This window comes from Verrucomicrobiia bacterium, from assembly GCA_036405135.1.
Lineage (GTDB): Bacteria > Verrucomicrobiota > Verrucomicrobiia > Limisphaerales > JAEYXS01 > JAEYXS01.
Genome location: DASWYF010000033.1, coordinates 1 through 57671 on the forward strand (window position 1 = coordinate 1; position 57671 = coordinate 57671).

The following is a 57671-nucleotide window of genomic DNA, read 5'->3' on the forward strand; positions in this document are numbered from 1 at the left end:
CTTCCAAATGCAGGTCATCAAGGAACTGGACCTGCGTGAAAATCAAACCCAACCAGTTCCTAAAACCTGATGCACTGGCCAACTCAAAATGTGTCCACCATGTCCCCGCACACCTGTCCACCATCTCTCCAGTCTTTACACGAGGGGAGAAGGAAGAAAGAGGCCGTCCCTTATAGGATATGTGGGTGTATCGGGTGCTGGATCGGGGCTCGTAAGCTGGAGGGAGAACGGGACGTCGGTGGGCGTAGGATTGTATGTCTCACCGGGGAATCCTCAGTAGCCACTGCGGAACCAGCCGGGTCAAGGACAGCGCCAGAGTCTGGCCTCCCTGTGAGGAGGAGCCATAGGCCAGATACATCAACAGGGGTCGGATGGTTTCATTGCTCTTTGACATAGTTCCTTAGCCATCCAAGGGATGGAGTGGGAAGTTTTCAGTGTTCAGTTTTCAGAGGAACACGAAAGCCGAAGATTCTGCCTTTGCTCTAGATTCAAAGCGTCGAGGACGACGACGAGAACGAGGACGAAGGACGATTGGGTGGTGTTGGAGTGGCTGGCGAGGGTCGGATTCGGATTGGTGTGGACTGGTGGCTAGAGTGCCGCAGAACAGGATGCCATCGAGAAGAGGGAGCATCGACCGGACGAGATGGGAAGGCGACTTCGGGGGAACGGATGAATTATGAAGGATGAGGTATGAAGGGAGAAACGTCCAACTTCCAACTTTGAACGTTCAACGTTCAGAGGGGAAACCAGGATGGTGGCGGGGAGGGTGGCAAAACTTTGGGCTTTGAACTTTGCCCGGCTCCCCGCCATTCTGTCCCCCGTTTCTATGACTGTGACTTTGTTTGTGCCTTGCTTCGTTGATGCGTTGTTCCCGCAGGTCGGGATCAACATGGTCCATATTTTGGAGAAGCTGGGTCATCGCGTAGAATGTCCGGAGGAGATCGCTTGTTGCGGTCAGCCAGCCTTTAACTCCGGTTATTGGGATGAGGCGCGGTGTGTGGCGGAGCCGGTGGTGAAGCGCTTGAAAGATTCGGAGGCGGTGGTGATCGCGTCGGGATCTTGCGGCGCGATGTTAAAGGTGTTTTATCCGCAGCTTTTTGAGAACAAGCCCGAGGCGTCTGCGGCGCATGAACTCTCGCACAAAGTTTGGGAGTTCTCCGATTTTCTAGTGAAGAAGCTGGGCGTGACGGATCTGGGCGCGAAGTTCCCGGCGAAGGTGACGTTCCATGATGGTTGCCACGGGTTGCGTGAACTGGGCATCAAGTCTTCTCCGCGCAAGCTGCTGGAGAAGGTGCAAGGGCTGGAGCTGGTGGAGATGCAGGATGCCGAGACGTGCTGTGGTTTCGGTGGGACGTTCTCCGCGAAATTTCCGATGATCTCCACGGCGATGGGTGAGGTGAAGTGCGCGAGTGCCAAGGATACGGGTGCGGATTACATCGTCTCGAACGACTCGAGCTGCCTGATGCATGTGCAGGGGTTGTTGAGCCGTGAAGGGCACAAGCTCAAGACCATCCATCTCGCGGAGATCCTGGGTAAGAACTGATTTATTTGTTGTATGGAAGTGACTGCCAATCCTCTTGATCCCGTCAGCGAACAGCTCGCGTATTATTGCGCGCGCGCGCCAGAGTATGATGAGTGGTGGTTTCGCCTGGGCCGCTACGACAAGGGCCAGGAGCAGAACACGCAATGGTTCAGCGAAGGCGCGATCGTGGCGGAGGCGTTGCACGCGTTTCAGCCGGTTGGCGAAGTGTTGGAACTGGCGGGTGGCACGGGCATCTGGAGCGAGCAATTGCTCTCGCACGCAAATCATCTCACGGTGGTGGATGGCTCCACGGAGATGCTGAAGCTGAATGCGGCGCGGTTGCATTCCTCCAGCGTCACTTACGTGGCGGCGAACATCTTCGAGTGGCAGCCGACGGATCGTTATGATGCGATCTTCTTCGGCTTCTGGCTCTCGCACGTGCCGCCGGAGAAGTTCGATGCGTTCTGGGAATTGGTCCGCAAGAGTTTGAAACCGGGTGGACGATTTTTCTTCGTGGACTCCAAGCTGGCGAGTTCGTCCATGGCGGCGAATCATCAATTGCCGGACAAGGATTCCACGACGCATATCCGGCGCTTGAATGACGGTCGCACGTTCCAGATCTACAAGGTATTTTACGAGCTGGATGAATTGGCGGCGCGACTGAAACAAAAGGGCTGGTATGTGGACCTGCGCCAGACACAGAATTATTTTCTCTACGGCTCGGGTTCGCTCACGCAACCCGCATAAACCATGAGCAGTCATTCACAGGAATTTTTGCAGCAGGCAGATGTCGTCACGAAGGATCTGCGCCATCGCGGCCTTATCCAGACGGCGCTCCGCAAGTACGAGGTGGCGCGCGACAAGAAGAAGGCCGCGTTCGGTGATTGGCAATCCGCGCGCCAGGCCGCAGCCGAGACGAAGTGGGAAGCCATCAACCACATGGACCAGTATCTCGCGGAGTTCGCCGACAAGCTGGAGGCGCGCGGGACGAAGGTGCACTGGTGCAGCACGGCGGATCAGGCCCGGGATATCATCGTGAAGATCATCGCGGACAAGAAGGCGCGGTGCGTGATCAAGTCCAAGGCGATGACGGCAGAGGAGATCCACCTGAACGCCGCGATGGAGAAGGCGGGCTTCGAAGTGGTGGAGAGCGATCTGGGCGAATACATTGTGCAGCTCCGCAAAGAGCCGCCGTATCACATCGTCTTCCCCGCGATGCATCTCACGCGCGATGACATCAGCGATCTTTTCCAAAAAGAACTCGGCAGCGCGCCGACTCGCGAACCGGAAGAGCTGACGATGATCGCACGTCGGGCGCTCCGTAAGAAATACATCGAGGCAGACATCGGCATCACGGGCGCGAACTTCGCCATCGCAGAGACGGGCATGATCTCGCTCACGGAGAATGAGGGTAATGCGCGGCTCACGGCGGCCTTGCCCAAGACGATGATCACGCTCATGGGCATCGAGAAGCTGTTGCCGAAGATGGAAGACCTCGCGCTCTTCCTGCCGATGCTTGCCACAGCAGGTGCAGGCCAGACGGTGACGGGCTACAACACGCTCTACGGTGGACCGAAGCAACCCGGTGAAGTGGATGGGCCGGAGGAATGGCACGTGGTGCTGCTGGATAATCAGCGCAGCATCCTGCTCGCCGATCCGGAGCAACGCGATTCACTGCATTGCATCCGTTGTGGTGCATGTCTGAATGTGTGCCCGATCTTCCGTAACGTGGGCGGCCATACTTACGGCACCACTTACAGCGGTCCCATCGGCAGTGTCATCACGCCGCATCTGCGCGGGCTGCAGAGCTGGAAGCATCTCAGCGGTTCGTCGTCACTTTGTGGGGCTTGCACGGAGACGTGTCCGGTGAAGATCGATCTGCATCATCATCTCTTGCAGAACCGTCGCAACGCCAGCCAGGAAGAGCCGAACGCGATGGAGCAGACGGCCTACAAAGCATTTGGCATGGTGGCGAACAGCCCTGGCATGTGGCAAGTGGGCAAGGAACTCGCGCGCATGTTCCAGCCGCTGCACAAGTTCGTGCTGGGCAGCAAACTCGATCCTGCCAAACCATGGACCGCGACGCGCGATGTGCAACCGGTGGCGCAGGAGAGTTTCAAAGAATGGTGGCAGAAGCATAAGTCCGCGAAGCAAGCGAAGTAACAACATGACTGAGCGCGAAAAGATTTTAGGCCGTATCCGCGAGGCGTTGACACTGAGCGCGCCGCATCCGGGCACGCATGGTGGGCATGAACCGGCGCAGACCTTCACGGGTCGCCCGGTGCATTCCGCGCAGCCGTGGTTGCCACAAGGCGGCGAGACGGCGGAAGAGCAGCTTGAACGTTTCCGTGCGGCTTCGCTCGATCTCAAAACTGATTTCCGCGATGGAGCGGATGAAGCATCGGCCATGGCTATCTTGAAAGAGATCGCGCAGGTGGAAGGCTGGAAGAAGGTTGCCGCTCATCGCAGCACCTTGACGGACAAGGCGACGCAAGCGCTGGCTCTGCCGGTGCTGCGCACGGACAGCGGTTACGACAAGCATGAGATGGAAGCGTGCGATGTAGGCATCACGGAGTGTGATGTCCTCGTAGCGCAGACGGGCAGCCTCATCGTGACGAGCCGCAGTTCCGGTGGGCGTGCGCTTAGCGTGCTGCCACCGCATCATGTGGTGATCGCTCGGCGCGAACAGCTTGTGCGCGATCTCTCCGCGGCATTTGCACTCATTCAGCAGAAGTATGCGGATAATTATCCCAGCATGATTTCGCTCGTCACCGGGCCGAGCCGCACGGGAGATATTGAGCGTATCCTCGTGCTCGGCGCGCATGGGCCGAAGAAGCTCACGGTGATCTTGTGGTAAGCCATAAGCAAACAGGCGAGGGCGCCCGCCCCACTACGCCAGCAGCTTCGTCACGATCTCCCCATGCACATCGGTGAGGCGGAAATCGCGGCCTTGGAAGCGGTAGGTGAGTTTCTTGTGATCGAAGCCCATCAGATGCTGCAAGGTCGCGTGGAGATCATGCACGTGGACTTTATCCACGGTGGCGTTGAAGCCGAGTTCATCGGATTCGCCGAGTGTGATGCCGGGCTTGATGCCACCACCAGCCATCCACATGGTGAACGCGTTCGGGTGGTGGTCGCGACCATCGTTGCCACCTTGCACCATCGGTGTGCGACCGAATTCACCGCCCCAGATGACGAGCGTGTCTTCCAAGAGGCCACGTTGCTTGAGGTCCATCACAAGGGCGGCGCTAGCTTGATCGGTGTTCTTGCAATTCTTCTTCAGGCCGTTGACCAAGTTGCCGTGCTGATCCCAAGCTTCGTGAAAGATCTCCACGAAACGCACGCCGCGCTCGATGAGGCGACGCGCGAGCAAGCAATTGTTCGCGAAGGAGGCCTTGCCCGGCTCCGCGCCATACATATCGAGGATGTGCTGCGGTTCTTTCGAGATGTCCACCACATCGGGCGCGCTCGCCTGCATGCGATACGCCATCTCGAAGGAGTTGATGCGCGTGGCGATCTCCGGATCACCCGTCACATTCAGACGCATGCCGTTCAGCTTGTTCAGCGTATCGAGGGACTCGCGCTGGAGCGATTCATCCACACCCTTCGGATTGCTGAGATAGAGGACGGGCTCGCCGCTGTTCCGGAATTGCACGCCCTGATAGACGCTGGGGAGAAAGCCGCTGCCGAAGTTCGAGCTGCCGCCGCTCGGGCCTTTATCACCCGAGCTGAACACCACGAAGCCCGGCAGATCATTCGCCTCACTGCCGAGGCCGTAGCAAGACCACGCGCCAAAGCTCGGGCGACCAAACTGCTGCGAACCCGTGTTCATCATGATCTGGCCGGGCGCGTGATTGAACGCATCCGTGACCATGGATTTCACGATCGCGATCTCATCCGCGATCTTCGCCGTGTAAGGCAGCAATTCAGAAAGCTCGGCGCCACTACGACCGTATTTCGCGAACTTAAATTTCGGTCCCAACAACTTCGACTGCGGATTGATGAACGCGGAACGATAACCCTTCAGCAGTTCTGCGGGCGGCAATGTGCCATCAAACTTCGCGAGCTGTGGTTTGTTATCGAACAATTCGAGATGACTCGGCGCGCCGGCCATGAAGAGGTAGATGACACGCTTGGCTTTCGCGGCGTAATGCGGAGCGCGGACGGCGAGCGGGTTCGTTGCGTCCGCTTTGCTCATCGCGTTCGCAGCGGGCGACATGAGCTGATTCAGTGCGATCGCACCCAAGCCCACACCACACTGTTGCAGAAACCAACGGCGGCTGACCTCTCTCGGATCCTGTCCGCGATAAAGATGAGACTGGCAGTTCATACGACTTATTCCTTCGTGATCGTTTCGTCGAGGTTCAGCAGCACGCGGGAGACAGCGGTCCACGCGGCGAGCTGGGCTTCGTTGATGCCTGAGGGCAATTTGCTGACTTCATTGCTCGCGAGTTCGAGCGGCTTCGCATCTTTCGCGCTGAAGCGGTCGAGCTGCTTCTGCAAGAGCGCTTCGAGTTCTTTTGCTTCATCTTTCGAGGGCTTGCGCGAGACGCAGCAGCGGAAGGCGTATTCGAGACGGCTCGCATCCGTGGTGCCGCCTTCACGCAAGACGCGTTGGGCAAGGCCTTGGGCGGTTTCCATGGAGATAGGATCGTTCAAAGTCATGAGTGCTTGCAGCGGGGTGTTCGAGCGACCGCGGCGCACGCAGGAGAAATCACCGTTCGGCGCATCGAAGGCTTGCAGAAGCGGATACGGCACGGAGCGATAACGGAACGTGTAGAGCGCGCGGCGATAACGGTTCTCGCCCTTCTCCTCTTCCCAGAATTTCGGACCGTAACTGGTGGGCGGCAGGAACAGGAATTCTGGTGCGGGCGGATACACACTCGCGCCACCAACTTTTTGATTCAGCAGACCGCTGGCGCTCAGGCCGATGTCACGCACTAGTTCGGCATCCACGCGGAAGCGGGAACCACGGGCGAGCAAGCGGTTGTTCGGGTCCAGCGCCAGCAGCTCCGGCGTGACGGAAGAGGCTTGGCGATAAGTGGAGGACGTGACGATGAGACGGTGGAGTTTTTTCATACTCCATTTGTTTTCCATGAAGTTCACAGAGAGCCAGTCGAGCAATTCAGGATGTGAAGGCGCTGGCGCTTGCACGCCGAGGTCTTCGCTCGTCTCCACCAGGCCGATGCCGAAGTAGGATTGCCATACGCGGTTCACCATGGAGCGCGCAGCCGTCGGGGATTTTGGATCGACGAGCCATTTCGCGAAGGTGAGGCGGTTGCCTTCATTTTTCTCCGGCAGAGGATTCAGCACCTTGGGCACACCGGTGGTCATCTTGTCCGCGGGCTTGGTCATGTCACCGCGCTTGAGGAGGAAGGTATCGCGCGGGTTGTCCATGCGGTTCAGCACCATCTGCGTGCTGCCTTGTGGATGTTGCTTCCAGAGGGCGGCGATCTGCGCGTTGGCATCCTTCCACTCCGGCACTTGCTGACGCCAGTAGGTGAAGAGATCGGCTTTCTGGATGCGTGTGCGCTGGGCGGCAGGCGTCTCCAAGATGTTCAGGATGTGATGCGGCAAGGTCGGTGCAGTCTCCGTCACATCCCCGGCGTAAGAGACGCGGAAGCGGCCGAGGTTCAGGTTTTGGTTTTGGTCGCTGTTCGGGCCGCCGTGCTGCTGCTGGATCTCGAAGGTGAACTTCGTGCCCGCTGGATAAGCGAAATTATTCGTGGCGATGAAGATCGCGGTGCGATCCTGATTGCGCTGGCCGGGTCCGGCATCGATGCCCCACGCGGTCTTCACGTCTTTGTCGATCGCATAGCTGATCGGGCCAGTGACGCGGTATTCGTTTGTCTTGTAATTCCCTTGCAGCACCTTCGGCAGCACCATCTCTTCGTTGCCGAAATCGGCGATGGCTTTCGCGAACTTCACGCCCGTCTTCTCGTTCGGCTTGGTGGCATCTTCCGTCACCACGCGGAATTCGGTGAGCGCCATCAAACCTTCCGTGGAACGCCCCGGGCCACCGGCAGGTAGATTCGGATCGGTCATCAATTCGAGACGGAACGCATTGATGTTCGTGGCGGTGACATTGTTCGTGAAGACGGCGGTGAAGCGCGTGGGCGCGTAGCCGGAGCCCATCTGCGAACCATCGGGGAAATCGTAGTAGCGTTGGGCATTGTCACCAGCATTGCTCAGCGGCAACACCGTCCACTTCGGCGAACGTTGCTTCACGGATTCTTCCCACGCGGTGAGTTTCTTCTCCCAATCCGGCGTGCGATGCTTCAGATCTTCCTCGATCTTCGCGATGTCGCCGAGCAGTTGCGCGCGGCGCATGTTTTGATCCGGCGAATACACATTCATGCTGCCTTCCGTGCTGTCATTGATGAAGGCGAAGAGCTGGTAATATTCTTTCTGCGAGATGGGGTCGTATTTGTGATCGTGGCATTGCGCGCACTGGACGGTGAGGCCCATCACGCTTTTGCCGATGGCGTCGAGGCGATCGAACATCGCCTCCATGCGGAACTGCTCGGGATGCACGCCGCCTTCCTCATTGATCATGGAATTGCGGAGGAAACCGGTGGCGACCTTCTGGTCCTGCGTGGAGTTCGGAAGCAAGTCACCGGCGATCTGCTCGATGACAAACTGGTTGTAAGGCAGGTCGCGATTGAAAGCGTTGATGACCCAATCACGGTAGAACCACACATCGCGCGGCTTGTCTTTCTCGAAGCCATCGGAATCCGCGTAACGCGCGCCATCCAACCAAATACGCGCCCAGCGTTCGCCGTAATGCGGTGAAGCGAGCAGTCGCTCCACCTGTTTCTCATAGGCATTCGCGGAACGATCGGCGAGGAAAGCATCCACTTGCGCAGGCGTTGGCGGCAGGCCGATGAGGTCGAGCGAGAGGCGACGCAACAAAGTGACCTTGTCCGCTTCCAGCGAGGGCTTGAGCTTTTCGTGCTCCAGCTTGGCCATCACGAAGCGGTCGATGGGATTCGCCACCCAGCGCGTGTTCTTCACCTTGGGCAGTTCCGGTTTCACGGGCGTCTTGAAGGCCCAATGATCTTGCCCCGCCGAGGCGAGTTTCACGGAAGCACTCTCCGGCCACACGGCGCCCTGATCGATCCATTGCTTGATGAGCGTGATTTGCTCTGCGGTTAGGCGTTCGCCCTTCTTGGGCATTGGATCCACTTCCTTGTGCGTGGCGGTGATGACTTGGAAGAGCACGCTCTTGGCGCTGTCACCGGGGACGATGGCGGCACCGTGATAGCCGCCTTTGAAGGCGTTCTCTTTGCTATCCAGGCGCAGGGCGGACTCCTGTTTGAAGGAGCCGTGGCAATCCGTGCAGCGCGAGGTGAAAATGGGCTGGATATCGCGGACGAAGTCCACGGAAGCGGCGTTCAAGCTGCACACACCGGCCAGCAAGACCATGATACCGGCGGCAAGGCGCGACGTTCTTTCAGGCAACAAAGACATATTCAGGCTATTACTAGATACTAGTGCATCCGCGCCGTGCCGGAATAGAGAAAATTGCTTACCTGTATGGAGGATTCAGCCATGTTCAAAAGGAAACATCGAACATCCAACATCGAACATCCAACATCGAACTCTGAACATCGAAAGCGGGATGACCAGAAATAGTTAGTTCTGCCTCCTCATCCCGCATACGGGACAGCTACGAGGAGGTGCCGCGTTCGCGTTTACGGAAGTCGGTGGGGGTGAAGCCGGTGACTTGTTTGAAATCGCGGCTGAAGAAAAATTGGTCGCTGTAGCCGCACTGGCTGGCGACTTGTTTGATGGCTTCATCCGTTTCGATGAGGCGGCGCTTGGCGTGGGTGATACGCTCGCGGCGGAGCCATTCATGCGGGCTGGTGCCGAGGTGTTGCTTGAAGACGCGAAAGAAGTGCGAGGGGCTCATGCCCGCCATGGCAGCCAGTTCAGGCACGCGCCAAGGCTGGAAAAATTTCAGCCGCATCGTCTCGATCGGCTTGCGCAAGCGCTCGGGCATGGTGTGATCACCGCCCGCCAGGAGACCACTGGCCTGCCGCGATTCCGTGAGTATGGCGACGAGTTGGGCGAGATCGCTGTTCAGCCACGCATCGGTGCTGACATCCGGGGCCTGCAACCGCTCGAAAATGCGATCGAAAATGGCACGGATGGGACGCAACGCCAACCCCGCGAAGATCGGGTGCGTCTTCACGGCGAGATTCGTGGCCCATCGCGCGCCTTGCGGTCCATCGAAGCGTAGCCAGTAAACTTCCCATGGATTCTGCGGCACACACCGGAACACATGTGGCTGCCCGCAATCGATCCACACCAGCTCGCCCGCCTTCACCGGCCAGACCTTGCCCTGCACCTGCACCTCACCCTGACCTTTGAGGCAGAGAATGAGTTCATGACCTGGATAATGGTCCCGCGTGATGTGATGCTCCGGCCCCGCGATGAGATGTCCGGCGCGCACGACGCTGTGATGACACGCGAATGTCTCCGCTGAAGGAGTATGATACAGCGAGCTCAAAAAACGCGTTGTCGCCGCCGGTTTGGTCACATGTGGAGCATGCGGGGAAAAAGGACGGATGTCCAATCTGGAGGCTTAATAAGCTCAAAGTTCAAAACTCAAAGCTCAACGGAGGGAGACATGGAAACTCCAACATCGGGAGGAAGGCGTCGTAACATCTCTTCCGTGGAAGAGTGTTCTCGCTCAAGTTGTTTGCATGCCAAAAGCGTCCAGCAGGAAAGTGGTGGGCGGTGGACAGGCTGCGGCTGTAGTTAAGAAGCCGAAGACGCAGGCGGGGCGGATCATGTATATCGAGTGCAAGGCGGGAGCTTTGCAGGGGGAGAGGCACGCATCGGGCGGGTGACTTTTCCAAGACAGGACGCACACTCTACTCTCACGGACAGAAATTCCAGAGTCTCTAAGGCAAGTCCCCATACACATTGCTTGACAAAGTGTATCAAGTGTACTATTACTACTAATACACTAATAAATCATCGTGCCATTCACCTTCAACATCGCCACTGGATCCAATGTTCCGATCTACAAACAGATCGCGGATCAGGTGCGGCTGGCGGTGGCGAATGGCAAGCTGGCGGTGGAGACGCAGCTCCCCAGTGTGCGCGCGCTTGCCGAGGAGTTGGTGGTGAATCCGAATACGGTCGCCCGCGCTTACACCGACTTGGCGCGCGAAGGCTTCATCGAATCACGTGCGGGGAAGGGCGTCTTCATCATCCCGAAGCGCAAGGTGGTGAGCCGTGAGGAGGGCTGGCGACGTTTGGAGCCTTTGATCGATGGCCTTATCGGTGAGGCCGCCGCCTTGGATTTCTCCCGTGAAGAGCTGGAACAGGCGTTCCGCAAAAAACTTTCCCAGTGGAAGAACCCGAACAAGCTATGAGCGATTCACCCGTCATCCAATTGCGTGGCCTGACGAAATATTTCGGCAAGAGTCCCGCGGTCTATGAGCTGAATCTCGAAGTGCCACGCGGTTGCGTCTTCGCTTTCCTCGGTCGCAACGGCTCGGGCAAGACCACGACCATCCGCATGATGCTCGGCCTCGTCCCGCCGACGCGTGGTAGCGGCACCTTGCTGGGTTGCGACATCCGCTCGCTCACACCGGAGATCCGTGGCCGCGTGGGCTATCTCACCGAGGAACATCAGCTCTATGCGTGGATGACGGTGAAGCAGTGCGGTGAATTTCAGTCCTCCTTCTATCCGCGCTGGAACGACAAGGTGTTTCGCGGTGTAGTCGGCCATTTCAAATTGAAGCCGGAAGCGAAAGTGAAAGACCTCTCGCGTGGCGAACGCGCCGGTCTTTGCCTCGCCCTCACGCTCGCGCCCGATCCCGAACTGCTCATTCTCGATGACCCCGCACTGGGCCTTGATCCGGTAGCTCGCCGTTCCTTGGTGGAATCGATGATCTATCTTACGCGCCGTTCGGACCGCACCATCTTCTTTTCCTCCCACGACCTCGCGGATGTGGAGCGCGTGGCCGATCACATCGCCGTGATGGATCGCAGCATCTTGCGCGCTTGCTGCCCCGTAGATGTCTTCCGCGAGAAGGTTCGCCAAGTGCGCCTGAGCTTCAATGGCGAGCCACCACGCCTGCCGGAAATCCCTGGCCTCTTGCAAGCCTACCGCACCGCCCATGAACTGCGCGTCGTATGTGTGGATAGAAATGGTGCGACACGGCAGGCCTTGAACGCACTCGCCCCGGCAAAAGTGGAAACGATGCCATTGAGTCTGGAAGAAGCGTTCTTGAGCTATCTCGGTGATCGTGGGGAGAAATCATTCATCTTGGCAGACATGGAGGAAAAAGTATGAAGGCACTCATCTGGAAAGAATTTCGTGAACAGCGCGTGCTGACGGTATTCGCGGCCTTGGTGATGGTGGTGATGCTGATCAGGGCCGGTTGGATCTCGGTCAGCAGCGCTTTATCTGAAAGTATGGGAAAGGGCGGGGTGATACAGATGCTGCAGCCATTGATGGCCGAGGACTTTCATTTGTCCGTGGCCGTGATCTGCGGCTTGTTTGCAACGATCTTGGGATGGATGCAAATGTTTAACGAGCGGCATCGTGATCTTCATGCCTACCTCTTACATCGCCCCCTTTCTCCCCAGACTATCTTTCGTGCGAAAGTCACCACCGGGATGGCGCTCTATTTTCTGGCGATGGGCTTGCCTTTGCTCGTCTTCATCTTGTGGGTCTCTTTTTCCGGCCGAGTCGCTGCACCTTTTGAGTGGAGCATGGTTCTTCCGTCACTGGCCTATTTCTTGAGCGGTACAGTTTGCTATTTTATAGCGATGCTGGTGTGTGTCCGTCGTGCGAAATGGCAAGGTAGCCGTATTTGGCCGATGGGAGTGGGAATTCTATTATATGCCTCATGTGCTGTTTTACCTCTTTTCTGGATGGTGGGGCTCGTGATCGCCATCTCCATCGGCCTGACGGCCTTGGCAGCAGCCGGTGCTTTTGCCGCTAACGGCGAATACGAAAGCCAAAGTCCGTTGGAAAAAGCCGCATTGACGGGAAGCCTTACTGTGGGGGCCACCATCATCTGTCTCTTCTTTGGGGTCGTGATCCATAACACCTTTGAAAACCGTAATGATCGTTCCTCCTTCCGTTATCAGATCGGCCGGGACGGCACCGTGTATAAAATATCGATGCGCGGAAATGTCCAGGAAGTGACAGACCTTGAGGGGAAACCTTTGATCGATGCGAACGGACAGAAGATAACCTTTCTACGTCACCCATATGGACTGGCCACATATGGCAGCCTGTCGCTGTACCGTGATGACGATTTCAAAAATAGGAAACCAGCCTTCCAAAGCAGCTTCACATACTATCGCTATTGGAAATCAGGAGAAGGCATCATCTGGTATGATTGGCTGCGCTATGGTCGCTTGGTTGGGTTCGATGGCAAAACTGGGAAGATAGTCGGAAGCATCGGCCCGGAGGGGTTTGCCGAAGGGCTTGCCGGGAAAAGCCGGTTTGCCGTACCGGACGATAACTATTGGTATCCCCGCAGCACCTTGGTGGATGAACAGACAGCTTATGCCATAGACGAGCGTGAAATGACGGCGAAGCCATTGCTGAGAGTCAGTGATACCAATCAAATCTTGGAAGCCAGAGTGATCCAGACAGGAGAAGGTCCGCGCTACACAGCAGTGGCCACACGCAGTTCGTTGCACTTCTTCACTCCGGATGGCAAACAATTGTGGCAAATACCACTGACGAAAGACCCCAGAGAATACAGCCAGATAGGTGTGCATTTACTGGATGTCGCCGGCAAATTTGCGGTGACCGTGAAGCCGTCTTACAAACTGAATGAGGAACGCGGCGGGAAAATGCCCACCTATTACTTCTTGGTGGCCAGCGGCGGTACCATTGAAAAACAGATGGAAGTGCCCGCTGATTTCTATGGCAAGGAAAGCGTCAGCCTTCTCGAAAAAATCACCATGGGCAGCATGCCTTTGTGTATGCATCTGCTTGTGGAATCAGACCATCCGTTTGTTGCCGCAGCCCTTGTGTATTCGACTGTGGCGATGATCATCGGAATCATCTTGGGACGACGTCATCGGATGTCTCTCAAAGCCCAGTCTGCCTGGGCGGTATTCCATTTCGTGACCGGCGTGGGCGGCTTGCTGGCGTTTATCTTCACGCGCAACTGGCCGTTACTGGTTAAATGTCCAAGCTGCCAGAAATTGCGTCAGGTAGAGCATACGCATTGCGAGCATTGCCAGGCACCTTTCCCCGCACCGGAAAGAAACGGTGTGGAAATCTTCGAGACCGCAACGGCTGAGTAAGGCTCGTCTTATCCACTATGCAGGACTGTTCCCTTCTGCTTAGCTGGCGGCATGCAACCCCGAATTCTTTCCGCAGTCGCCGCCTTGCTCTTGCTGGGCAGCCAGTCTTACGCTGCCGATGCCAAAGCCAAGGCTGATGATAAGGCTAAACCCGTAGTTGATGATAAAACCAAAGCCCCTGGCCAACGTCTGCCGACCGAGGCGAATGTGCGCTACGGCACCTTTGAGCGGAATGTCCTGGATTTCTACAAGGCGGCATCAGACAAGCCTACGCCGCTCGTATTTTATATCCATGGCGGGGGCTGGCTCAATGGGGACAAGGCGCGTGTCGGTGATCTGGAGAAGTATCTCGCAGCGGGCATCTCGGTGGTCTCGATCAATTATCGCTACACCTCGCAATCGCAGGATGTCGTGCCGCCGGTGAAGGGGCCGCTGCATGATGCGGCGAGAGCGTTGCAATTCGTGCGCAGCAAGGCGAAGGAGTGGAACATCGATAAGACACGTATCGGCGCGACAGGCGGTTCCGCAGGCGCATGCTCCAGCTTGTGGCTGGCGTTTCATAATGATCTGGCGGATGCGAAGAGCAGCGATCCGATCGCGCGCGAATCTACGCGATTACTTTGTGCAGCAGTGAATGTGGCGCAGACGACGCTGGACCCTCAGCAAATGAAGGAGTGGACGCCGAACAGCCGTTATGGCGGGCATGCGTTCGGCTTCAAGGGTGACAAGGAGAAGAAGCTCTCGCAGTTCGATGAGTTCCTGGCCAAGCGGGATACTATCCTGCCATGGATCGCAGAGTATTCGCCTTATGCGCTCGCTACCTCGGATGATCCGCCGATCTATCTCTACTACGGCGAGCCGCCAGCCATCGGGCAGGAGCAGAAAGACCCTACGCACACGGCGAACTTTGGTGTGAAGCTGCAGGAGCGTCTGAAGGAATTGAATGTGCCTTGCGAACTGGTCTATCCGAAAGCACCGGATGTGAAACATCCGGCGATCCGCGATTTTCTGATCGAGAAGCTGACGGCGAAGAAGTGAGGGAGTTTCTCTGAATGCGAAAAGCCCACCGTTGAGGAACGGTGGGCTTTTTGTCGTTCTATCTTTGATAGATAGAAAATAAGTTCACTGAAGACAAGGTGCCTGTCCCACTACGTTACTTCGTCGCCACGCCTTCGATGCGCAGGATCTGGCCTTCTTGCAGACGGATCTCTCCACCGCGGAATTTCACCACACGGCCATCACCAAAGACCCGCGTGCCGTCATTCATGGTGATGCTGCGGTTCGGTGCCACGTTGATGTTCTCGCCGTTCAGTTGCACCCTCACCTGCCCCGCGACCATGGTAGCGGAGTCCACAGCTTCGATCTTGGCTCCGCTGAGCTGCAGGATCATGCCTTCCACCAGGAAGCGGCGTTTGCCCTCTTTCTGGATCTGGCCATCCGGGGTGACGGTGGAGCCATCTCCCAAAGTCAATGGTGCGGTCAGGGGCCCGGCCACGCCGTCTTTGACCAGAGTGACGACACCGCCTTTTTTAGTCACATGATCTTCCACCGGGACGATGGAGCCATCCGCATCGGTGAGACGACCATCCTTGCCGAGGACCTGGCCTGGCTTGAGGGTGCGGGGCGTGCCTTGCTCACCGATCTTGAAGGTGCCGTTGGTGTTGACGATGATGGTGCCCAACTGCACCACGTTCGTGATCAGGATGGGCTCCGGCAGGTTTGCAGCCAGCCCGTAAGTCTGGTTGTCCTTGGCCGTCACGCTTTCGTAAGCGACGGTAGCTGCAGGAGCGGCTGCCGGTTCAGCGGCGGGCTGTTCTTGCGCCTGGGAAACAGCGGAGGCACAGGTGAAAGCCAAGGCGCTCAAGGTGGTGGACAGCAGCCTGGAAAGATTGTTTTTCATAAACTCAGCCCCAAATCCGGTTGATTCAATGAATCCATAGCAAGTTACCCGCCAATCGCACTTGTGGCAAGGCCGGTTGCACCCGCAGGCCCAAAGCTATGACTCTCGGGGAAACTCTACAAACACTCACAGCTTTTGCTCAGGCACATGGCTGCGACTCAGAGAGTCGCTCCCCATCTGGTAGAGACGCGTTGCCACGCGTCCCTGACTGATCCTTGGGGTATCCGCATGACCAGAGCAGGGACATGGAATCTTAAAAGCGTCTCAGATGTTGCCCCAGCCCCTTTATTTGCTGGTGGATATGCTCAGGTCTGGCAAGGGAACGCGGAGCACCGCGTCCCTACGGATTTGGCTTTGTTCGCGTAGCGAACCCAAGATTCCTAGGCATGGGTTTCAACCCATGCACCTGCAAAAGCAGAAACACCGTCGCGTAGCGACGGAAGAGGAGCGCGACTCTCCGAGTCGCAGCAACGTACCTGAGCTAAGACAGGCTAACTTCGCACTGTCCCCAGCAAGAGAAAAACTTCTGCCGAACGCGCTCAAACTTCTGCAAACTGACTGACATATGAACATAGCTGCGACTCGGAGAGTCGCGCTCCACCGGTAGGGACGCGTTGCTGCGAGTCCCTACCGGATTCGGCTTTGTTCGCGTAGCGAACCCAAGACTCCTAGGCATGGGTTTCAACCCATGCACTCGCGATTGAAACACTCCGTCGCATAGCGACGGAAGAACCGGAGCACTAAATCTCCTTCCCGACGGACGAGTTTTTCAACTCCCCGTCTTAGAATCATTTGGAATACCGTCTTGCTTGTCCAGCAGGCCAGTCATTGCATAGATGCGATTTAGGAAATGATTCTGACCGGACCAGGCCATCAAGCCTGTGACAGATACAACCACCAGCCCAAAAATCCAGTCGCGCAGTACGTTTTCAGAACCCCAAAGCGATAGAAGAGCGGCCAATAAGGCAACCAAGCCCATGATAAAGCAGCCTTTGATGTTCTTTTGCTCTTCTTTCACACAAAGTTCATAAATTTCTCCGGTGCAATCGCTAGAAGTCATTCGCTGAATCAATCGGATCGTATTCTTAAGAGCAAAAATCGAAACCAAAAGGAATAGGGCAAAACTTGCCCACCACACAGATGGTTGATTCAAATGATAAATTGGGATTGTCTGAGTCAGTCCAAGAACTAGCGGTAAAACGGTCTCCCTGAAATCGGGCGGAGACCATGTCACAGACCAAAACCAGTTGTACAGAAAAAAGACCATTATAATGCTGATAAATGAGATAAGAGCAAAAATCCAATACTTCACTTGCAGCATCCCTCCATGTTCACCTTCGAAAACTTTCTGCAGCAGGACTGCCAACGCAAGCCCTTGAATAACACTGATCAAAGTCATGTAGTTGGGTGTAGAATGCTCAAATAGACGAGATCGGAGCTCCTCCCTAGTAAAACCTTGGTAATATGGTTTCTTCATGGATTCACTGTAAAAAACATTTTACTTCATGGCGATTACTTAAACCTTTCCATTTTCTAGCCCGAGCTACACTTCTCATTCGCGATTCGAAGAACCGAAACAATCAACGAACAATTCTTGTGCGACGTAATGTCTCGGTCCAAATCCGTTTGCTTAGCAAACCCAAGATTCCTAGGCATGGGTTTCAACCCATGCACTCGCTTGAAACTCATCGTCGCATAGCGACGGAAGGAGTGGTCTTAGAAACGGTAACCCAACTTGAGCTTGCTTGCTGATGGGGCGTTAAATGCCGAATACGCGTCAACAATCACCAAGTCAGGGACCCTTTGTTTTGCGCGCTTCAGTTTCGCATGCGCTTTCTTAATTTCATCCACTTTTGTTCGAGTAGGTCCTACCACAATCAAAAGATAGCAACTGTGCTGCGCCTGTTCTGCCTTTGCATACTCTGGTAACTGAACGAGCAAGCCACTAAGCGCACCGCTGTTTGAGGAGAGTTTGAGTTCTACCACTACTTTGGTGTCATATCCCTTGTCCACTTTAAAGTCGACCGGTCCACGTCCAGCATTAGGTTCAGCGCTTACAGCAAGGTTATTGGCTTCGCAGTAAGAGTCCGCTATTGCGTAGAAAAGAAGTTGGGAAAACTTTTCAGGCCTCTGCCTCCCCGATTCATCAAACAAATGCTTGGATAATCCGTTATACTCTACAAGCTGCTTGAACTTCTTGATCATTTTTCTAACTGCTTCAATGAGTTCTTGCTCAGAAGTGGGTTGAGAAAGGAGAAGTTCGTTACTCTCAGAAAACTCCTTTCCTATCCCTTCCCAAACCACCTCGCCAAGCGGATCATTCTCAAAGTCATAGGCTTTTGGTTTGCGAGCGCGATACTCTTGAATTATGCCCTTAAACAGTTCAGGGTTGGACAACAACAGCTTCCTCATCTCTGTCTTGCTGTAACGCTTAGAATATCTCGACCAAGATGACCCCAAAATTCGATTCAGTTCATCCCGCACTTTATCGTTGTACTGCGTGATCGAATCGATATCTGAAAAACATTTTGCTTCTGGCAATGAAGCCAGAAGTGATTGCGGCAAGAGAAGGATAGGTTTTCCTGTGGATACTGAATAGGCCGCTGTAGCCGTTTGGTTACCTGCTTTAATCTGCTTGGTTTGAATGCCCAGTTTAGAACAGACACGTTCGTTAAATGCGCTAACGTCCTGCAGAATAACGTAAAGCACCATGTCGCTTATCAAATCGGGCCCGAATCCATCTTCAAAGACAGCCGCAAGTTCAAAAATTGCAGGATCTTTGATCCCGGCGTTTACGATTTCTTTTGCCGTTCCGTACATTTGACGCGCAAGGACTCGTGAAACGCCACGCCCGTGGCTTGACGCCTCCGAAAAACCTAACGCTGCTTCATCAATTTCAGGGAAAATCAATCTATCGATTGACTGACGTTCAAGCGCACCGCCTGGCGATGAATGTGAAAGCAGAACTAGAACCTCCTCAAAATATTTTTCGAATCGAGATAAACTTTTCTTAAACTCATGTACGCGTGTTGATCTTAAAAGTGCTGGGTCAATGTGCAGGCGCGAGTCGATGCCTAAGTATGCGTCAAATACTCCCTGTTTCCAGAGTTTGCCAGACGTCACTCCTAGAGCTTCGCTAATCTTCACACGCGACCTCCTTTACTCACCCTGTTCCTTTTTCTCTCCACTCGTCTTATTCCCCTGTTCCTTCCACTTCTTCTCCGCCTCAATGATCTCCCAAATCTTCTTCAACGTATCGCTCGAAATATTCGTCACCTGGAAATCCGAAGGTTGCGCCGGATCGATGAGCCGCAACGTCTTCACTTCGCGCTGATGTTTCAGGTGCTCGGCGATCGCGCCTTGGATGGACGTCAGCGTGTCGTTGAACTGGTTCACCTGCTTGGACACCTGCTCCAGCACCGGTGAGGTCTTCGCGGCTTTCTTGTCGGCGGATTCGGCGGATTTCACGCCCTCGGCCAGCACGCCCTTGATGCCTTCCAGGTTTTGTCCGAACGCGTTCAGTTGCGCCACGATGCTGCTCACCAGCTTCTCCGTGTCGTTGCTGGGCTTTGCGAGGCGTTGCGCTTCGATGCCCTGCGCGAGCACGGCTTTGATGGATTCCAGGCCTTCCGAGAAGGTCGAGAGCTGCACCACCACGCGGCTCACCGGGTCGCTTTCGCTGGTGCCGGAGAAAAGCTGGTTGCGCTTGAACGTGCGCTTGATCTCGTCCCAGCGCGCCAGTTGCTCCGGCGTGATGACCTTTTGGATCTCCGCGAATTTCAGCAGGTTCGCCTCCGCACCCGTGGTGAGCGTCTGCGCCTCGTTCCGGTAATGGTCCTGGATGAGCGTCCAGATCTCGCCGTCGTTCATGATGGGGAGGACCTTCTCGGCCAGCCGGTTCATGTTGCGATAGGAGCCTTGCAGCTTGAAGGGCGGCTCCGTGCGGAAGGCCTCGGCCTGCGCAGCGGAGGCGATGTATTCCACATTCACGCGCAGCACGATGTCCCGGATGCGGATGAGCTTCCGCATCACGTTCACCATCTCGTTGATCTCCTCCACGGAGTAATTCCCCTCGAAAGTCACGCCCTCGCGCGAATCCGTGTCCGCGATCTTCGCGATGGCATACACATCCTTCTGGCTGCGGCTGGCAAGCTGGTTCAGCACACGGTTCGAGGTGAGCGCATTCTCCAGGTAGCTCAGCTTGAACGCATCTTCACTGCCGCCGATGATATCGCCGAGGTTGTACGTATCGGCGCGGTTCGCGAGCATGTCCGGGATCTTGAACTTGTCGCCGCTCTCCGTGTACGGGTTGCCCGCCATGACGACGGCCACGCGTTTGCCGCGCAAATCGTATGTCTTCGCCTTCCCTTGATACACGCCCTCGATGCGCCGCTGGCCGTCGCACAACGAGATGAACTTCTGCAACAGCTCGGGATTGCAGTGCTGGATGTCATCCAGATACAGCATCACGTTATCGCCCATCTCCAGCGCGAGATTCAACTTCTCGAGTTCCTCCCGCGCACTCGCGTTCTTCGCCTCCGCCGGATCGATGGACGTCACGCTGTGGCCGATGGCCGGGCCGTTGATCTTCATGAACACGATGCCTAGTCGGCTCGCGATGTATTCCATCAACGTCGTCTTGCCGTAACCGGGCGGCGAGATGAGCAGCAGCATGCCCATGCGATCCGTGCGCGTGTTCGCACCCGCCACGCCCATCTGCTTCGCGAGATTGTCGCCGATGAGCGGCAGATAGACGGAATCGATGAGCTTGTTCCGCACGAAGGACGTAAGCACCTTTGGCTGAAATTCCTCCAGCCGCATGTCCTCGCGCTTCGCCTCGACGAGCTTCGCCTTCAACGCGTGGAAATGTTGGAAACGCGGTACTGTCACGCGTTCATGCTGCTGCAGCTTCGACATGAACGCGTTGTAATTCAGCGCGTAACCCTCCGGCGTGATGGCCGCATGCGCCCCCGCCAGTTTCGGGATGTGCGCATTCACCGAGACATCGATGACCGAGCGCAGCTCGAACGTGCCGCGCAGCACGATGGACGCCGCCTCGTTCCGATACTCCGCATTCGGCTTCGGCTCCGCCACGCTCAGGTAGCCATCCACCCACTCGCACACGAGCTGGAACGCACTGCGCGTGTCCTCGCTCACCGACTTCAACGCCGCCTCGAACTTCTGCGCGAAATGCTTCTGCCGCAAGAATGCCTGAAAGCCCTGATAGATCGTGGACGCCTCGATGCTCGTGACGAAGTGCTCATTCGTCGTGAGATCGTGGAAAAGATATTCGCCTGCCTGCTCCGCCAGATTCGCCGGGAACAAGCCGCTCGTCTCACTGAACTGACGGATGAGCCCTTGCAGCTCCGCGATATACGTGTCCGGCTGCTCGCGACCGGGGAACAGTGTATTACGTAGGCGGAAACCCGCCAGCTTCGCCGTGAGCAACGGATTTTTCGGCGACTGATCCCGCCAGAAGACTGTCGCACAGGCCCGCGCATGCGTGTGGTAGCGCAGCAGTCCGATGCTGGAGTGCATCCGCGCCAGCTCGCGCAGCAAGAGCGCGGCATCGTTATCATGGATGCCCTTCACATAGCCCTCCGCATAACGCGGCGCCATGAACTCCTGCACATGCGCAAACTGCTCCTCCGCACTGAGCTTCAGGAAACTCTCGACGCTCTGGCCATGCGACTTCGCCTCCAGCGCCTTCAGCAATTCATACGCGAGGTATTCGCCGCGATACACCGTAGGGCTTTCGGAGACGATCTCCTGTTCCCACGCATCGCGCGTGCCGAGAAACTCCGCATCCGTCACCTTCTCGAAGAAATTTGTACCCGTGAGGTGATAGAACATCGCATCATCCCGCTGCACGACGGTGAGTTCCAGCGGCTGCGTGTTGACGTTGAACTTGTGCTTGCCGAACTGGATTATGTTCTTGCCATCGACGTACAGGTCCTGCTTGTCCTTGAGCTGGCGGACGGCGTCCTCGCGGATGGTCTTGAGGCGGCTCTGGATGTCGCCGGACTTCACCGTATCCTCCAGCTCCGTGAGCTGGCGCACGATGTCGCGCACCTTGTCCACCATCAGGTCGGAGGCGAAGTAGCCGTTGATGTCGTTGATCGACTTCATCGCCTCCACGCGATGCTTGATGCCCTTCAAGATGCGGTCCGCCGAGGACATCAACGAACCCGCACGCTTGTTCCGCGCTTCGACCAGCGCGAGCTTGCGATTCTCAAACGCCGAATAAAGCTCATCGCGTTTCTCCGTGATCTGTGACTGGAACTCCTCGAAATCGGCGAAGCGGCCTTCCAGCTCCTCCACCTGCACCATGATCTTGGTGAGGTATTCGTCGCAACGCGCCGGCGTGTCGCAGATCTCCAGGTAATTCACCACGCTCTGGTCCAGCAACCGCATCTGCGAGGCGAACTGCGCGGTGCCCTCCACCGCCTGCAATTCCGAGCGGCGCTTCTTCAGCGCCACCTTGATCTGGTTCAGCGGCGCGTAGATGGCCGAGATGCCGTCGATGATCTGCGTGGTCTGCGTTGCGTCATCGATCTTCAGATTGCTGACGATCTCGATGAGCATTTCCAACTCACGTCCCGTCGCCGCGATCTGTTCCTCCAACACCTTCGCATCCGCCACCTTCGTGAGCTGCCCCACGCCTTCCTCATGCCCCTTCACCTTCGCCCGATACGGATCGAGCGATTCTTTCTTCAAGAGGAACTCAACACAACGCGCCGACAACTTCTCCGTATGCTCCGAGATCTGCTTCTCCAACGTCTCGACCAGCACCTTATCGAGATAGCGCAGTTCCTTCAGCGAGATCGTCTCACCACGCAACCCGCGCAACCGCGCGAGCTTGTCCACGAACTCCCCGATCTCTTGAAATAATCCCGCCTCCACCTCACTGATCAGCGCCGTCGCCGCCGTGGAAACCCGCTCAACCTCATTCTTCGTGTTGCGCTTGATGCGGACGACCTTCTCATATTCATCGATCGCGCCTGCAGCCGCATCCTTCACCGCTGCGAGCGTGGTTTTCAGGTCGAAGGCTTCCGCGTGATCCAGCCAGAAATAGGTATCGAGCAGGTCATTGACCGTCTTCACCATGTCCACGTAGAGGCCCGCGTAGCTGTCCTCTTTGTTCAGCAGCGTGAGCACTTCATGACACTCGGACATGCAGCGCACGATGGCCGGGTTGCCGAGCTTGAAGAGGTAACTGTCCTTTCGCTCCGGCACGGGCAGGTTGCTGTCCAGATACGGCGTCTGCCACACTTGGATGACGTGATGCTTCTGCGGTTCCTCGCTCGCCTTGAACAGGATCAGCTCACCGTTCTCGAACGTCGTGAAACCATTGCAAACAATGGGTGCTTCGACCTTCTGTTCGATGAGGTTATACGGCATCAACATGTAGATGCCGTCCTGCCGGTTGTAGAATGTATGCAGCACGTCCTCGCCGTTCGGTGCTTTGATACGCCGCTCGAACAACATCTTCGAGAGGGACGACGGGAACTGCTTGAACTCGCCGAGCTGCAGATAATAACCGTTCGAGAAAATGATGCCCTGATCATCCGGCAGCAGCACGCACGAGTCCTCGATGGCATCAATGCGCCGCACTTCCTTCAGCTTATCATTGAAGACGAGGTAACGGAACTTCTCCTCCTGATACGGCCGGATCTTCAGCAGGATGAGATTGCCGACGATGGCGTAGAAAATCTCCGCATCATCGAGCGTCTGGTCCTTGTGCTCGACTGGCTCGGTGTAGATGCCTTTGCCGACGTTCGTGTTGTCCTCGATCTTGATATCGAGATCACCACCGACCGTCTCCACGAACACGCGGTCCTCGATGGAGATGTGCGGGTGCTTGCCCTTGCGATGCTGATCCCGATGCGCGCGCTTCCACTCGAACTCATGCTGCGATGGATACTTGACCTCATGATCGAAGCGGTTGCCCACATACATGAGCACGCCGTCTTTCAGCGTCCACTTGAACGCCTTGAAATCCTCCACGCCCGCGCCGACCCGGAACTTCATGTAGAGGTTCGGGCCGATTGTCATGAACTTCGTGAAGATCGTGTTCTTGTAGTACTTGTAGAGCCCTTTGAAATCCGCCTCGAACTGCTCGTTATTGATCAGGTCCAGCGGCAGCGCGGCGAAGGTGCGGTCTTCCTTGAACTCATAGATGCCGAACACATCGGCCAGTTTCGTCTCCGATTTCAGGCCGAAGAAAACATTGTAGCCGAAGAGGAATTTATTCTTCCCGAGGCAGACGATGTCGCGCGGGACGCAATTGTTCTCCGTGGTGACCCGCTCAGTCGCAATGAGCGAGGTGGTGATGGAGCCGAAGACGTCCTTACGCGCGGTGTTGAGCTTGTCGAGACGCGTGCGGAGCTCCGCCGCCTGTGTGTTCAGACGCTTGCGGATGATCTCATACGTGCCGCCCTCCAGGACGACCTCGTCGGCCTTGGTCGGTTTCTGCGGCGCTGCCGGTGCTTCAGCCATGGTAAATTACGAAAGAGATTTCGATTCGATGCGCGAACGGCGAGCGCTCGCTAACCTGGTAGGGCGAGACTCCGTCGAGCCCTTGCCAGACCTGAGCGTAGGCGCAAACCCTATGCGGTGCTCGGGCAATGCAGAAAACATTCGAAGCTCCCATGCATTGCCAGAGTTACTTTTCTGGTCGATGAATATCCCGAGATCTAGTTTGGGCTCGACGGAGTCTCGCCCTACCAGTTCAGGGTTGATTCGGTGGACGCTCATGGTGTGTTGATCACTCACACGGGTTAAGCGGGACAGGCATGGCGCCTGTCCCACTACGTTGCGAGAGCTTACACCGTTTTCATCGCGGCGACTTTCGCCACCTTCTCATCCTGCACGCCGAAGCGTTTGGCAGCGTTGAGCAGGCGTTCGAGCGCGCCCTTGGTCTCGGTGTTATCAGACAGCGAGATCATCTGCGCGAGTGCGGCGGAGACCGTGAGGTTTTTCAAATCCTCGGAGGTCAGGCCGAACTGCGAGGTGAAGCCCTTGAACTGCTCGCGGAAGTATTCCGGGTCGCTGTTGAAGAACGTGTCGCGCACGGTCGTGAGCGACTGGCTGTTGTCGATCACGCGATCCACGGATTTGCCCGCCGTGATGGCGTTCACGATCTTGTCGAAGAAGACATGGTCGCCGCCCACGATGTCGACCTTGGCGTTCTTGAGCGCTTCGGCGACCACCATGGCCTGGCTGGACGCGATGTCTTTCTGAATGTGGATGGACGCGAGTTCGACATCCTTCTCCTTGTTGAGGCGGAGCTTGAACTCTTCGTGCTCGCGACCGACGCCATCGAATATCTTCATGGCTTCGGCTTTCTCGGTGATGCCCTTGGCCTCGGCCTCGAACTTCAGTTCCATGACCTTGGCTTCCGCAGTGCCTTGTTTCTCGGCAGCAGCAGCCTTCGCTTCGAGCACCTTGGCCTCGGCAATGCCTTGCTTCTCCGTTGCGACGGCGCGTGCTTCGAGCACTTGCGCTTCGCCCAAGCCAGGAGCCGCAGTTTCGACAACGACGGCTTCTGCCAGACGCTTCTTGGCGACGGATTCGCGCTCAGCAGCGGTTTGCTTCGCCTCGGCGGTGATGATGACTTCTTCGGCGTGAATCTCGGCCGCTTTCTTGGAAGCTTCCGCATTCTTCACCATGCGATACATGTCCTCTTCCGCCTTAAGCTCCGCGGCTTTCTTGGAAGCTTCGGCAGCCTTGATCTCTTTGACCAAGCCTTCTTCCGCTTCCATCGCGGCCTTGGTGAGTGTGACGGTCTTGGCGCGATCGGCACCGGCAAAGGCTTCGGTGTCCTTGATGCGTTCCTTCTCAGCCACGACGGCTTTCTCCACCATCACGCGTTCGCGGATGACGTCTTGAATCTTCTTCTGCTCGATCTCGATGACCTTGGTCTTCTCAATATCGGCCAGGGTGACGACGCGTTCGCGCTCGGTGACTTCCAGCAGGCGATCCTTCTCCACGCGCTCGGTTTCCACCGCGTTCGTGCGCTCCTTGTTCTTTTGCGCGACGATGATCTGGCGGTTCTTGTTCTCTTCCGCGATGGCCACTTCCTCTTCCGTGGCGATGCGTGCTTGTTCGGATTTCAACCGGTTCTCCTGCTGCACCTTGATGGCTTCTGCCGTTTCGCGGGCGGTGATGGCGGCGACTTCGCGTTTCTGCTTCTCCGTCGCTTCGGCGAGCTGGCGGTTGAGTTCGAGGATGGCTTCTTGAGCTTCGACGTCCTGCTTCTTGATCACTTTCTCGCGATCACGCGCGATATGGTTCGCCAGCTTTGCCTGCGTGGCGGTGAGCTCGGTGATCTTCTTGATGCCCTCGGCATCGAGGATGTTGTTCGGGTTCAGGAATTCGAGCGGCGTTTGCTCGAGGTAATCGATGGCGGCGTCATCCAGCACATAGCCGTTCAAGTCTGTGCCGATGATGCGGAGGATCTGCTCACGGAATTTCTCGCGTGAGTTGTAGAGCTCCACGAAATCAAACTGGCGACCGACAGTTTTCAACGCCTCGGAGAACTTCGCCTCGAACAGTTCGGCGATGGCGGTGCGATCAGACGCGCGCACACAACCGATGGTCTGTGCTACGCGGAGCACGTCCTGCTCGGTCTTGTTCACGCGCACGAAGAAGGCCACGGAGATGTCCGCACGGACGTTATCCATGCAAATCAGGCCTTGCTGGCCGCGACGGTTGATCTCCAGTCGCGTGACGGAGATGTCCATGTATTCCGCCTTGTGAAAGACGGGATAGATGAGCTTGCCGGAAAAGGTGACGCTGGTGCCGCCCGCGCCGTTCTTCACGAGCGCCTGCCCCTGCTGCACCTTGCGGAAACAGATGGTGTAAACGGCCAGCGTGCCGAGCACGGCCAGCCCCAATACTCCCAAGACGACGAATACTAGTGGACCCATAGCTTTGCTTTCTCTCTGCTTTGTTTCTCTATCAGTTGCGGACTACGAAATAGATGCCGGAAGATTTGTCCTCGCGCACGACTTGCACGCGGTCTCCCTGCTTGTAAATTTTCCCGTTCTCGCTGCGCGCCTGCACGGTCAGGGGCGCGCCTTTGATGTCAATGTTGATCGTGCCGAATTTGCCATCCAGCTCGCTGGTCATCACGGTGCCGACGAGGCCGACCATCGGCGGTGCCTTGTCATAATCCGTGTTCAGGTAGCGGTTCATCTTCGCGAACGGCTTCGCGACGAAGTGCGTGATAATGGCCGTCACCAGCAAGTTGGGAACGAACAAGCCCAGTGCCATGAGCACCGTATGATCAGGATTGAAAAAGCGGTTCACAAGGATCGCAAAGATCCACATGCACAGCACCATGATCGTGACGACGCTCATCGCCGGGGCTTCGCCGATGTTCAAAAACTTGAGCACGGGTTGCAGCACGCCCTCATCCTCGCCTCCTCCTTCAGTCCCCCCGGCAGCGTCACCCACACCATCGCCACCGTCGAAGAAAGGGAGATCGATATCGATCATCCCGATGAGCACGAGCAGCCAGTATAGAACGACGCCGCCGAGCATGACGGTGAAAGGCAGGTTGATCCACGCAAGTGAATCTCTGAACAGTTCCCAGGTTGATACGATCATGACATTGTCGCTTTATTCATTGTCATCGCAAACCTCAGTGCGAAGACGTTTGCCTTCCTTATTTCTCTGCTCCCGGGTGTCCCGGTCCGGGAGTCACTTCGACGTGTGCATCAAACCAGATGCAGCCGCGAGCAGCATCTATAAATTCGTGATCCGTTTGTAAGTAACTCATGAGCAGGAAAGGAAGCAGTGGTTGGGTGCTTCGTTGCTCAATGAGTGAAGGGTTGTCGGTTTGGGGAGGAGTTTCAAGTTTTCAGTGTTCAGTTTTCAGCCGGTTGCGCCGGAGGCCAAAAGTTTCGTGTTTCTAGTTTTGAGTTTCGGGTTGGGAACTGACCACGGAGGTCCGGAGAACACGGAGTTCCAAGATGAAGAAAGAAGAGAGCGAGTTTTGATCCCTGCCCCACTGAAAACTGATTACTGATAACTGAAAACTTCCTCAATCCAGCTCTCGGTCAGCGAGGTCTTGTTCGTCCAGGCCGAGGTAGTGGCCGAGTTCATGGAGGAAGGTGGTTTGCACTTCTTCGCGGTAGAGCTCGGGGTCGTTCTCGCTGAATTCGCGGATGTTCTCCAGATACAGGATGATCTGGGCGGGGATGACTTCAGGGCTGGCAACGCTATCCGGGAAAGGCTGGCCTACGAAGAGGCCGAGGGTGTCGGGTTCGATGTCATCGGCGATCAGCTCGGGCGAAGGCGTTCGCTCGTAAGTGATGGGCAGCTTGATGACGTGTTCGCGCAGATCCTCAGGGAGTTCAGCAATGGTGGTTTCGACGGTTTTCTGCGCGACTTCCAGCCATTGAGGCCAGTCTTCACCGTCGAAGGGCGAGCTCATGCGGTCGGGGATTTTGCCGTAGCGGCTTTGCTGCGACGGGATTGTTGGAAGCGCTTGAGCGTGGCCGGGTTCTTTTCCAGGAACGTGGCGAGGTCGGCGAGGCATTCGAGTGTGACGGGACTCAAATGGTGTTCAATGCCTTCGATATCGCGTTTCTGCGTTTCTTCATCGAGTTCCAGCAGGGAGAAGAAGCGGGAGAGCGTCTCGTGCCGGCTGCGGATGAAGCGGGCTACTTCGCGGCCTTTTTCCGTGAGGACGAGGCCACGGTATTTGACGTAATCCAAATAGCCGAGATCGCCAAGCTTCTGGACCATTCCGGTCACGGAAGCCTGGCGCACCTTGAGAGACGAGGCGATGTCCACCACTCGGGCGTAACCTTTTTCCTCGATCAGCTCATGGATGCGCTCCAGATAATCTTCCGCACTTTGGCTGGGGCCTGCAGGCATGTTGGAGCCAATAAAGCATCGGTATGCGGGGAGTTTCAAGTGTTCTGTGTGAAGATTCAGCAGGAAGAACCTTTGAATAGGGTGTGCGTGAGCCGTCAGTGCCTCACCCCACCCGTCTCACTTGCCGAGGCAAAACTGGCTGAAGATCGAATCTAGCAAATCCTCAGTCGTCGTCTTGCCTACGATCTCTCCCACCGCACCCGCAGCTATGCGCAACTCCATCGCCACCACTTCGAGTGTCTGGTCCATCTGCAAGCCCGCGATGCTCTGCTGCGTTGCTCTCCGTGCGCGTTGCAGCGCCTCCTGATGCCGGGAATTGATCATGACTTGCAACATCTCCGCACGGATTTGCCCGCCCCATACCTGTCTCTCAATAGCCTCTTTCAAGCCCTCGATCCCCTCGCCCGTCCGGCACGAGACACTGACCGTCGCTTCATTGATTGCTGGTGGCAGATCCAGCTTTCGCGGCAGATCCAGCTTGTTTAAAATCACCAGCCGCTTTTTCCCGGCGAACTCTTGGAGGAACTGTTCGTCCGCTGCCGTCAGCGGCTCAGATGCGTCCAGGAGATGCAGGATCAAATCGGCCTTTTCAAGCGTCGCCAGGCTGCGTCTTACGCCTTCTTGCTCGATGACATCCATCGCCTCGCGCAAGCCCGCAGTGTCGATGAATACCACCGGGATGCCGCGGATATTCGCGGTCTCCTCGATCGTATCCCGGGTCGTGCCCGCGATCGGCGATACGATGGCCCGCTCGTGCCCGAGCAGTTGGTTCAGCAGACTGGACTTGCCCGCGTTCGGCCTGCCGATGATCGCCGCGCGGATGCCGCGTCGCAAGATCTGCCCCTCGTTCGCCGTGCGCAGGAGCTGATCCATGAAGGCAGCGGCTGCCGCCAGCTTTTTTACCAGTTGCTCACGGGTATCCGGTGCGATGTCCTCATCTGGAAAGTCGATGTGCGCCTCCACATGCGCCAGCGTGCGCATCAAATCATCGCGCACTTGATTGATACGGTGGGAAAGTTTGCCTTCCAATTGCTCCTGAGCGGCAGTCAGCGCCAGTTCCGTCCGAGCATGGATCAGGTCCGCGACCGCCTCCGCCTGAGTCAGGTCGATGCGCCCATTCAGAAACGCCCGTTTTGTGAACTCACCCGGCTGCGCCAGCCGCGCTCCGGCGGCGAGGACTGTGTCCAGGACCGCCTTGGCCGCGAGCAAGCCGCCGTGGCAACTGATCTCCACTACATCCTCCCGCGTGAAGGTGCGCGGCGCCAGCATCACCGCCAGCATCACTTCGTCCACGTGCATGCCGTTCCGTATGATGTAGCCGTAGTGCAACGTGTGGGAGGCCGCTGCTGAAGGCTTCACTTCGCTCTTGCCCGGCGCTTGAAAACACCGGTCCGCCACTGCCAAAGCCTGCGGCCCGCTGAGACGGATGACCGCCAATCCGCCTTCACCCAGAGGTGTCGCGATCGCGGCAATGGTATCTTCGGCAAACATGGCTGATCACTTGCGGCACGTGCCCTTGGTCGGCTCCATGCCCTGTAACAGCTGGCGCGCCTTTTCGTAACTTTTCCGTTGCAGGAAATGGACCAATTCCGGGTCCGTTCCTGGTGGCAACTGGCGTGCCAGCGTTTCCAGCCGGTCGAAGACAGGCAGCAAGTTCGGCTTCGGGTTCGCCGTCCTCATCTGCGCCACCTTCTCCTCCAAGTCGAGGAGCGTCGCGAGAATCGCCTTTTCCGTATCGTTCATACGTATTGGATAGCGTACCCCGGAGGAAATGACCAAGGAGTTTCAAGTGTTCGATACCGTGGAGACACAGAAGCCGCTGAAGGGCAGACCGGAAGAGGCGGCTCAGAGATCTGATGGCGCTTGACGGGGGTTGTCCGCAGTAGGATGGTCCAAGTGTTACAAAGGAAATCATTATGCAAACCGTGACGTCTGCACGTTCTGCTACCGCTGCTTCATCATCATCCACTTTTCGCCGTCACCCTCTCATGGCCTTTGCGGGACTGCTGGTCCTGGGGCTTTTGATCGCTTGGGGGCAGCAGTTGAGGGCGGCGGAGGCGGCCAAGAATAAGTCCTGGTCTGGTACGTGGAATAACAAGAAGTATAACACGACGGGGGAGTTGACATGTGCGATCATCGGGGAGCAGAACGGGCAATGGATCGCGCGGTTCACGGGCACGGGTTTGGGCAAGCCGTTCAACTACACCGCACTCATCACGCACAAGACCGTAGGTACGAACACCACGATGCAAGGGACGACGCGGGTGGATGGCGATATGTATAATTGGACCGGCACGATCAGTGGTCAGAACATGACGGGCGGTTTTCGCTCCACGACGGGGAATAACGGGCAATTTGTCTTGAAGGAGAAGAAGTAGCCGAGCCTTTTCATCACGGAGGCATTGAGGGCGCGGAGATTTGTCTATGAAGACGGCGAAAGTTAAAGTTTACGCGGTGAGGCTGGCCTGGACCTTGGCTGTGTTGCTAGGGCTAGGACTCTTGGTCGGCGTATGGCTGCCGGATATCATCTTCGCTCCACGCATGACTTTGGCGAAGAAGACGTTGGCGGATGGGACAAGTTTTAAGGTGATCCAGTATTGGAACCGCAGTGATTTTTATTCCACGGAATTGCACATCAAAAGAATTGCTGGGGCAGACGAGATGGTAACTCTTGATGGAGATGATGCGAAGAGCTGGTGGGTGCCCTTACAGGTTGATGAGGGGGCGCGCTCCGTGACGGTCACGCTGGGTATCGGCAGGAGCAGTCAGGTCAATTACTGAGAGCCTGGATGCCAAATTCCAAAAGCTGACAAAACTTCTAGTGGGTTTTCTGCCGCATTTTTGAGAGGCTTGGCGTGTGGGCATTGAGCTTAACAAAGCCAGTTCGAGCGCTGCATCCCAGATGGGCATGGGTTGTCTGGTCTTGTTCGCATTGCCATTCGCTGCCGCCGGGACTGGCATGCTGATTGGCGGTATCAGCAAGCTCACGGCCGGTCGGATGAAGGATGGAGGCGTGCTCACTTTGATGGGCGCGGTGTTCTCGCTGGTGGGTTATGGGATGATCATCGGCGGCATCTATGGATGGCGTCATGAGAAAGCCAAGACGAAGCGCAAGGACGCGCATCCGACGGAGCCTTGGCGTTGGCGGGAGGATTGGGCGCAAGGGCGGGTGGACTCGCAGGGGAAATCGAGTGCGATCGCGATCTGGGCATTTGCCATCATCTGGAATCTGATCTCGTCGTCGGTGTTCTTTGCGCTGCCTCAAGAGTTGGCGAAAGGGAACAAGGGAGTGCTGGTGGCGCTGATCTTTCCGGTGATCGGTGCGTTTCTGTTGTTCGGTGCGCTCTATACCACGCTGCAACGGCGCAAGTATGGGCAGCCGGTGTTCAAGCTCTTGAGCACGCCGTGTGTCATCGGTGGTCAGGCGACGGGGATGATCGAGATACCGGCGAAGGTGAAGGCGGCGAGCGGATTCAAGGTGCGCCTGCAATGTGTCGAGAAACTCACGACGGGCAGCGGCAAGAACCGCTCCACGCGCGAGAGCACAATCTGGCAGGACGCTGCGACGGTGACGCAAGATTTGCTGGGACATCAGCAGGACAAGACGGGCATCCCGGTGCAATTCGCGATCCCCGCTTCTGCACCGGAAGCATCGCGAGAGGTGTGCAATCCATCGATCCACTGGCGATTGACGGTGGAGGCGGATGTGCCGGGTGTGGACCTGAATGAGACGTTTGAGCTGCCGGTGTTTCGCACGGCGGATTCGCCCGCCGCGACAGGTGAAGTGCTGGATGCGACACCGCGTTGGGAGAAATCGGTGGAAGCTTACACGCCGCCAACGGGCAGTCGTGTGAAGGTGCAGCCTCAGCCTAGTGGCGGATGCGCGGTGGTGTTTCCGGCTGCACGCAATGTGGGGGCGATATTGTTTCTGCTGGTGTTCGCTGGAGCATTCAGCGGAGTGGTCGCAGTCACGATTGTGAAAAAAGCGCCGATCATTTTTCCGATCGTGTTCGGACTCTTTGATGCGTTGATGCTGCTGGGACTCTTCAACATGTTGCTGCACTCGAGCCGCGTGGAGGCGGATGCGAATGGCGTGCGGCTCTTTGATAGCTGGGTGTTCTACAAGAAAGAGAGCCGTTATGTGGCTGGTGAGATAGCCGATGTGGTGCTGAAGAAGGGAATGCAATCGGGCAAGACGGTTTATTATGATGTGCAGTTGCGATTGAGTTCGGGAACGGAGATCGGGCTGGGGAGTTCGGTGCCGGATGGGGAACATGCGGCATGGATCGCGGCGGTGATACGGCAGGCGGTGGGGGTGGAGAAAAAATAGTTTCGAGTTTCTGGTCGGGAGTTTCTTGTTTTGAGTCGAGTCGAGCCGGAGGCCGGCACTCCGGATAATGTGCTGGCGTGGATGACGCTTCCGGTGTTTCGTTTCTTGGACGTGAGTAATAAAGCGAAGAAAAAAGTTCTGAAGACCAAGCCCGTTCATCATGCCCTCGCGGAGATGGAGACGGTGCTGTATGGCGAGCGGGATATTTTGCAGCGGGTGAAGGAGCTGGCGCAGGACATCGAGCGGGATTATGCGGGGAAGGATTTGGTGGTGGTATCGTTGCTGAATGGCACGGTGATGTTTCTCGCGGATCTGGTGCGGTATCTGAATCTGCCGTTGCGGCTCGATTTCATGGGCGTGTCCAGCTACGGCAAGGGGACGAAGTCTGGCAAGCTGGTGTTCACGAAGGAGCTGAAGCTGGATGTGAAAGGGCGCGATGTGTTGCTGGTGGACGATATTCTGGATACGGGCAAAACGCTTTCACTCGTGACGAAGAAGTTGAAGAAGCTCAAACCGAAGAGCCTGAAGATCTGTGTGCTCTTGAGCAAATCAGCGCGGCGCGAGGAGAAGGTGACGGCGGATTACATCGGCTTCGAGATACCGGATGCCTTTGTGGTGGGGTATGGATTGGATTTTGCGGAACGGTATCGGAACCTGCCGTTCATCGGCATCTTGAAGCCGGAGATCTATCAAGCGGTGGAGAAGAAATGAGATGATCACGAAGGTCCATTTTTACTCCTACTTCAAGGAGCTGACGGGTTGCGCGGAGACTGCTGTGGAACTCGCGGAGGGGGCTACGATCGAGCAGCTTTATGCGGAATTGATCCGACGTTTTCCGAAGCTGGCGGCGATGAATCATTCCACGCTGATCGCGGTGGGTGTGGAGTATCAAGGGCGCAGTTATGTGTTGAAGGCGGGGGATGAGGTGAGTTTGTTCCCGCCAGTGCAGGGGGGATAAAATAAAGCGGAATTATTCCATGACAATGTCCGCAAACATTTACGAGAGCGATGTGTACTCCCTCTCTCCTAGGGGTGAGGGGAAGAGAGTATGCTGTGCCAGTGGTATTCCCGGTTTTTGTATATGGAGTGTTCCTTCCCCCTCATCCCGGCCTTCTCCCTTAGGGAGAAGGAGTAACATTTACCATCTGCGGGGATATTATCACGCTTGGCTATTGTCCGTTTATTTTGTGAAAAGATGAAACGTGAATTGACCATCACGAAGGAAGTGATCGATGAGGCGCAGCTGGTTGCCGGCCGGACGATGTCGCATGGGATGGGGGCGGCGATCTACTTTGCGGGGGTGGTGCGGGCGGCAGAGGGAAAGGAGACGATCCGTGCGATCGATTATGAGGCGTTCGAGGTGATGGCGCGGCATCAGTTCGGCAAGATTTTCAATGAGGTGGAGAAGCGTTGGCCAATCGAGTCGGTGCGGCTTATCCATCGCGTCGGGGTGGTGGGGGTGAATGAGGCGTCGCTGTGGATCGAGATCATTTCACCGCATCGTGGTGAGGCGTTCGCGGCGTGCCAGTGGATCATCGAGGAGATGAAACGCGTGGTGCCGATCTGGAAGAAACCGGTGATTTGAGGCGGCGAGACTCAGTTCTGCCGCCGGGGGATTGAATAATGCCCCCATTCCTCTGCGTCTTACCATTGTTCAAGATTGACCCGGCAGGCGATTGGAGTAACTTCGCCTCTACCCGTTGATCCCCGAAAACAAACATAGGCTTTATGTCGCAACAAACGAACCATCCCTCGTCCGGCGATAACCGCCGGAGTTTCATAAAAAAAGCGGCCATCGTCACCGCTGCTGTCGCTGCCAATCCTTTCAAGACTCCCGTCTACGGCCAAAACAAGGCGCCCTCGACTGGTCGCGTGATCGGTGCGAATGACCGCATCAATGTCGGCTTCGTCGGCATCGGCGGCCAGGGCTTCAACGCCCACGTCCGCCAGATGAAGGAAAAAGCGGGCGAACACAACATCGCACAAGTCGCCGTCTGCGATGTCTCCAAGCACCGCATCGCGATGGCCAAGGAATTCATCCTCAAAGACAACACCGACGCGAAGGTGGATGCCTACGAGGATCACCGCAAGATGATGGAGCGGAATGATATCGATGCCATCGTCTGCGCCACCGTCGATCACTGGCACACGCGCGTTTCATTGGACGCCCTCAATTCCGGCAAGCATGTGTATGTGGAGAAGCCGATGACCCGTTATCTCGGCGAAGCGTTCCAGCTCTATGATGCCGTGAAGAAGACCGGCAAGATCTTGCAGGTCGGTTCCCAAGGCTGCTCGGATAAGAAGTGGCACAAGGCCGCCGAGTGGATCAAAGCGGGCAAAATCGGCCCCATCGTCATGAGCCAGGGCTCGTACATGCGCAACAGCCCCTACGGCGAATGGAACTACACCATCCAGCCGTGGCTCACGAAGGAAGACGTCAACTGGAAGACCTGGATCTCCGGTGTGAAGAAAGGCACGGACTTCAATCCGGACCACTACTTCCGCTGGCGCAAATATTACCCTTATTGCTCCGGCCTTCTCGGCGACCTCTTCCCGCACAAGCTGCATCCCTACATGCTCGCTACCGGCAATCCGGAATTCCCGGTGCGCGTGGCTGCCTTGGGCTCGAAGAAATTCCAGACCGACCTCAAGAAGGAAGGCCGTCCTGCCGACAAGCAGACGGAATACGTCCGCGACGTGGAAGAGATCATCCAGCTCATCGCCGAGTTCCCGAGCGGCTACGTGATGCACATCACCAGCAGCACGGTGAATGAACAAGGCACGCAGGAGATGATCCGCGGCCACCACGCCACGCTCACCATGGCGGGCAACAAGGTGGAACTGAAGCCCGAGCGTCCGTTCGCTGACGAGATCGATCCGGAAACCAGCGAAGGCTTCCCGGGCGAGAGCGTTCCGGCGCATCACAAGAACTGGTTCGCGGCCATCCGTGGGCAGGAGAAGGCGAATGCAGGAATCGAACTCGCCACGCGCGTGCAGACGGTCATCTCGCTGGCCGAGATGAGCGATCGCCTCGGCGTCATGTGCTACTTCAACGAGAAGACCCGCAAGGTCACCGATGGTTCGGGCAAAGAGATTAAGCTGCTCGACTACGATACCGAAGTGCAGATGCAGAAGGCGTAATCGCTCTGATAGACTTCAAAGCCCGCAAGGCAACGAGCCTTGCGGGCTTTTGCTTTTCAGTTCCCCGTGAATTCGTGAGGGGGAAAAGCAGTCAAACCCCTGAAAACAGCTTTGCCTCACCGCAAAAAGCTGCCATTTTAGCAGCCAATCCTATTTTATTACGCATGGAACGCAGACAGTTAATCGCCGCCGTCATGGGCGCAGCTCTGGCCACCACGTCAGTGCTCGCTCAAACTCCGCCCGCTCCCAAGGCTCCTGAGAAAAAAGCCGAAGCCAAACCCGCCAAGCCCGAGGTCACCACGACCAAGTGGGACGCGATGGATGTCGGCCCGTTCTTCTCCGGCTATCTCATCACCCAGCCGGTGAACGGCAAGACGCAGAGCGGCCAGATGCTCGCGCTCAAAACCCTCTCCATCAAGCTGGCGGCCGATAACAAGGCTTCTGCCGCCTTCGATACCCAACTGATGCGCATGGCCTATGCGTGGACGGATGGTTTCATCAAGTTGCCCGTGAAGCGTGATGGTCTGGAAGGTTTTCCTGAAGTCATCGGTAACACTGTGTTCGCCACGCAACGCATCCCCGGCTGGGCAGATGCCAAGGGCAGCTTCACCGATCCGCGTGAACGTTATGAAGGCCAGGGCGAACCCGTCGGCGCCATGCCGCATAATTGGCTCAAGTGGCGCGGCCATTACCTGAATGGCGATAAAGTCGTCCTCTCCTATCTCGTGAACGGTGCTGGTGTGCTGGAGCATCCTTCGGCTGAGTTCAGCAACGGGCAGACGGTCATCACGCGCACGTTCTCGATGGATGCGACTAAGAATGAGAATGTGTTGTTCCTTTTTGATGCGCCGCATACGGCTCCCAAGATCGAGGGCAACAAGATCACGTTGACCACGCAGGATGGTGGGGCGGCGATCATCGCCAGCTTGAGCGGCAATTCTGCGGGCAAATTCGAACGCACACCGGAAGGCAAAGTCCTGCTGCGTTTGCCCGCTGGTAAGGCGGTTGATTTCAAAGTCTCCATCTGGAGCGGTGCCACGGCCAATGCTGCTGCTGCCAATTCCGCACTGCAAGCTGCTGGGAAACTGGCTGATGTGAAGGCGCTCACCAAAGCCGGTCCGGCCCGTTGGACCACGCCGGTGACCACGCAGGGCAAGCTCGGCAAGGATGAAGGTCCGTACGTGACGGACACGATCACTGTGCCCGAGGATAATCCGTGGAAGTCATGGATCCGGTGCAGCGGTTTCGATTTCTTCAGCGATGGGCGCGCCGCGGTCAGCTCCGTGAGCGGTGATGTGTGGATCGTCTCCGGCATTGATGCCAAGCTCGACAAGCTCACGTGGAAACGTTTCGCCACTGGCCTCTTCCAACCGCTCGGTTTGAAGATCGTGAAAGATCAGGTCTACGTGCTGGGACGCGATCAGATCACGCGCTTCACGGATTCCAACAAGGATGGCGAGGCGGACTTCTACGAGAACTTTAACAACGATGTCAGCATCAGCTCGCACTATCATGAGTTCTGCCTGAACCTCGAAACGGACAGCGCGGGGAACTTCTATTTCATCAAGGGCGGCAACCTTGGCCCGGCCAAGATTCCGCATCACGGGACGATGAATCGCGTGAGCAAGGATGGTTCTAAATTGGAAGTCGTGGCCACTGGCCATCGCGCGCCGAACGGCATGAGCGTAGGCCCTAAAGATCAGCTCACCTCCAGTGATAACGAAGGCAACTGGGTGCCCGCCAGCCGCGTGAACTGGGTAGTGCCCGGCGGCTTCTACGGCCACGTGTTTACTGCTCATCGTTCACCTGCTCCGACGGACTATGATCGCCCGCTCTTCTGGCTCCCACATCAGATGGATAACTCCTCTGGTGGGCAGATCTGGGTAACGAGCGAGAAATGGGGCCCGTTCAAGAACGACATGCTCCACACCTCCTACGGCAAATGCTCCCTCTTCAAGGTGATGTATGAAGAGGTGGACGGTCAGATGCAGGGTGCCGTGGTGCGTTTCCCGCTGAACTTCGATTCCGGCATCATGCGTGGCCACTTCAGCCCGTTCGATGGCCAGCTTTACATGGCGGGCCTGCGCGTGTGGCAATCCAGTGGTGCGCGGGAAGGTGCGTTCCATCGCGTGCGTTACACGGGCAAGGCGGTGAACATGCCGAAGGAACTGCATGTGAAGCCGAACGGCATCGAGATCACGTTCACGAATCCGCTCGATGCCGAACTGGCGAAGGATCCGGAGAACTACGCGCTCGATCAGTGGAATTACAAGTGGGCGCAGGAATATGGCTCCAAGATGTATTCCGTGGCGGACTCGACCAAAACGCTGGGTGACAAGGGCCAGAGCACGTTCAAGGGTGAAGACGTGAAGATCAGTGCCGTGAAGCTCTCGAACGGGAACAAGACTGTGTTCCTCGAGTTCTCCAATGTGCAGCCGGTGATGCAGTATCGTATCCGTTACAACTTGGATTCGGCGGATGGCGATTTGGTGCGCCAGGAGATCTACGGCACCATCAACAAGGTGCCGAAGAGTTAAGGCTTCAAATCAGCAAATCGAAAACCCCGCCCGCGACATACGCTGGCGGGTTTTTCATTTGGAAGCAGACATGTGCTTTGGAGTGGTCTTAGAGCGTTTTAAAAAATACTGTGGCCGGTTGGGGCGAGGCTTTGGCGAAGGAGCAGGTTCCAAAAGACCCTGTGACTGAGCCGAAACGACGTCAGAACCCAAAAAGACTGCCCGCTTCGCTCCCCAGACACAATCGACTGCAGTATTTTTTAGACCGTCTAACGCGAGAATAGAGGGATTGCGACGGTTGCACTTCCCCTTGGCATCCGACGCCGAGATTTGCTATTTCTTGAGCATGTCCCGAATGCAGCGAACTCTAATCGCCGTTTTATTTTTGGCCGTTTGTCTGACGCGATTGCAGGCGGCTAATGCCCAAAAACCCAACATCCTCTTCATCCTCACCGATGACCAGCGGTGGAACACAATGGGTTGCGCGGGCAATCCGATCATCCAGACGCCGAATATGGATGCGCTCGCGAAGGAAGGGGTGCGTTTCCGTCAGGCGTTTGCCACCACGGCCATTTGCGCGGCGAGCCGCGCTTCGTTGCTCACGGGTCTCTATGAGCGCACGCATCGTTATACGTTCAGCACGCCACCCATCCAGGATGCGCATACGGACATCAGCTATCCGGTGCAATTGCGTCAGGCCGGGTATCGCACGGGCTTGATCGGCAAGTTCGGCGTGGATGTCTCACAAGGTCGCGCGACGAAGGACATGTTCGATTACTTCGTGCCGTTGAACCGGAATCCCTACATCAAGAAGCAACCGGATGGATCGGAGAAGCATCTGACGGATATCGCATTCGAGAAAGCAGTGGAATTCCTCGATAAAACGGACAAGAGCAAGCCTTGGTGCCTCTCACTGAACTTCAATGAGCCGCATGCGGAGGATAATGATCCCAAACAATACTTCTGGCCGAAGACGGAAGATAATCTTTATCGCGATATCACGATTCCGCAAGTGAAGACGATGGCTGCGGAATATTTTGAGGCGAATCCCGAGTTCCTGAAAAACTCGGAGAGCCGTATCCGCTATAACTGGCGCTTCGACGAGACCGGCAAATATCAGGAGATGGTGAAAGGGTATTACCGCATGATCAGCGGCGTGGATCGCGTCATCGGGCAAGTGCGCGCGGAACTCACCAAGCGCGGTATGGCGGAGAACACGATCATCATTTTCACCAGTGATAATGGGTATTTCCTCGGCGAACGCGGTTTCGCGGACAAGTGGTATCTCTACGAGCATTCCGTGCGCGTGCCCATGATCATCATGGACCCGAAAGCACCCGCGATCCGTCGCGGTGAGACGGTGGATCTCATGGCGTTGAACGTGGACATCGCGCCGACCATCCTGAGCTTTGCGGGAGTGAAAGTGCCCTCCCTCATGCAAGGCCGCAGCCTCATCCCGCTGCTCAACGGCAAAGCGCCGACGGATTGGCGCACAGATTTCTTTTACGAACATCTCTTCGACCGGCACAACATTCCGAAAAGCGAGGGCGTGCGCACGGAGCGCTGGTCTTACATCCGCTGGTTCGAGCAGACGCCGGTGGTGGAAGAACTCTACGATCATCAGGTGGACTTCGAAGAGGTGAACAATCTCCTCAAAGACCCGGCCTATGCGAGTGTACTGGAGCAGATGCGGAAGCGGACGGACCAATTGCGCGATCAATACGGCGGCGTATTCAAGCCTTGGCTGAAACCGGAGCCGAAAGGGAAAGCCAAGAAAGCGAAGGCGGAGTAAGTGCTTGCCCTTGGAGCGCGACTCTCTGAGTCGCAGCAATATGCTTAAGCACAAGGGCCTCGAGTTTCTAGTCAGCAAAGTTCATGACAGGGCTTGGTTGGTAAGTTCAACCAATTCATACGCTGCTTGTTATCCTAACATTGCTGCGGGTCGGAGACCCGCTCCAAAAGCACCTGTAAGGCTTGCGCCATGCCAAACCTCGTCCTACCCTGACGCAGGAATTTTCCATGGTATCTGTGACCGCCAACCGCAAGCAGGCAAACGGGATACGGCAATGGGCCGTGCTCGCGTGCGTGACATTGGCGGCGCTTATGATGGCGAGTTGCAGCCAGCACAAGGAACGCGCGGATCTCATCATCATGAATGGCGCGGAGCCGGAGTCGCTAGACCCGGCGATCGTGACCGGTCAGCCCGATGGCCGCGTGGCCGGTGCACTCTTTGAGGGATTAACACGTTTCAACCCCAAGAACGCGAAGCCCATTCCTGGACTCGCGGAGAGATGGGACATCGCTGAGGACGGACAGACTTACACCTTTTACCTGCGCACGAACGCCGTCTGGTCCACCGGTGAACCGATCACGGCGGAGGATGTCGTGTATTCCTGGCGGCGTGCCTTGGACCCGCTGACTGCCAGCGATTACGCCGGGCAGCTCTATTACGTGAAGAACGGTGAGAATTTTAACACCGGCAAGACCAATGCCGCCACTGGCAAACGTTACACGAAAGAAGATGTAGGCGTGAACGCGGTGGACACGCATACCGTGAAAGTGGACCTCGAAGGCCCCACGCCCTTTTTCCTCGATCTGTGCGCCTTCCGCACCTTGGCCGTGGTGCCGCGGCAGGCGATCGAGAAGCACAAAGACCGCTGGCTCATGGTGCATCCGGTGCCCACGAGCGGACCGTTCACACTGGAATTCTGGCGCATCCATGATCGCATCCGCGTGCGCAAGAATCCGCGCTATTGGGACGCGCAGAACATCCAGAGTGAACTCATCGATTTGTTGCCCGCCGAATCCTCCACCACCGCGCTGAACCTCTACGAAACCGGCGAAGCCGACGTTATCTGGGACAAGAACCTCATCCCGAGCGAGCTGATGGATGTGTTGAAGGGACGCGAGTACGTTCACACCTACGATTATCTCGGCACCTATTTCATCCGCTTCAACGTGACGAAGCCGCCCTTCAACGATGTGCGGGTACGCAAGGCATTGACGCTCGTGCTCGATAAGGAACGTATCGTCAAAAACATCACCAAGAGCGGGGAAAAACCGGCAAGCTGCCTGACCCCGCCGGGCATGGAAGGCTACACCTCGCCCGAAGGCTTGGGGCGCGATCAGGAACTGGCGCGCAAGCTACTGGCCGAAGCAGGCTATCCGGGCGGCAAAGGTTTCCCGACCTTCAACTACCTTTTCAACACCAGCGAGATGCACAAGCAGATCGCGGTGGAATTGCAGGCCATGTGGAAGAAGGAGCTGGGCATCAACATGGAACTCCGTCAGGTGGAGTGGAAGGTGTATCTCTCCGACCAGAGCAAGATGCAGTATGATACCAGCCGCAGCAGCTGGATCGGGGATTACGTGGATCCGAACACGTTCCTGGACATGTTCATGAGCAATAACGGCAACAACCGCACCGGTTGGAAAAGCCCGAAGTATGACGATCTCATCCGCCAGGCGAATCAGGAACGTGATGCGACCAAACGCGCGAAACTCCTGCACGACGCCGAAGTGTTGCTGGTGCGTGAAGACCCGCCGATCGCGCCGCTGTTCTTCTATGTAGGCGTGAATATCTTTGATCCCGCCGTGGTCGAGGGCGTGCATCAGAACCTGCTGGATGAACATCCGCTCTGGCCCTTACGCCGGAAAGCGGGCGCTCCCAAACCTGGAACTAAACCGACGGAGGCGAGGTAACGATGTATTACCTGAAACGAATCGCGTTCTTGGTGCCGCTGCTGCTGATCATCAGCTTCCTGGCGTTCGCATTGGTGCGCGTGGCTCCCGGCGGTCCGTTTGACAAAGAACGCGCCCCGGCTTCGCCTGAGATAGAGAAGAATATCAAGGAGAAGTACCACTTGGATAAACCTCTGCTGCAGCAGTATTGGATTTATTTGAAAGGTTTGATGAAGGGTGATTTCGGGCCTTCGCTCAAGTACCGCAATCATTCGGTGAACGACATCATCGCCCAAGGGCTGCCGGTGTCTTTAACATTGGGCATCATGGCCTTCCTGCTGGCGCAAGGGTTCGGTATTCCGCTGGGCTTCCTGACGGCGGTGAAGAAAGGCGGCATCATAGATTACGGCGGCAGCTTCATCGCTTTGCTGGCCATCTGTATCCCGGGGTTTGTGGTGGGGCCATTGCTGGTGCTGATCTTTTCCATCCATTTCGGCTGGTTCCCTGTGGGTATGTGGGAGACGCCGATGCATGCGGTTCTACCCACGATAGCGCTCGGCCTTTACTTTGGCGGCAAGGTCGCTCGGCTCATGCGCGAGGGCATGCTGAATACCCTGACCTCTGAATTCATAACGACGGCGCGCGCCAAGGGCTTGAGCGAGACGCAAGTGCTGGTGAAGCACGCCTTTCGCATCGCCGTGCTGCCTGTGGTTTCCTACAGCGGCCCCTTGCTGGCCGATCTATTGGTGGGTTCTTTCGTGGTGGAAAACATTTTCCGCGTGCCGGGCATCGGGGTGTTCTTGGTGAACAGCTCCTTGAACCGTGACTACACCATGGTGGTTGGTCTGGTGCTTTTATACGCCGTCCTGCTGCTGGTGCTGAACTTGGTGGTGGACTTCGCCTATGGGCTGCTGGACCGCCGCGTAAAGATGGAATAACGATGGAAAACCTGAGCCCAAATCAACGTGCCTGGAAGCGGTTCAAGCAGAACCGGCCCGCCGTCGTCAGTATGGTCTTTTTGGTCGTGCTCTGTCTGCTGGTGCTGATCTGGCCATTGTTCAGCAAGCCGACCTTTGCCGGTGCTTTGCCTAAAGGCGTGACGCATTCTCCCGTGGAACTGTCCGATCAACCATTTGCCAAACCGGATGGGACCTACTGGATGGGCACCGATGTGAACGGCCGCGATCTCTTGAGCCGCATCATGCACGGGGCGCGCATCTCCATTTTGGTGGGCATAGTGGGTGCGTTGGTGAGTCTGGTCATCGGCGTTATGTGGGGTGCCATCGCCGGTTATATCGGCGGTTGGTGGGATGGTTCGATGATGCGTTTCGTGGACATCCTCTATGCCCTGCCCTCCATCGTCTTCGTGATCGTGTTGATAACGACCCTGGAGGAGCTTGCGAAAGGCTGGTTCACCAAGACTTTTGGTGCGGACATCGCGCAATATACCCGTATGTCGTTCCTGTTCGTGGGCATCGGGGCAGTGTCGTGGTTGACGATGGCACGCATCGTCCGTGGTCAGGTGTTGACGTTGAAGAACCGCCAGTTTGTGGATGCCAGTCGTTCTCTGGGTGCTGGTCCTTCACGCATTTTGTTCCGGCATATCCTGCCAAACGTGCTCGGCATCATCATCGTTTACATCACGCTGACGGTTCCGTCCGTGATTCTCTACGAATCCTTCCTCAGCTACCTGGGCTTGGGCATCCAGCCGCCGTTTGCGAGCTGGGGTTCCTTGATCTCGGAAGGGGCGGCGCAGTTGAATCCGGTGCGCATCAACTGGTGGCTGATCGTGTTCCCGGCGGCTACATTGGTGAGCACGCTGCTGGCGTTGAATTTCTTTGGGGATGGGTTGAGGGATGCGTTTGATCCCAGAGGATAATGAAGTAAGTCGGCCATGAGCTAAATCCCAAATCCAAAGCTCCAAACACCAGAGAAACATCAACTCTCAAGTAACCGCATACCTTATTGGAGCTTTAGATTTCACTGGAGCTTGGTGTTTGGGATTTGGAGTTTCTTTTTGTTCCTTGGTCATTCGGATTTCGTCATTGGACATTCTTTCGATTTTCCCCTTCCCTCCCTGCTCTGGTTGGTAAATCATCCTGCCACCTTATGACCACTCGCCGAATTCTCGCCTGTGCCTTGGGCGTCGCTGCGCTCAGCATGGGCTCACATGCGCAGAATCAGCCCAAGCCTGCTGCCGCTGCACCTGCATCTGAGCAAAAACCCGTCATTGTCCCCACGGAAATGTTCGCTGTGCCCGAAGGCCTCGAAGTCACCGTTTGGGCCACCTCGCCGATGCTGCACAATCCCACAAATATCGATACCGATGAAGCGGGCCGCATCTGGGTTTGCGAAGGTGTGAACTATCGCAGTCATGCGGGGCGCCGTCCGGAAGGCGATCGCATCATGGTGCTGCAAGACACGGATGGCGATGGCAAGGCGGACAAGAGCCATGTGTTCGTGCAGGAGAAATTTCTGGAAGCGCCGCTAGGCATCGCCGTGATGGATAACAAGATCATCGTCTCGCAGACGCCGAGCATGATCGTCTACACGGATGTGAACCGGAACCAGGTGTTCGATGCCGGTGACAAGCGCGAGGTGCTGCTTACGGGTATCAATGGTCGTAATCACGATCACAGCCTCCACTCCGTCACTGCTGGGCCCGATGGCTTGTGGTATTGGAATAGCGGCAACTGCGGTGCGGTGTTCACGGACAAATCCGGCAAGACCTTCCGCATCGGCAGCCCTTACATGCCGAATTTGCGGAAGGAAGACGTGACCTTCGATCCGACGAAGATCGCGGGCAGCAAGAGCGATGATGGCAACGTGTGGATCGGCGGTTTTTCCGCGCGTATGAAGCCGGACGGCACTTACACCGAGATCATCGGTCATAATTACCGCAACAGCTACGAGCAATCGGTTTCCTCGCTCGGCGATGTTTTCCAAAATGACAACGATGATCCCCCGGCGTGCCGCGTCAGCTACGTGATGGAATACGGCAACGCGGGCTTCGCCTCTCGTGATGGCAAGCGCGCCTGGCGTGCGGACATGCGCCCGGGCCAGACGATCCAAAAAGCGGAGTGGCGCCAAGATGATCCGGGTACCATGCCTGCTGGCGATGTGTATGGCGGTGGTTCCCCGACGGGTGTGGCCTTCTATGAGAACGGTGCGCTCGGTAAGAAGTGGGAAGGCCAAGGCCTCCTGCTTACTTGCGAGGCCGGTCGTAACGTGGTGTTCGGCTATGTGCCGAAGCTCTCGGGTGCGGGCTTCCAACTGGATCGCTTCGACTTCCTCACCTCAAACAAAGAGAAGCAGTTTGCTGGTTCCGACTTCCTCGGTGGCAATAACAGCGTGAACCATGAGATGAAAACGCTGTTCCGTCCGTCAGATGTGCTCGTGGGTGCGGATGGTGCGTTGTATGTGTCGGATTGGTTCGATGCCCGCGTAGGTGGTCATGCTGACTTGGATAGCACGTTGTCTGGCACGATCTATCGCATCGCGCCGAAGGGCTTCAAACCCAAGATCCCGAAGTATGACCTGAGCACGACGGCTGGCCAGATCGAAGCACTCAAGAGCCCGGCGGTGAATGTACGCAACCTCGGTTTCACACGCTTGCAAGAACAAGGCGAGAAGGCCGTGCCTGCGGTGAGCAAAGTGCTGAACGACAGCAACAAGTTCATCGCCGCCCGCGCCATCTGGCTCCTTGCGCAGATGGGACCGAAGGGTGTGGCGAAGGTGGAAACGCTCTTGAAGGACAAAGACGAAGAGACGCGCATCGTGGCTTACCGCGCGCTGCGTCGCAGTGGTTATGACATCGTCACGCTGGCCAATCGCATGGTGTATGATCCATCAGCGGCAGTGCGTCGTGAAGTAGCGTTGTCCTTGCGCGATCAACCGTTGAACCAGAAGCAGGAGTTGCTCGTGCGTTTGGCGGAGCAGTTCGATGGCAAGGACCGCACTTATCTCGAAGCGTTCGGCACGGCAGCGGACAATCAATCACCAGCAATCTACGCCGCTGTGGCGCAGAAGCTGGGCAACGGCAAGGCATCAACAGACTGGAGCGACAGCCTCGGTTGGATCGCTTGGCGCTTGGGCCCGCCCAAGGCTGTAGCGGACATGAAAGCGCGGGCGCTTTCTGCCAGCGTTTCGTCCGATCAACGCAAGCGCATGATGGATGGCATCGCATTCATCAAGACGCGTGAGGCCGCGATGGCCATGGTGGAGCTGGCACAGGCGAAGGATTTCCCGCTCAAGGGCGAGGCGATGTGGTGGCTCTTCAACCGCATGGGCAATGATTGGAAGGAATTCGGCGTGGCCGAAGCCTTGAAGAAGAACGGGCTGTATGATCCGGAGACCGTGCAGATCTCTCCGGTGGAGATGCCTCCTGCTCCAACGACTCCATCCAAGCTGCCGCCGATCAAGGAAATCTTGGCGCTCAAGGGCGACGTGGCCAAGGGCAAGACGGCGGTGGTGGTCTGCTACACCTGCCATCGTATGGGTGATCAAGGCACGGACTTCGGTCCAGACCTTACCCAGTTTGGCAAACAACAGACGCGTGAAGTGGTCTTGAACGCGATGATCAATCCGTCATCGGAGATCGCCCATGGCTTTGATGGCAGCGAACTGATCGCCAAGGATGGTGCGATCGTCCACGGCATGGTGTTGGCGAATGGTGACCCGGTCATCATCAAGTCCATGGCTGGCCAGACGCAGACGATCCCGCGCAGCAAGATCAAGAGCGTGAAGAAGCTGGACCGTTCGCTAATGTTCAGCGCAGACATGCTGGGCCTGAGCGCGCAGGATCTGGCGGACATCACGGCTTACATGCAGTCGAATGAGTTGAAGTAAGGGGCAGGAACTTTTGAAACAAGAAAACCGCGTCCAAGAGATTGGACGCGGTTTGTCTTTTCAGGATTAGAGCGCTTTAAAAAACAGTGTGGTCGATTGGGACGAGGCTTTGGCGAAGGAGCAGGTTCCAAAGTCTCTGCGACTGCGCCGAAACGAAGCCAGAACCCAAAAAAGACTGCCCGCTTCGCTCCCCAAGACAATCGGCTACAGTATTTTTTACCGCTCTAGCCACAGATCAAACCCAGATGGGGCTGATCATTACCCATAAGTCTCGAGCGCTTGGAATAACGGGCATTTTCGATGGCCGGTTCGATTTTCGAGTTCGGCGGTGAAGGCCAAAGTTAGGGCAAAGCGGCAGCTTTGCCCCACCATAAGAGGGAACAGCGAGCCTTGGATCGCTCTTTTCTCGCCAAAATATTTGTGGGTAATGCTCAGCCGAAGGGAAGGAGGCAGCTAGGTTTGGCGGGTTCCAGCCTGTCGGAGAGTGATATGGTCGGGATATATCTAAGATCGAACCACATGCTGCCTGACGGATGCCCCGCTCCTGCCGTTATGACGGCGGCAGCACACTGAAGGCAGTCCGCAGATGCGCCAGCAGTTTCAGCTTTTCGGTTTCTTGGATTGCGTGATGAATCGGGAGGCTTATGCTTTGCCTTTTATCAGGCAAAGCTATGCAGACGTATCAGAATTTCATCGGCGGGGAATGGGTTCCGGCCAAGTCCGGCCAGGCATTTCAAAACACGAATCCGGCGAACACGCGCGAAGTAGTGGCGCAATACGCCCAGAGCGGCCAGCCGGATGCCGTGGCTGCGATCGAAGCGGCGAAGGCCGCTTTGGCCGGGTGGTCGGCTGCAACTTCAGTCGCACGCGGTCGCGTGTTGAGCAAGGCCAGCCAGCTGATCGAAGCGCGCAAGCCCGAACTCGCCAAGCTCCTCACGCAGGAAGAAGGCAAGACGCTCGCGGAAGCCACGGGTGAGGTGCAGCGCACGGCGGATATCTTCCGCTTTTTTGGCGGCTTGAGCTACACCGTGGGAGGTCAGACGATCCCGCACGATCTGCCGAACAACTTGCTTTACACGCGTCGTGAACCAGTCGGTGTGGTCGCGCTCATCACGCCGTGGAATTTCCCGATCGCCATTCCGGCGTGGAAGATGGCCCCGGCACTGCTCTGCGGTAACACCGTGATCATCAAACCAGCCTCCCAGGCACCAGCGATGACGATGGAGCTGGCGAAAGTCTTGACGGAAGCGGGGTTGCCGAAAGGTGTGCTGAACGTGGTGACGGGTGATGGCCGGGCCGTCGGTACGGAGCTTTCCACGAATCCGCACGTTGCTGCGCTCTCATTTACCGGTTCGCACAAGGTGGGTTCGGCGGTATATCAGCAGCTCGCCAAGAACATGACGCGCGCGCAGATGGAGATGGGCGGCAAGAACCCGACCATCGTCCTCGCGGATGCGGATCTCGATCTCGCTGCGCGTCTGGTGGCCATCGCAGGCTTCGGTCTCACCGGCCAGGCTTGTACGGCCACGAGCCGGGTGATCGTGGAGAAGAGCGTGGCGGAAGCGTTCACTGCGAAGCTGGTCGAGAAGGCGAAAGCCATCAAGGTGGGCAATGGCTTGAGCGAAGGTGTGACGATGGGGCCAACCGTGAACGAACAGGAGTTCAAGGGCAACTTGGACTACATCGACATCGCGGTGAAGGAAGGCGCTACGCTCGCCTGGGGCGGCCAACGCCTCACGGAAGGCGATCTCGCACACGGTTACTTCATGCAGCCCGCGGTGCTCACGGGTGTGACACCGACGATGCGCATCGCACAGGAAGAAGTGTTCGGCCCAGTCGTCGCGATCATCCCGGTGGAGAGCTTTGAAGAAGCCATGACGGTGGCCAACGGTGTGGATGTGGGCCTGTCCGCAGCCATCGTGACGAAGGACATCAAGAAGGCCATGATCTATTCCGAGCGCATCCAGGCCGGCGTGGTTAAGGTAAACCAGATCTCGACCGGGCTGGCGCTGCAGGCGCCGTTCGGCGGGGTAAAGAAATCCAGCACGGATTCCTTCAAGGAGCAGGGGGCGGGCGCGATCGAGTTCTATTCGCGCATCAAGACCGTGTATCTGGATTACTCGGCTTAAACCCATTCAACAGACTAAGAAAAAGATCGGGCATCCGAGTTGGGGCGGGATGCCGGGATCAAGAGAAAGATAGATATGTTCAAACTCTGCCGTTATCTGAATACGAAGTCCCAGATCCGCATCGGTCTGGTGCATGATGACAACACCGTTTCGGATCTTACCTCTGCCGGTGTGGAATTGATGACCCCTTTGCTGGAGAGCGAAGATCTGATCGCGCGTCTAACGGGCCTGTCGAAGACAGACATGCCGAAGCGCCCACTATCTGAAGTGAAGTTGCTTTCGCCTGTCGAACGCCAAGAGGTTTGGGCCGCCGGTGTCACCTATCTGCGCAGCAAGAAAGCGCGCATGGACGAATCCGAGTTCAGCGCCTGCGCATACGATCGCGTGTATGACGCCGAGCGCCCGGAAATCTTCTTCAAATCCATGCCGGAAAAGACGGTACCGACCGGTGATGACGTCGGTATCCGTCGCGATGCGAAGTGGAACGTGCCGGAGCCGGAACTGGCTCTGGTGATCAATTCGCGTGGCGGCATCGTCGGCTACACTATCGGCAATGACATGAGCTCGCGTGACATCGAGGGTGAGAACCTGCTCTATCTCCCGCAGGCCAAGATGTATGATCGCTCCTGCGCGGTCGGGCCTTTTGTCGTGGTCGGTGTCACTGAAGAAATCGTGCGCACTTGGAAGATCGGCGTGGAGATCCAGCGCCTCGGCAAAACGGTCTTCTCAGGCGAAACGTCCATTGATCAGATCAAGCGCACGTTCAAAGAGCTAGCAGGTTTCCTCTGCCGTTCACAAACATTCCCTCATGGGGCGCTGTTGCTCACGGGCACAGGCATCGTGCCGAATGATGACTTCACCCTGCAGCAAAAGGATGTGGTGCGCATCACTGTGTCCGGCATCGGAACACTTGTGAATCCGGTGGCGATCGTGTAAAACTCGTTGTGGCCGGTCTGGCATCATTGGCAAGACCGGTAACAATTGAGGTTTTATATGCGCCGCACCATACTGGCCGTAGTCGTATTCTTGCTGGGTAATTTTTCACTACCAGCTGCTCATTGGTCTACGGACTATAACGCCGCGCTGAAGGCGGCGCAGGTCCACAAACGGCCGGTATTGATCAATTTCACCGGGTCCGACTGGTGCGGTTGGTGCATCCGGTTGAAGAACGAAGTCTTCAACACACCGGAGTTTGATGAGTTCGCCAAGAGCCGCTTGGTTTTGGTGGAGGTCGATTTCCCCAATCGCAAACCTCAGTCTGCTGCGCTGCAACAGGCCAACCAAGCCTTGCAAGAGAAATACCGCGTCACCGGCTATCCTACGCTGTTTCTGGTGGATGGATCGGGCAAGGTTCTGCAACAGCTCGGCTATATGGAAGGCGGACCGAAGGTATTCATCGAGCAATTGCTGAAAACGATGCCCGCCGCACCGCCAGCACCACCCAAGACGAACACAGTAGTCGCGGCCCACCTCCCCGCGTCCAAAGGGCCGGTGGACAAATCGGTTTATGACAAGCTGGCCTTGAAAGGGATTTCGGGTACCGCGAAACCTGTGGCGCTGATCAATAACAAGGCATTTACTACGGGGGACAGTTTCAAACTGCACTTGGGTACTGCCAGCGTGCAGGTGACCTGCGTGAGCATCTCGGCGGATCATGTGATGATCCGGGTGGATGGTGAGACGGAACCGCGCAAACTGGTGCTTGGAGCGAAGTAATGATGCAGCGCACGATTACTCGCGCAGCTTGGAATCGATGATGATGGTCACCGGTCCGTCATTGAGGAGTGCCACTTTCATATCCGCGCCGAACTCACCGGTTTGCACTGGCTGACCCAAAGCAGTCGCCAGCGCTTTCACAAATTGCTCATACATGGGCACGGCGAATTCGGGGCGTGAGGAGCGAGTATAGGAGGGCCGATTGCCTTTGCGCGTGCTGGCGAAGAGCGTGAACTGGCTGACGACGAGCACCTGTCCTTGAGCCGCCGTGACGTCTAGGTTCATCACTCCTTCCGCATCATCGAACACACGCAAGCGCGCTACCTTGCCGGTGAGCCATTCGATGTCTTCCGCAGCATCGGCGTCTTCGATCGCCAGGAGTACGAGCAGCCCACGGCCAATACGGCTCTTCATCTGGCCATCAATGGTCACACTCGCTTCACTCACCCGTTGGATCACTGCGCGCATGGACCATGTATAGCATTGTCACTGAACAAAATGAAGTGCGTAACGCAGGTTGCGGCGGTTGAAATGCCTGTATATTCTCTGGTGCATGAACCGTCGCCGTTTTATCACCACCACTGCGGCTGCTGCCGCGATTACCGGCCTCACCTCCAACCTTTCTACTGCCATGGCTGCTGATTCCGCCAAGACCGCGAAACCTGAATACTACGAGTGGCGCACCTATTGGTTGAAGACGCCGGAGCAACTCGCCTTGGTGGAACGCCACTGGGCCAAGGCGGCGATCCCCGCGCTCAATCGATTGGGTATTCCCGCAGTCGGTGCCTTTCGCGAGCAGACGGCGACGACTCCGCTGAAATTCTGCGTGCTCATCCCTTACGTGAGCTTGGAACAATTTCAAACAGTGAACGACAAGCTGGCGGGCGATGCACAATATCAGAAAAACGGCGCTGAGTATCTGGGCGTCGAAGCCAAAGCACCCGCTTACGAACGCATCGAGAGCACGCTCATGCTGGCATTCGACGGCATGACGAAGCTCGAAGTCCCCAAGCTGAAAGGCCAGCCGCGTATGTTCGTATTGCGCACGTACGAGAGCCACAACGAACCGGCGGGCAAAAAGAAGATCGAGATGTTCAACAAGGGCGAGATTGGCATCTTCCGCCGCACCGGTTTGACGCCTGTTTTCTTTGGCGAAACTGTCCTCGGCGCGAATCGCCCGAACCTTACCTATCTGCTCGTCTTCAAGGACATGGCCGATCATGACGCGAGCTGGAATAAGTTCCGGACAGATGCCGAATGGGTGAAGCTGAAAGCGATTCCCGAGTATGCCGATGCCAAGATCGTCTCGAAGATCGTGAAAACGTTTTTAGTCCCCGCAGAAGGTTCACAGATCTAAAGCAGCGAAATACATCATGAACCGCCGCGATTTTATCACTGGTTCGGGAGCTGCATTAGGTGCGGCGGCATTGTTGCCACACACGGTACTCGCCCAACCCGCAGGGCGATCAGGCAAAATCAAGATCGGCCAGATCGGAACGGGTCATGCGCATGCAGCGGGCAAGCTCGCGGCCATCCGAAAATTCCCGGAACACTTCGAACTCGTCGGCGTGGTAGAGCCTGATCCTGAGCAGCGTGAGAAAGCGATGCGCGACAAAGCGTATCAAGATGTCACCTGGCTTACAGAGGAGCAATTGCTCAACAGCAAAGGACTTCAAGCAGTTGCCGTGGAGACGGAAGTGAAAGACCTGCTGAACACGGCGGAGAAATGCATCGCGGCAGGTAAGCACATCCATCTCGACAAACCGGCGGGTGAAAAGTTTTCGCATTTTCAAAAGATCGTGGAGAATGCGCGCAAACAAAAGCTCACCATCCAGATGGGTTACATGCTGCGCTACAATCCGGGCGTGCAGCTCTGCTATCGCGCCGCAAAGGAAGGCTGGCTGGGACGTGTATTCTCCATTGAGGCGGCGATGAGCAAGGCGTTGGATAAAAATTCTCGCGAGGGGTTGAAGCGTTATCCAGGTGGTGCGTTGTTCGAGCTGGGCTGCCACGTGCTGGACTCGGCCATCTATGTGTTGGGCAAGCCACAAAAAGTGACCGCGTTCAACCGAAGCTCTTCCTCTGCCAACGATGGCTTCGCCGACAATCAGTATGCGGTATTGGAATATCCACACGCGACGGCGGTGATCCATAGCGCGCTCGTGGAAGTAGGCGGCGAAGCGAGGCGGCAATTCACTGTGAGCGGCGAGCAAGGCACGGTGGAAGTGCGTCCGCTGGAAGCACCGAAGGCCCGCATGTCATTGGACCGCGTGCAAGGCGATTACAAGAAGGGCTGGCAAGACGTGGAGATGCCGAAGATGGGCGGCCGCTATGATTTGGAATTTCTGGATCTGGCGGCAGTCATCCGTGGTGAGAAAGCGTTCGCGTGGAGCTATGACCACGACCTCGCGGTGCAGGAGACGTTGTTGAAGGCGAGCGGGTTGAAGGTAGACTAATTTTCAAGCGAAGGAAAGCCTTCACGCGTGAATCATCTTTGCGCCGGCTGCGCTGTCGGGAATTCCGCCTGGTAGTGTTTGAACCGCTCCGCTACGTCGATGATGTATTGCTTTGTACCGGGGTAATCCATCGCAGTCATGAAGGCCGCGCTGTTGGTTGAAGCCGCTCCTTTGTTCCAGCGCAGCACATGGGTGCGACCCGCATTGTAGTCTGCCAGTGCATAGGGGAGCGGGTCATCTGTGTGCAGATAACGGCGCATCAATTTGCGCAGATACCAGGTGCCCGCGAGCGTGTTCAGTTTTGGGTCAAGGAGGTCTTTGTGTTCGAAGCCTTTTCGCTTCTCCGCTTCCGCCCATTCCATGGCGGCAGGTTCACGGATCTGCATGAGGCCGAGCTCTTGTGCGGAGCCTCGTGCATCGGCATCGAAACGGCTTTCTTTCCAAACCACCGCTTTGATGAGCGCCGGGTGCATGCCGTATTTGGTCGCGGCAGCCACGATCTCATTATCGTAGCGATGCTCTTTCTTTTGTGTCAGCCACAAGAATAGGAAGAGACCGTCCACAAGCGCGAGCACCAGGAAGAACCAGAGCCATTTGCGCTTGCGCATGGGGAATCAACGATTAGGGAATCACCCCTCACCCCGGCCCTCTCCCCTCCGAGGGGCGAGGGAGAAGAGGTAGCGTGTCATGATGGACACGCCTTAAATTACGGAAATTTCGCTTAGCAGCTTGTTTAGAACAAGCTGTTCACCGCCGTGCCCAGCACGCTGAGCGGGCCGGTGTCTTCCAAGCCTTCGGTGGCTTTCTCCACCTTTTGCAGCGTCATCTTCACGTTCTTGTAGAAGCTCTCGTCGTTGACGAGCTTGCCGACAGAGCCTTGGCCTGAATTGATCTTCACGAGGATCTCTTTCAGATTCACCATGGCCGTGGTGGTTTCGTTGTAAAGCGTTTCATCCTTCAACAATTTGCCCATGGAGCCTTTGCCTTCGTTGATATCGTTCACGACTTTACGTGCATCGGTAAGTGCGCCTTCAGCCTGACCGAGTGCGCGGTTCGCGTTACCCACAATCGTGCGGGCTTCGCCGATGGCCACTTTGATATCTTCCGCCGTGGCGTTCAATGTGTTCACCGCGCCTTTGGCGTCGTTGAAGAGGCTTTCATCCGTCAGGAGCTTGCCGACGGTGCCTTTGCCTTCCGCCATCTGCGTGGAGACGTTCTGGAGGTTGCCGAGGATGATGCTCAGCTTGGGATTGTTCTCTTTCAGGAAGTCCGTCATCGGCCCGAGCACGTTCTGGATGCTGTCACCGCTGAAGCTCTTGGTGACGTTCTCGATGCCGGTGGCCACGTTATCCAGCTTGGCCATGATGGCGCTGAGGTCAGCCTGCTCGAGGGTCTCGATCGTGCCATTGTCTTCGAATTTAGTCGGTGCCATGCCGAGATTGATAGAGACGAAGTTCTGGCCCATGAGACCGGCGAACTTGATCGCGGCCTTGGCGTCCGTCTTCACCGGCACGCCTTCATTGATCTTCATGGTGACCTTCACCTTGTCGTCCTCGAAGGCGATCTTATCCACGCGACCGACTTCCACGCCGGCCATCTTCACGGGATCGCCCACTTTCAGCTCCTGCACGTTGGCGAAAAGGCCGTTCAGCTTGTAGCCGCGTTTGAAGAGGTTGGAGGCGCCGACCATCTCAAACAGGATGAAGGCGGCGATCATCGCAAGGGCGAAGAACAGGCCGAGCTTGGTTTCGAGCGTGTTTTTCATAAGGCTGCTTTAATTTAAATTTTGGAAACTGGCGTTAAGAAATTTTTGGATCTGCGGATCTTTGGACTGCTGCAATTCCTTGGGCGTCCCTACTTGCAGGACTTTACCCTCGTGCATCACGGCGATGCGATCGGCGATGCCGAAGGCGAGGTCACGATCATGGGAAACGACGATGGAGGTCACATCGCTCTGCTCATTCAGGGTTTTGATCTCCTGGCCGATGGTGACGGCGATGAGGGGGTCCAGCTCGCTGGTCGGTTCATCATAGAGGATGACTTGCGGATCGATGACGAGCGCACGGGCGATGGCCACGCGCTTCTTCATGCCTCCGGAAAGTTCCTCGGGCATGCGATGCTCCTGCCCTTTCAGACCGAGCGCCTCGAGCTTCTCCTTCACCAACTTGTCGATGTCTGTCTGCGGCATGAGCCGGTGCTCGCTCAAATAGAGGCCGACGTTCTCCGCCACTGTCAAAGAGTTCAGCAAGGCGCCTGACTGGAAGACCATGGCCAGGCGGTAGCGCTCCAGCATATCGGGCGATTTGATGGAGTGATCGTCGATCAGCACATCGCCGGAATCAGGTGTCTCGAGACCGATGAGGTGTTTGAGCAGCACACTCTTGCCGCTCCCGCTGGGCCCCATGATGACGAAGATCTCACGCGGCTTGATCTGCAGGTCGATGCCATGCAACACCTCAACGCCATGGAAACTCTTGCGGAGTCCCTTAACCTCGACGCTGACGCTGGGGTGCTGATTGGAGACAGCCTGGCTCATAGATTAAAATACAGGAGAATACGGGTGAGCACGTAATCCAGGATGAGGATCATCACGATGGAGTTCACCACCGCCTTGGTGACGGAACGGCCGATGCCGCGCGGTCCGCCGATGGTCTGCAAGCCTTGATGGCAGCAGACGACACCAATGGTCACCGCGAAGACGAAACTTTTGATCAGGCCGTTTACCACATCGCTGACCTCCACCACATTGCGCAAATTATTGAAATAGGTGGCGAACGAGATGCTGATGTCTTTGTTGAACACCGAGACGAGTGCGCCGCCCATCCAGCCGACCATCACCGCGAAGACCACGAGCATGGGCAGCGCCAGGCTGATGGCAACCACGCGCGGGAGGACGAGGTATTGGATGGGATTGATGTTCATCGTCTTCAAGGCATCGATCTCCTGATAGACGCGCATGGAGCCGATCTCCGCGGCCATCGCAGAGCCGATGCGGCCGGTGATGAGCACCGCCATCATCACAGGGGCGAGTTCTTTGCAGACGGAAATGCCGACGATACCGCCGATCAAGCCGGCCAGGCCGCGCTCGACCATCACCGGACCCGTCTGGAGGGCCAGCACACCGCCGATGAAGAGGGAGAGGATGCACGCCATGAGGAGACTGGCGTTGCCGATCTCAAAGAGCTGCTCGAATGTCTTCAGGCGCTGCCGCCACAACTGCGGGAGCGACTGCAGCGTGCGCCAGAAAAGGATGATCATTTCGCCGATGTCCTGAAACATAGTCTATGACTTCGAGTTTGCGCCTTCCTGCACGGCAGGTTTCGAGCCAGTCGCCTTTTTGCCCAGCGGGATGTAGAACAACCGGTATTGCCGGGTCTCAGGCGTGGATTGATACTGGAAAAGACCGAACAGGAGCGAGCATTTTGTCTGCTCCGGGGATTTGTCCTTACGATAGAGATTCCACAAGAGCGAGTGGCTGGAGGCCTGTGTCTTGGGGTCACGCTCCGTGCGCCAGATGGACCAGAGCGGCGAGTAGCTGCGCTCGATGCTCTTGTTGTTCGGCAACATCGGTTCCAGCGGAGCAAGGATCTGGAGACGATACTTGTCATCCAAGCCCTTCTTCGAGGTGAAGAAGGGCCAGAAATCCACGCGACGCATGTGCTTGCCCGTATCGGTGTTCCGCTCGATCAAGTCAGAGTAGAGGAAGAACATGACGCGGGAACGTTCGCGGTCCAAGGGCGCGGACCGGATGCGGTTGTACTTCCACACCGGCCAGAGGTAGAAATCACTTTGCTTGAAGGAATTCTTCGCTTTGCCGAAGAGCGGCCAGACACGGTTCACCACTTTTTCACCGCGGGCGAAAACGATGAGGGGCCAGGGGAGGCCATACTCATGGTATTTCTTTGCGCGATCATCCGTGTAGGTGAAACCGAGCGGCCAGGGGAAGGTGTAGGAATCGCGCAAAGGGGACTCGTAGATGCTGTAGAGGGGCAGCAATACGCGAACTTTTTGAGGATCATCCGTACCGAGATTCAAGTCGTTATGATGGTAGAATGGCCAAAGGGCGAACCACTTGTCATGGGCAGCGACAGGCTCGACGTCACCGAAACCATTCGTCTTGGTGGTCATGCCTTTGAATTCATGGCCGAAGATAGGCCAGAACTGCCAGCCGCTCAAATTATCCCCTTTGCGCAGATGGAAGATGGGATAGATGTAATTATCCGTGACCACATCTTTCTTGCGGCTCTGTCCAT

Annotated in this window: 46 protein-coding genes (1 of these 46 running past the window's edge); 27 read left to right on the forward strand and 19 right to left on the reverse strand. The window is 56.7% G+C overall.

Going from position 1 to position 57671, the window contains the following annotated elements; translation table 11 throughout:
- The first annotated feature begins 826 nt into the window (after positions 1 to 826).
- Genes VGH19_15375 through VGH19_15390 form a run of 4 tightly spaced genes read left to right on the forward strand, consistent with a single transcriptional unit; the run spans position 827 to position 4379 of the window.
- Complete coding sequence (locus tag VGH19_15375; GenBank protein HEY1172747.1) at positions 827 to 1543, forward strand: (Fe-S)-binding protein; 717 nt, start codon at positions 827 to 829, stop codon at positions 1541 to 1543.
- 12 nt (positions 1544 to 1555) lie between these two features.
- Positions 1556 to 2269 (forward strand): class I SAM-dependent methyltransferase, encoded by a 714-nt coding sequence (locus VGH19_15380; GenBank protein ID HEY1172748.1) that lies wholly within the window; start codon positions 1556 to 1558, stop codon positions 2267 to 2269.
- Between the two features lie 3 nt (positions 2270 to 2272).
- Entirely contained in the window at positions 2273 to 3685 is a 1413-nt protein-coding gene (locus VGH19_15385) for a LutB/LldF family L-lactate oxidation iron-sulfur protein (GenBank protein ID HEY1172749.1), read from the forward strand.
- Positions 3686 to 3689: 4 nt separating this feature from the next.
- Complete coding sequence (locus VGH19_15390) at positions 3690 to 4379, forward strand: lactate utilization protein (GenBank protein HEY1172750.1); 690 nt, start codon at positions 3690 to 3692, stop codon at positions 4377 to 4379.
- A 33-nt stretch (positions 4380 to 4412) separates the two neighbouring features.
- Here the strand turns inward: VGH19_15390 and VGH19_15395 are convergent, their stop codons facing one another.
- From VGH19_15395 to VGH19_15405, 3 genes are all read right to left on the reverse strand, one after another.
- Positions 4413 to 5852, reverse strand: a complete 1440-nt coding sequence (locus VGH19_15395; protein ID HEY1172751.1) for a DUF1501 domain-containing protein — start codon at positions 5850 to 5852, stop codon at positions 4413 to 4415.
- Between the two features lie 5 nt (positions 5853 to 5857).
- The gene (locus tag VGH19_15400) at positions 5858 to 8992 is read right to left on the reverse strand and encodes a PSD1 and planctomycete cytochrome C domain-containing protein (GenBank protein HEY1172752.1); all 3135 of its coding nucleotides are present in this window, start codon (positions 8990 to 8992) and stop codon (positions 5858 to 5860) included.
- Between the two features lie 199 nt (positions 8993 to 9191).
- A complete protein-coding gene (locus VGH19_15405) occupies positions 9192 to 10064 on the reverse strand; it encodes an AraC family transcriptional regulator (GenBank protein ID HEY1172753.1) in 873 nt (290 codons plus the stop codon).
- Between the two features lie 166 nt (positions 10065 to 10230).
- Here VGH19_15405 and VGH19_15410 point away from each other — a divergent pair, with 166 nt between their 5' ends.
- From VGH19_15410 to VGH19_15430, 5 genes are all read left to right on the forward strand, one after another.
- Complete coding sequence (locus tag VGH19_15410) at positions 10231 to 10377, forward strand: hypothetical protein (GenBank protein ID HEY1172754.1); 147 nt, start codon at positions 10231 to 10233, stop codon at positions 10375 to 10377.
- A gap of 132 nt (positions 10378 to 10509) precedes the next feature.
- Complete coding sequence (locus VGH19_15415; GenBank protein HEY1172755.1) at positions 10510 to 10908, forward strand: GntR family transcriptional regulator; 399 nt, start codon at positions 10510 to 10512, stop codon at positions 10906 to 10908.
- Complete coding sequence (locus VGH19_15420) at positions 10905 to 11834, forward strand: ABC transporter ATP-binding protein (GenBank protein HEY1172756.1); 930 nt, start codon at positions 10905 to 10907, stop codon at positions 11832 to 11834. Before VGH19_15415 ends, VGH19_15420 begins: the two co-directional genes overlap by 4 nt.
- Positions 11831 to 13813, forward strand: a complete 1983-nt coding sequence (locus VGH19_15425) for an ABC transporter permease (protein ID HEY1172757.1) — start codon at positions 11831 to 11833, stop codon at positions 13811 to 13813. Before VGH19_15420 ends, VGH19_15425 begins: the two co-directional genes overlap by 4 nt.
- Before the next feature lie 51 nt (positions 13814 to 13864).
- Positions 13865 to 14851: an alpha/beta hydrolase gene (locus VGH19_15430; GenBank protein ID HEY1172758.1), complete on the forward strand. Its 987-nt coding sequence runs from the start codon at positions 13865 to 13867 to the stop codon at positions 14849 to 14851.
- A gap of 115 nt (positions 14852 to 14966) precedes the next feature.
- On the opposite strand, the gene VGH19_15435 is transcribed toward VGH19_15430, so the two are convergent.
- The 10 genes from VGH19_15435 to VGH19_15480 all read right to left on the reverse strand — a co-directional run bounded on the left by VGH19_15435 (position 14967) and on the right by VGH19_15480 (position 30344).
- Positions 14967 to 15713, reverse strand: coding sequence for a DUF6799 domain-containing protein (locus tag VGH19_15435; protein HEY1172759.1), 747 nt, complete (start codon positions 15711 to 15713; stop codon positions 14967 to 14969).
- A 769-nt stretch (positions 15714 to 16482) separates the two neighbouring features.
- The gene (locus VGH19_15440) at positions 16483 to 17190 is read right to left on the reverse strand and encodes a hypothetical protein (GenBank protein ID HEY1172760.1); all 708 of its coding nucleotides are present in this window, start codon (positions 17188 to 17190) and stop codon (positions 16483 to 16485) included.
- A gap of 239 nt (positions 17191 to 17429) precedes the next feature.
- Positions 17430 to 18860 carry a hypothetical protein gene (locus VGH19_15445; protein HEY1172761.1) on the reverse strand — a complete coding sequence of 477 codons (1431 nt, stop codon included), beginning with the start codon at positions 18858 to 18860 and terminating at the stop codon, positions 17430 to 17432.
- 12 nt (positions 18861 to 18872) lie between these two features.
- Entirely contained in the window at positions 18873 to 24212 is a 5340-nt protein-coding gene (locus VGH19_15450) for a DNA repair ATPase (protein HEY1172762.1), read from the reverse strand.
- A gap of 326 nt (positions 24213 to 24538) precedes the next feature.
- Positions 24539 to 26644, reverse strand: a complete 2106-nt coding sequence (locus tag VGH19_15455) for a flotillin family protein (protein HEY1172763.1) — start codon at positions 26642 to 26644, stop codon at positions 24539 to 24541.
- A 31-nt stretch (positions 26645 to 26675) separates the two neighbouring features.
- Positions 26676 to 27326: a hypothetical protein gene (locus VGH19_15460; protein HEY1172764.1), complete on the reverse strand. Its 651-nt coding sequence runs from the start codon at positions 27324 to 27326 to the stop codon at positions 26676 to 26678.
- A 436-nt stretch (positions 27327 to 27762) separates the two neighbouring features.
- Complete coding sequence (locus VGH19_15465; GenBank protein ID HEY1172765.1) at positions 27763 to 28155, reverse strand: metallopeptidase family protein; 393 nt, start codon at positions 28153 to 28155, stop codon at positions 27763 to 27765.
- The gene (gene mntR, locus VGH19_15470) at positions 28152 to 28601 is read right to left on the reverse strand and encodes a transcriptional regulator MntR (protein ID HEY1172766.1); all 450 of its coding nucleotides are present in this window, start codon (positions 28599 to 28601) and stop codon (positions 28152 to 28154) included. Before mntR ends, VGH19_15465 begins: the two co-directional genes overlap by 4 nt.
- A 117-nt stretch (positions 28602 to 28718) precedes the next feature.
- A complete protein-coding gene (mnmE, locus tag VGH19_15475; GenBank protein HEY1172767.1) occupies positions 28719 to 30092 on the reverse strand; it encodes a tRNA uridine-5-carboxymethylaminomethyl(34) synthesis GTPase MnmE in 1374 nt (457 codons plus the stop codon).
- 6 nt (positions 30093 to 30098) lie between these two features.
- The gene (locus tag VGH19_15480) at positions 30099 to 30344 is read right to left on the reverse strand and encodes a hypothetical protein (GenBank protein HEY1172768.1); all 246 of its coding nucleotides are present in this window, start codon (positions 30342 to 30344) and stop codon (positions 30099 to 30101) included.
- A 173-nt stretch (positions 30345 to 30517) separates the two neighbouring features.
- On the opposite strand from VGH19_15480, the gene VGH19_15485 reads away from it, so the two are divergent.
- The 16 genes from VGH19_15485 to VGH19_15560 all read left to right on the forward strand — a co-directional run bounded on the left by VGH19_15485 (position 30518) and on the right by VGH19_15560 (position 50962).
- Positions 30518 to 30979, forward strand: coding sequence for a hypothetical protein (locus tag VGH19_15485; GenBank protein ID HEY1172769.1), 462 nt, complete (start codon positions 30518 to 30520; stop codon positions 30977 to 30979).
- 46 nt (positions 30980 to 31025) lie between these two features.
- A complete protein-coding gene (locus VGH19_15490) occupies positions 31026 to 31382 on the forward strand; it encodes a hypothetical protein (GenBank protein HEY1172770.1) in 357 nt (118 codons plus the stop codon).
- Between the two features lie 127 nt (positions 31383 to 31509).
- Positions 31510 to 32931 (forward strand): hypothetical protein, encoded by a 1422-nt coding sequence (locus VGH19_15495; GenBank protein HEY1172771.1) that lies wholly within the window; start codon positions 31510 to 31512, stop codon positions 32929 to 32931.
- Positions 32932 to 33105: 174 nt separating this feature from the next.
- On the forward strand, positions 33106 to 33642 hold the full coding sequence (gene hpt / locus VGH19_15500; GenBank protein HEY1172772.1) for a hypoxanthine phosphoribosyltransferase: 537 nt from the start codon (positions 33106 to 33108) through the stop codon (positions 33640 to 33642).
- Position 33643: 1 nt separating this feature from the next.
- On the forward strand, positions 33644 to 33889 hold the full coding sequence (locus tag VGH19_15505) for a MoaD/ThiS family protein (GenBank protein HEY1172773.1): 246 nt from the start codon (positions 33644 to 33646) through the stop codon (positions 33887 to 33889).
- A 237-nt stretch (positions 33890 to 34126) separates the two neighbouring features.
- The gene (locus VGH19_15510; GenBank protein ID HEY1172774.1) at positions 34127 to 34516 is read left to right on the forward strand and encodes a molybdenum cofactor biosynthesis protein MoaE; all 390 of its coding nucleotides are present in this window, start codon (positions 34127 to 34129) and stop codon (positions 34514 to 34516) included.
- Positions 34517 to 34659: 143 nt separating this feature from the next.
- Positions 34660 to 36072 carry a Gfo/Idh/MocA family oxidoreductase gene (locus tag VGH19_15515; GenBank protein HEY1172775.1) on the forward strand — a complete coding sequence of 471 codons (1413 nt, stop codon included), beginning with the start codon at positions 34660 to 34662 and terminating at the stop codon, positions 36070 to 36072.
- 164 nt (positions 36073 to 36236) lie between these two features.
- Positions 36237 to 38609, forward strand: a complete 2373-nt coding sequence (locus VGH19_15520; GenBank protein ID HEY1172776.1) for a DUF6797 domain-containing protein — start codon at positions 36237 to 36239, stop codon at positions 38607 to 38609.
- Positions 38610 to 38943: 334 nt separating this feature from the next.
- Positions 38944 to 40380, forward strand: coding sequence for a sulfatase (locus VGH19_15525; protein HEY1172777.1), 1437 nt, complete (start codon positions 38944 to 38946; stop codon positions 40378 to 40380).
- A gap of 227 nt (positions 40381 to 40607) precedes the next feature.
- Complete coding sequence (locus VGH19_15530; protein ID HEY1172778.1) at positions 40608 to 42290, forward strand: peptide ABC transporter substrate-binding protein; 1683 nt, start codon at positions 40608 to 40610, stop codon at positions 42288 to 42290.
- Between the two features lie 2 nt (positions 42291 to 42292).
- Positions 42293 to 43207 (forward strand): ABC transporter permease, encoded by a 915-nt coding sequence (locus VGH19_15535; protein HEY1172779.1) that lies wholly within the window; start codon positions 42293 to 42295, stop codon positions 43205 to 43207.
- Positions 43208 to 43209: 2 nt separating this feature from the next.
- Positions 43210 to 44148, forward strand: a complete 939-nt coding sequence (locus VGH19_15540; GenBank protein HEY1172780.1) for an ABC transporter permease — start codon at positions 43210 to 43212, stop codon at positions 44146 to 44148.
- Positions 44149 to 44378: 230 nt separating this feature from the next.
- The gene (locus VGH19_15545) at positions 44379 to 47117 is read left to right on the forward strand and encodes a PVC-type heme-binding CxxCH protein (GenBank protein ID HEY1172781.1); all 2739 of its coding nucleotides are present in this window, start codon (positions 44379 to 44381) and stop codon (positions 47115 to 47117) included.
- Positions 47118 to 47788: 671 nt separating this feature from the next.
- Entirely contained in the window at positions 47789 to 49246 is a 1458-nt protein-coding gene (locus tag VGH19_15550) for an aldehyde dehydrogenase family protein (GenBank protein ID HEY1172782.1), read from the forward strand.
- Positions 49247 to 49321: 75 nt separating this feature from the next.
- Positions 49322 to 50182: a fumarylacetoacetate hydrolase family protein gene (locus tag VGH19_15555; GenBank protein HEY1172783.1), complete on the forward strand. Its 861-nt coding sequence runs from the start codon at positions 49322 to 49324 to the stop codon at positions 50180 to 50182.
- Between the two features lie 57 nt (positions 50183 to 50239).
- A complete protein-coding gene (locus VGH19_15560) occupies positions 50240 to 50962 on the forward strand; it encodes a thioredoxin family protein (GenBank protein ID HEY1172784.1) in 723 nt (240 codons plus the stop codon).
- A gap of 15 nt (positions 50963 to 50977) precedes the next feature.
- On the opposite strand, the gene dtd is transcribed toward VGH19_15560, so the two are convergent.
- The gene (gene dtd, locus VGH19_15565; GenBank protein HEY1172785.1) at positions 50978 to 51430 is read right to left on the reverse strand and encodes a D-aminoacyl-tRNA deacylase; all 453 of its coding nucleotides are present in this window, start codon (positions 51428 to 51430) and stop codon (positions 50978 to 50980) included.
- A gap of 85 nt (positions 51431 to 51515) precedes the next feature.
- Here dtd and VGH19_15570 point away from each other — a divergent pair, with 85 nt between their 5' ends.
- The gene (locus VGH19_15570; GenBank protein ID HEY1172786.1) at positions 51516 to 52319 is read left to right on the forward strand and encodes an NIPSNAP family protein; all 804 of its coding nucleotides are present in this window, start codon (positions 51516 to 51518) and stop codon (positions 52317 to 52319) included.
- Positions 52320 to 52335: 16 nt separating this feature from the next.
- Positions 52336 to 53418, forward strand: coding sequence for a Gfo/Idh/MocA family oxidoreductase (locus VGH19_15575; protein HEY1172787.1), 1083 nt, complete (start codon positions 52336 to 52338; stop codon positions 53416 to 53418).
- Positions 53419 to 53450: 32 nt separating this feature from the next.
- On the opposite strand, the gene VGH19_15580 is transcribed toward VGH19_15575, so the two are convergent.
- The 5 genes from VGH19_15580 to VGH19_15600 form a co-directional block, all read right to left on the reverse strand.
- Positions 53451 to 54026 carry a lytic transglycosylase domain-containing protein gene (locus VGH19_15580; GenBank protein HEY1172788.1) on the reverse strand — a complete coding sequence of 192 codons (576 nt, stop codon included), beginning with the start codon at positions 54024 to 54026 and terminating at the stop codon, positions 53451 to 53453.
- A gap of 125 nt (positions 54027 to 54151) precedes the next feature.
- Entirely contained in the window at positions 54152 to 55183 is a 1032-nt protein-coding gene (locus VGH19_15585) for an MlaD family protein (protein HEY1172789.1), read from the reverse strand.
- Positions 55184 to 55192: 9 nt separating this feature from the next.
- Positions 55193 to 55954 (reverse strand): ATP-binding cassette domain-containing protein, encoded by a 762-nt coding sequence (locus tag VGH19_15590; protein ID HEY1172790.1) that lies wholly within the window; start codon positions 55952 to 55954, stop codon positions 55193 to 55195.
- Complete coding sequence (locus VGH19_15595; GenBank protein HEY1172791.1) at positions 55951 to 56697, reverse strand: ABC transporter permease; 747 nt, start codon at positions 56695 to 56697, stop codon at positions 55951 to 55953. Before VGH19_15595 ends, VGH19_15590 begins: the two co-directional genes overlap by 4 nt.
- A 3-nt stretch (positions 56698 to 56700) precedes the next feature.
- Positions 56701 to 57671, reverse strand: partial view of a hypothetical protein gene (locus VGH19_15600; protein ID HEY1172792.1) — the 3' portion only. It continues 499 nt past the right edge of the window; 971 of the gene's 1470 nt are visible here — the last part of the coding sequence; its start codon lies beyond the right edge, outside the window; the stop codon is at positions 56701 to 56703.

What these genes read in the sequence shown, in the direction of transcription:
- VGH19_15430 (HEY1172758.1), top strand. Translation starts at nt 13,865, where the DNA reads ATGCAACCCCGAATTCTTTCCGCAGTCGCCGCCTTGCTCTTGCTGGGC.
- VGH19_15425 (HEY1172757.1), top strand. Translation starts at nt 11,831, where the DNA reads ATGAAGGCACTCATCTGGAAAGAATTTCGTGAACAGCGCGTGCTGACG.
- VGH19_15555 (HEY1172783.1), top strand. Translation starts at nt 49,322, where the DNA reads ATGTTCAAACTCTGCCGTTATCTGAATACGAAGTCCCAGATCCGCATC.
- VGH19_15420 (HEY1172756.1), top strand. Translation starts at nt 10,905, where the DNA reads ATGAGCGATTCACCCGTCATCCAATTGCGTGGCCTGACGAAATATTTC.
- VGH19_15490 (HEY1172770.1), top strand. Translation starts at nt 31,026, where the DNA reads ATGAAGACGGCGAAAGTTAAAGTTTACGCGGTGAGGCTGGCCTGGACC.
- VGH19_15435 (HEY1172759.1), bottom strand. Translation starts at nt 15,713, where the DNA reads ATGAAAAACAATCTTTCCAGGCTGCTGTCCACCACCTTGAGCGCCTTG.
- VGH19_15480 (HEY1172768.1), bottom strand. Translation starts at nt 30,344, where the DNA reads ATGAACGATACGGAAAAGGCGATTCTCGCGACGCTCCTCGACTTGGAG.
- VGH19_15585 (HEY1172789.1), bottom strand. Translation starts at nt 55,183, where the DNA reads ATGAAAAACACGCTCGAAACCAAGCTCGGCCTGTTCTTCGCCCTTGCG.
- VGH19_15460 (HEY1172764.1), bottom strand. Translation starts at nt 27,326, where the DNA reads ATGATCGTATCAACCTGGGAACTGTTCAGAGATTCACTTGCGTGGATC.
- VGH19_15385 (HEY1172749.1), top strand. Translation starts at nt 2,273, where the DNA reads ATGAGCAGTCATTCACAGGAATTTTTGCAGCAGGCAGATGTCGTCACG.
- VGH19_15595 (HEY1172791.1), bottom strand. Translation starts at nt 56,697, where the DNA reads ATGTTTCAGGACATCGGCGAAATGATCATCCTTTTCTGGCGCACGCTG.
- VGH19_15515 (HEY1172775.1), top strand. Translation starts at nt 34,660, where the DNA reads ATGTCGCAACAAACGAACCATCCCTCGTCCGGCGATAACCGCCGGAGT.
- VGH19_15545 (HEY1172781.1), top strand. Translation starts at nt 44,379, where the DNA reads ATGACCACTCGCCGAATTCTCGCCTGTGCCTTGGGCGTCGCTGCGCTC.
- hpt (HEY1172772.1), top strand. Translation starts at nt 33,106, where the DNA reads ATGGAGACGGTGCTGTATGGCGAGCGGGATATTTTGCAGCGGGTGAAG.
- VGH19_15440 (HEY1172760.1), bottom strand. Translation starts at nt 17,190, where the DNA reads ATGAAGAAACCATATTACCAAGGTTTTACTAGGGAGGAGCTCCGATCT.
- VGH19_15535 (HEY1172779.1), top strand. Translation starts at nt 42,293, where the DNA reads ATGTATTACCTGAAACGAATCGCGTTCTTGGTGCCGCTGCTGCTGATC.
- VGH19_15395 (HEY1172751.1), bottom strand. Translation starts at nt 5,852, where the DNA reads ATGAACTGCCAGTCTCATCTTTATCGCGGACAGGATCCGAGAGAGGTC.
- mnmE (HEY1172767.1), bottom strand. Translation starts at nt 30,092, where the DNA reads ATGTTTGCCGAAGATACCATTGCCGCGATCGCGACACCTCTGGGTGAA.
- VGH19_15505 (HEY1172773.1), top strand. Translation starts at nt 33,644, where the DNA reads ATGATCACGAAGGTCCATTTTTACTCCTACTTCAAGGAGCTGACGGGT.
- VGH19_15520 (HEY1172776.1), top strand. Translation starts at nt 36,237, where the DNA reads ATGGAACGCAGACAGTTAATCGCCGCCGTCATGGGCGCAGCTCTGGCC.
- VGH19_15495 (HEY1172771.1), top strand. Translation starts at nt 31,510, where the DNA reads ATGGGTTGTCTGGTCTTGTTCGCATTGCCATTCGCTGCCGCCGGGACT.
- VGH19_15455 (HEY1172763.1), bottom strand. Translation starts at nt 26,644, where the DNA reads ATGGGTCCACTAGTATTCGTCGTCTTGGGAGTATTGGGGCTGGCCGTG.
- VGH19_15390 (HEY1172750.1), top strand. Translation starts at nt 3,690, where the DNA reads ATGACTGAGCGCGAAAAGATTTTAGGCCGTATCCGCGAGGCGTTGACA.
- VGH19_15560 (HEY1172784.1), top strand. Translation starts at nt 50,240, where the DNA reads ATGCGCCGCACCATACTGGCCGTAGTCGTATTCTTGCTGGGTAATTTT.
- VGH19_15485 (HEY1172769.1), top strand. Translation starts at nt 30,518, where the DNA reads ATGCAAACCGTGACGTCTGCACGTTCTGCTACCGCTGCTTCATCATCA.
- VGH19_15465 (HEY1172765.1), bottom strand. Translation starts at nt 28,155, where the DNA reads ATGAGCTCGCCCTTCGACGGTGAAGACTGGCCTCAATGGCTGGAAGTC.
- VGH19_15540 (HEY1172780.1), top strand. Translation starts at nt 43,210, where the DNA reads ATGGAAAACCTGAGCCCAAATCAACGTGCCTGGAAGCGGTTCAAGCAG.
- VGH19_15410 (HEY1172754.1), top strand. Translation starts at nt 10,231, where the DNA reads ATGCCAAAAGCGTCCAGCAGGAAAGTGGTGGGCGGTGGACAGGCTGCG.
- VGH19_15400 (HEY1172752.1), bottom strand. Translation starts at nt 8,992, where the DNA reads ATGTCTTTGTTGCCTGAAAGAACGTCGCGCCTTGCCGCCGGTATCATG.
- dtd (HEY1172785.1), bottom strand. Translation starts at nt 51,430, where the DNA reads ATGCGCGCAGTGATCCAACGGGTGAGTGAAGCGAGTGTGACCATTGAT.
- VGH19_15510 (HEY1172774.1), top strand. Translation starts at nt 34,127, where the DNA reads ATGAAACGTGAATTGACCATCACGAAGGAAGTGATCGATGAGGCGCAG.
- VGH19_15450 (HEY1172762.1), bottom strand. Translation starts at nt 24,212, where the DNA reads ATGGCTGAAGCACCGGCAGCGCCGCAGAAACCGACCAAGGCCGACGAG.
- VGH19_15575 (HEY1172787.1), top strand. Translation starts at nt 52,336, where the DNA reads ATGAACCGCCGCGATTTTATCACTGGTTCGGGAGCTGCATTAGGTGCG.
- VGH19_15550 (HEY1172782.1), top strand. Translation starts at nt 47,789, where the DNA reads ATGCAGACGTATCAGAATTTCATCGGCGGGGAATGGGTTCCGGCCAAG.
- VGH19_15525 (HEY1172777.1), top strand. Translation starts at nt 38,944, where the DNA reads ATGCAGCGAACTCTAATCGCCGTTTTATTTTTGGCCGTTTGTCTGACG.
- VGH19_15380 (HEY1172748.1), top strand. Translation starts at nt 1,556, where the DNA reads ATGGAAGTGACTGCCAATCCTCTTGATCCCGTCAGCGAACAGCTCGCG.
- VGH19_15375 (HEY1172747.1), top strand. Translation starts at nt 827, where the DNA reads ATGACTGTGACTTTGTTTGTGCCTTGCTTCGTTGATGCGTTGTTCCCG.
- VGH19_15530 (HEY1172778.1), top strand. Translation starts at nt 40,608, where the DNA reads ATGGTATCTGTGACCGCCAACCGCAAGCAGGCAAACGGGATACGGCAA.
- mntR (HEY1172766.1), bottom strand. Translation starts at nt 28,601, where the DNA reads ATGCCTGCAGGCCCCAGCCAAAGTGCGGAAGATTATCTGGAGCGCATC.
- VGH19_15590 (HEY1172790.1), bottom strand. Translation starts at nt 55,954, where the DNA reads ATGAGCCAGGCTGTCTCCAATCAGCACCCCAGCGTCAGCGTCGAGGTT.
- VGH19_15570 (HEY1172786.1), top strand. Translation starts at nt 51,516, where the DNA reads ATGAACCGTCGCCGTTTTATCACCACCACTGCGGCTGCTGCCGCGATT.
- VGH19_15580 (HEY1172788.1), bottom strand. Translation starts at nt 54,026, where the DNA reads ATGCGCAAGCGCAAATGGCTCTGGTTCTTCCTGGTGCTCGCGCTTGTG.